This is a genomic window from Bacteroides caecicola, from assembly GCF_023337095.1.
GTDB classification, from domain to species: Bacteria; Bacteroidota; Bacteroidia; order Bacteroidales; family Bacteroidaceae; genus Phocaeicola; species Phocaeicola gallinarum.
The window spans coordinates 1-57,671 of sequence record NZ_JAMBLM010000014.1 but is presented as its reverse complement, the minus strand read 5'-3'; the positions used below and the strand labels follow the sequence as shown (position 1 = coordinate 57,671).

Annotated in this window: 46 protein-coding genes, 1 tRNA gene and 1 pseudogene (1 of these 48 running past the window's edge); 15 read left to right on the top strand and 33 right to left on the bottom strand. The window is 47.6% G+C overall.

Going from position 1 to position 57,671, the window contains the following annotated elements; all coding sequences use genetic code 11:
- Positions 1-282: the 3' portion of a family 20 glycosylhydrolase gene (locus M3085_RS12180; RefSeq protein WP_191709300.1), read on the top strand. It extends 1,689 nt beyond the left edge of the window; the window shows 282 of its 1,971 coding nt (coding positions 1,690-1,971); its start codon lies off the left edge, out of view; the stop codon is at positions 280-282.
- A gap of 298 nt (positions 283-580) precedes the next feature.
- On the opposite strand, the gene ppdK is transcribed toward M3085_RS12180, so the two are convergent.
- Positions 581-3,304, bottom strand: a complete 2,724-nt coding sequence (gene ppdK / locus M3085_RS12175) for a pyruvate, phosphate dikinase (protein WP_204498919.1) — start codon at positions 3,302-3,304, stop codon at positions 581-583.
- A gap of 434 nt (positions 3,305-3,738) precedes the next feature.
- Here ppdK and rlmD point away from each other — a divergent pair, with 434 nt between their 5' ends.
- From rlmD to M3085_RS12155, 4 genes are all read left to right on the top strand, one after another.
- Positions 3,739-5,157: a 23S rRNA (uracil(1939)-C(5))-methyltransferase RlmD gene (rlmD, locus tag M3085_RS12170; RefSeq protein WP_249053137.1), complete on the top strand. Its 1,419-nt coding sequence runs from the start codon at positions 3,739-3,741 to the stop codon at positions 5,155-5,157.
- A gap of 16 nt (positions 5,158-5,173) precedes the next feature.
- Complete coding sequence (locus M3085_RS12165) at positions 5,174-6,091, top strand: RluA family pseudouridine synthase (protein ID WP_249053143.1); 918 nt, start codon at positions 5,174-5,176, stop codon at positions 6,089-6,091.
- Positions 6,092-6,096: 5 nt separating this feature from the next.
- Positions 6,097-6,723, top strand: a complete 627-nt coding sequence (locus M3085_RS12160) for an HAD family hydrolase (RefSeq protein WP_178256040.1) — start codon at positions 6,097-6,099, stop codon at positions 6,721-6,723.
- A 46-nt stretch (positions 6,724-6,769) separates the two neighbouring features.
- A tRNA-Pro gene (locus tag M3085_RS12155) sits at positions 6,770-6,844 on the top strand.
- Positions 6,845-6,932: 88 nt separating this feature from the next.
- Here the strand turns inward: M3085_RS12155 and M3085_RS12150 are convergent.
- The 13 genes and pseudogenes from M3085_RS12150 to M3085_RS12090 form a co-directional block, all read right to left on the bottom strand.
- Entirely contained in the window at positions 6,933-9,551 is a 2,619-nt protein-coding gene (locus M3085_RS12150) for a fimbrillin family protein (RefSeq protein WP_249053136.1), read from the bottom strand.
- A gap of 273 nt (positions 9,552-9,824) precedes the next feature.
- Positions 9,825-10,988: a fimbrillin family protein gene (locus tag M3085_RS12145; protein WP_249053135.1), complete on the bottom strand. Its 1,164-nt coding sequence runs from the start codon at positions 10,986-10,988 to the stop codon at positions 9,825-9,827.
- A 52-nt stretch (positions 10,989-11,040) separates the two neighbouring features.
- Positions 11,041-11,964 (bottom strand): DUF5119 domain-containing protein, encoded by a 924-nt coding sequence (locus M3085_RS12140; protein ID WP_249053134.1) that lies wholly within the window; start codon positions 11,962-11,964, stop codon positions 11,041-11,043.
- Complete coding sequence (locus M3085_RS12135) at positions 11,961-13,262, bottom strand: DUF3575 domain-containing protein (RefSeq protein ID WP_249053133.1); 1,302 nt, start codon at positions 13,260-13,262, stop codon at positions 11,961-11,963. Before M3085_RS12135 ends, M3085_RS12140 begins: the two co-directional genes overlap by 4 nt.
- 338 nt (positions 13,263-13,600) lie before the next feature.
- Positions 13,601-15,859: a PL29 family lyase N-terminal domain-containing protein gene (locus M3085_RS12130; protein WP_249053132.1), complete on the bottom strand. Its 2,259-nt coding sequence runs from the start codon at positions 15,857-15,859 to the stop codon at positions 13,601-13,603.
- Positions 15,860-15,918: 59 nt separating this feature from the next.
- A complete protein-coding gene (locus M3085_RS12125) occupies positions 15,919-17,802 on the bottom strand; it encodes an OmpA family protein (RefSeq protein WP_249053131.1) in 1,884 nt (627 codons plus the stop codon).
- A gap of 25 nt (positions 17,803-17,827) precedes the next feature.
- Positions 17,828-20,371, bottom strand: coding sequence for a fimbrillin family protein (locus tag M3085_RS12120; protein ID WP_249053130.1), 2,544 nt, complete (start codon positions 20,369-20,371; stop codon positions 17,828-17,830).
- 592 nt (positions 20,372-20,963) lie between these two features.
- A complete protein-coding gene (locus M3085_RS12115; protein ID WP_249053129.1) occupies positions 20,964-22,349 on the bottom strand; it encodes an aldo/keto reductase in 1,386 nt (461 codons plus the stop codon).
- A gap of 40 nt (positions 22,350-22,389) precedes the next feature.
- Positions 22,390-23,897: pseudogene (locus tag M3085_RS12110) on the bottom strand (4Fe-4S dicluster domain-containing protein).
- Positions 23,898-23,985: 88 nt separating this feature from the next.
- Positions 23,986-24,834 carry an aldo/keto reductase gene (locus M3085_RS12105; protein ID WP_249053128.1) on the bottom strand — a complete coding sequence of 283 codons (849 nt, stop codon included), beginning with the start codon at positions 24,832-24,834 and terminating at the stop codon, positions 23,986-23,988.
- Between the two features lie 146 nt (positions 24,835-24,980).
- Positions 24,981-25,379 (bottom strand): FKBP-type peptidyl-prolyl cis-trans isomerase, encoded by a 399-nt coding sequence (locus M3085_RS12100; RefSeq protein WP_178255957.1) that lies wholly within the window; start codon positions 25,377-25,379, stop codon positions 24,981-24,983.
- A gap of 4 nt (positions 25,380-25,383) precedes the next feature.
- Entirely contained in the window at positions 25,384-25,683 is a 300-nt protein-coding gene (locus tag M3085_RS12095; RefSeq protein ID WP_178255956.1) for a hypothetical protein, read from the bottom strand.
- A gap of 31 nt (positions 25,684-25,714) precedes the next feature.
- Complete coding sequence (locus tag M3085_RS12090) at positions 25,715-26,092, bottom strand: YccF domain-containing protein (protein WP_249053127.1); 378 nt, start codon at positions 26,090-26,092, stop codon at positions 25,715-25,717.
- A gap of 338 nt (positions 26,093-26,430) precedes the next feature.
- Here M3085_RS12090 and M3085_RS12085 point away from each other — a divergent pair, with 338 nt between their 5' ends.
- From M3085_RS12085 to M3085_RS12075, 3 genes are read left to right on the top strand one after another with little or no spacing between them, the layout of a single operon-like run.
- The gene (locus M3085_RS12085; protein WP_191709371.1) at positions 26,431-26,847 is read left to right on the top strand and encodes an EamA family transporter; all 417 of its coding nucleotides are present in this window, start codon (positions 26,431-26,433) and stop codon (positions 26,845-26,847) included.
- Positions 26,844-27,521: a response regulator transcription factor gene (locus M3085_RS12080; protein WP_249053126.1), complete on the top strand. Its 678-nt coding sequence runs from the start codon at positions 26,844-26,846 to the stop codon at positions 27,519-27,521. Before M3085_RS12085 ends, M3085_RS12080 begins: the two co-directional genes overlap by 4 nt.
- Positions 27,518-28,573 (top strand): sensor histidine kinase, encoded by a 1,056-nt coding sequence (locus M3085_RS12075; protein WP_249053125.1) that lies wholly within the window; start codon positions 27,518-27,520, stop codon positions 28,571-28,573. The genes M3085_RS12080 and M3085_RS12075 overlap by 4 nt, the downstream gene beginning before the upstream one ends.
- Positions 28,574-28,599: 26 nt before the next feature.
- On the opposite strand, the gene M3085_RS12070 is transcribed toward M3085_RS12075, so the two are convergent.
- From M3085_RS12070 to M3085_RS12035, 8 genes are all read right to left on the bottom strand, one after another.
- Positions 28,600-29,853 carry a carboxypeptidase-like regulatory domain-containing protein gene (locus tag M3085_RS12070; protein WP_249053124.1) on the bottom strand — a complete coding sequence of 418 codons (1,254 nt, stop codon included), beginning with the start codon at positions 29,851-29,853 and terminating at the stop codon, positions 28,600-28,602.
- A 104-nt stretch (positions 29,854-29,957) separates the two neighbouring features.
- The gene (locus M3085_RS12065; RefSeq protein ID WP_249053123.1) at positions 29,958-31,355 is read right to left on the bottom strand and encodes an aldo/keto reductase; all 1,398 of its coding nucleotides are present in this window, start codon (positions 31,353-31,355) and stop codon (positions 29,958-29,960) included.
- Between the two features lie 187 nt (positions 31,356-31,542).
- The gene (locus M3085_RS12060) at positions 31,543-32,262 is read right to left on the bottom strand and encodes a dihydrofolate reductase family protein (protein WP_249053122.1); all 720 of its coding nucleotides are present in this window, start codon (positions 32,260-32,262) and stop codon (positions 31,543-31,545) included.
- 172 nt (positions 32,263-32,434) lie between these two features.
- A complete protein-coding gene (locus M3085_RS12055; protein WP_249053121.1) occupies positions 32,435-33,592 on the bottom strand; it encodes an iron-containing alcohol dehydrogenase in 1,158 nt (385 codons plus the stop codon).
- Between the two features lie 172 nt (positions 33,593-33,764).
- Positions 33,765-34,430, bottom strand: a complete 666-nt coding sequence (locus tag M3085_RS12050) for a flavodoxin (RefSeq protein WP_249053120.1) — start codon at positions 34,428-34,430, stop codon at positions 33,765-33,767.
- 14 nt (positions 34,431-34,444) lie between these two features.
- Positions 34,445-34,990: a flavodoxin gene (locus M3085_RS12045; protein ID WP_249053119.1), complete on the bottom strand. Its 546-nt coding sequence runs from the start codon at positions 34,988-34,990 to the stop codon at positions 34,445-34,447.
- A 432-nt stretch (positions 34,991-35,422) separates the two neighbouring features.
- Positions 35,423-35,944, bottom strand: a complete 522-nt coding sequence (locus tag M3085_RS12040; RefSeq protein ID WP_249053118.1) for an aldo/keto reductase — start codon at positions 35,942-35,944, stop codon at positions 35,423-35,425.
- Between the two features lie 245 nt (positions 35,945-36,189).
- Positions 36,190-37,134 (bottom strand): DMT family transporter, encoded by a 945-nt coding sequence (locus tag M3085_RS12035; protein ID WP_191709379.1) that lies wholly within the window; start codon positions 37,132-37,134, stop codon positions 36,190-36,192.
- Between the two features lie 95 nt (positions 37,135-37,229).
- Here M3085_RS12035 and M3085_RS12030 point away from each other — a divergent pair, with 95 nt between their 5' ends.
- The 6 genes from M3085_RS12030 (at position 37,230) to M3085_RS12005 (ending at position 44,350) form a co-directional block, all read left to right on the top strand.
- Positions 37,230-38,066: an AraC family transcriptional regulator gene (locus M3085_RS12030; protein ID WP_249053117.1), complete on the top strand. Its 837-nt coding sequence runs from the start codon at positions 37,230-37,232 to the stop codon at positions 38,064-38,066.
- A gap of 433 nt (positions 38,067-38,499) precedes the next feature.
- Positions 38,500-39,684, top strand: a complete 1,185-nt coding sequence (locus M3085_RS12025) for an esterase (RefSeq protein ID WP_249053116.1) — start codon at positions 38,500-38,502, stop codon at positions 39,682-39,684.
- 135 nt (positions 39,685-39,819) lie between these two features.
- Positions 39,820-40,626 carry an AraC family transcriptional regulator gene (locus M3085_RS12020; RefSeq protein WP_249053115.1) on the top strand — a complete coding sequence of 269 codons (807 nt, stop codon included), beginning with the start codon at positions 39,820-39,822 and terminating at the stop codon, positions 40,624-40,626.
- 146 nt (positions 40,627-40,772) lie between these two features.
- Positions 40,773-41,282 (top strand): hypothetical protein, encoded by a 510-nt coding sequence (locus tag M3085_RS12015; protein WP_191709382.1) that lies wholly within the window; start codon positions 40,773-40,775, stop codon positions 41,280-41,282.
- A 187-nt stretch (positions 41,283-41,469) separates the two neighbouring features.
- On the top strand, positions 41,470-43,335 hold the full coding sequence (locus M3085_RS12010; RefSeq protein ID WP_249053114.1) for an alpha/beta hydrolase-fold protein: 1,866 nt from the start codon (positions 41,470-41,472) through the stop codon (positions 43,333-43,335).
- Positions 43,336-43,504: 169 nt separating this feature from the next.
- On the top strand, positions 43,505-44,350 hold the full coding sequence (locus M3085_RS12005; RefSeq protein ID WP_249053113.1) for an aldo/keto reductase: 846 nt from the start codon (positions 43,505-43,507) through the stop codon (positions 44,348-44,350).
- A 194-nt stretch (positions 44,351-44,544) separates the two neighbouring features.
- On the opposite strand, the gene M3085_RS12000 is transcribed toward M3085_RS12005, so the two are convergent.
- The 7 genes from M3085_RS12000 to M3085_RS11970 all read right to left on the bottom strand — a co-directional run bounded on the left by M3085_RS12000 (position 44,545) and on the right by M3085_RS11970 (position 51,872).
- Positions 44,545-45,492 (bottom strand): aldo/keto reductase, encoded by a 948-nt coding sequence (locus tag M3085_RS12000; protein ID WP_249053112.1) that lies wholly within the window; start codon positions 45,490-45,492, stop codon positions 44,545-44,547.
- A 396-nt stretch (positions 45,493-45,888) separates the two neighbouring features.
- Positions 45,889-46,932, bottom strand: coding sequence for a DUF362 domain-containing protein (locus M3085_RS11995; RefSeq protein WP_249053111.1), 1,044 nt, complete (start codon positions 46,930-46,932; stop codon positions 45,889-45,891).
- A gap of 120 nt (positions 46,933-47,052) precedes the next feature.
- The gene (locus M3085_RS11990; protein ID WP_249053110.1) at positions 47,053-48,927 is read right to left on the bottom strand and encodes an alpha/beta hydrolase-fold protein; all 1,875 of its coding nucleotides are present in this window, start codon (positions 48,925-48,927) and stop codon (positions 47,053-47,055) included.
- Between the two features lie 5 nt (positions 48,928-48,932).
- On the bottom strand, positions 48,933-49,568 hold the full coding sequence (locus M3085_RS11985) for a flavodoxin (protein ID WP_249053109.1): 636 nt from the start codon (positions 49,566-49,568) through the stop codon (positions 48,933-48,935).
- Positions 49,569-49,758: 190 nt separating this feature from the next.
- Positions 49,759-50,415, bottom strand: a complete 657-nt coding sequence (locus M3085_RS11980; protein WP_249053108.1) for a carboxymuconolactone decarboxylase family protein — start codon at positions 50,413-50,415, stop codon at positions 49,759-49,761.
- A 91-nt stretch (positions 50,416-50,506) separates the two neighbouring features.
- Entirely contained in the window at positions 50,507-50,782 is a 276-nt protein-coding gene (locus M3085_RS11975) for an aldo/keto reductase (protein ID WP_410554700.1), read from the bottom strand.
- A 16-nt stretch (positions 50,783-50,798) separates the two neighbouring features.
- Positions 50,799-51,872, bottom strand: a complete 1,074-nt coding sequence (locus M3085_RS11970) for an alpha/beta hydrolase (protein ID WP_249053106.1) — start codon at positions 51,870-51,872, stop codon at positions 50,799-50,801.
- Positions 51,873-52,253: 381 nt separating this feature from the next.
- On the opposite strand from M3085_RS11970, the gene M3085_RS11965 reads away from it, so the two are divergent.
- Positions 52,254-52,418, top strand: a complete 165-nt coding sequence (locus tag M3085_RS11965; RefSeq protein WP_317239287.1) for a cyclophilin-like fold protein — start codon at positions 52,254-52,256, stop codon at positions 52,416-52,418.
- 53 nt (positions 52,419-52,471) lie between these two features.
- On the opposite strand, the gene M3085_RS11960 is transcribed toward M3085_RS11965, so the two are convergent.
- The 4 genes from M3085_RS11960 to M3085_RS11945 all read right to left on the bottom strand — a co-directional run bounded on the left by M3085_RS11960 (position 52,472) and on the right by M3085_RS11945 (position 57,592).
- The gene (locus tag M3085_RS11960) at positions 52,472-54,202 is read right to left on the bottom strand and encodes an ABC transporter ATP-binding protein (protein ID WP_178256419.1); all 1,731 of its coding nucleotides are present in this window, start codon (positions 54,200-54,202) and stop codon (positions 52,472-52,474) included.
- Between the two features lie 15 nt (positions 54,203-54,217).
- Positions 54,218-56,020: an ABC transporter ATP-binding protein gene (locus M3085_RS11955; protein WP_249053105.1), complete on the bottom strand. Its 1,803-nt coding sequence runs from the start codon at positions 56,018-56,020 to the stop codon at positions 54,218-54,220.
- A 9-nt stretch (positions 56,021-56,029) separates the two neighbouring features.
- Positions 56,030-56,851 (bottom strand): class I SAM-dependent methyltransferase, encoded by an 822-nt coding sequence (locus M3085_RS11950; protein WP_249053104.1) that lies wholly within the window; start codon positions 56,849-56,851, stop codon positions 56,030-56,032.
- 129 nt (positions 56,852-56,980) lie between these two features.
- A complete protein-coding gene (locus M3085_RS11945; protein ID WP_178256416.1) occupies positions 56,981-57,592 on the bottom strand; it encodes a TetR/AcrR family transcriptional regulator in 612 nt (203 codons plus the stop codon).
- Positions 57,593-57,671: the final 79 nt, after the last annotated feature.

Genomic DNA, 57,671 nt, shown 5'->3' with positions numbered 1-57,671 from the left:
GGAATGTTTGGTTTTGCCCGTGATGGATATTTGAACACATTTGATTTCCGCCCTTACCCCAAAGAAAAATTCACTGTCACAATAATGGGCGACAACGTTTCTACCTCGTTATTTATCAATAATAAACTGATTGAGCGGATGGATGTTGAAAAACGTTATCTCAATGGCGGCATAGAAGAAAAAAATAATTTTATACGCACGTTGGTGTTCCCATTGGAAACGGCAGGAAATTTTAAGAGTAAGATTACAAATTTGAAGATATATAATTATAAAAAAGAGTAACATTTCTTGTCTTCTTGTTGCATTTCAAAGAAAAGAGAAGTAACAAAGAGAGGGTGTCAAGATTCAGTTTATTAATCTGAAACTTGACACCCTTTATTGGTAATAAGAAAAAGCCGTATCAATCCTATTCTAAGTAATGATTTGACGCAAGATTTGATGTTGCCATTTTGGTAAACATTTGGTAAATATTCGTGTTTATTCTGCGCGAAAATCGTGTAAAACCGCATAATAAAAATAGGCGGACAAAACCTGTTTAAAAGGTTTTATCCGCCTTATTTATCTGTAAATTAGGTTTCTTTTATGCTTCCTCAATAGCAGCCTGCGCCGCAGCCAAACGAGCGATAGGCACACGGAACGGAGAACAAGAAACATAGTTCAAGCCTACTCGGTGGCAGAACTTAACTGATGAAGGTTCGCCGCCATGCTCACCGCAAATACCGCATTTCAGTTCAGGACGAACGGAACGACCTTTTTCTACTGCCATCTTGATAAGTTGACCTACACCGTTTTGGTCGAGAACTTGGAACGGGTCTACTTTCAAAATCTTCTTTTCCAGATATACCGGCAAGAAAGAAGCAATATCATCGCGTGAGTAACCGAATGTCATCTGAGTCAGGTCATTGGTTCCGAATGAGAAGTATTCGGCGTGAGAAGCAATGCGGTCGGCGGTCAACGCTGCACGCGGCACTTCAATCATCGTTCCTACTTTGAAGGGGATTTCGATGCCTTCTTCTTTAAATACTTCGGCAGCAGTCTGACGGATTACGCGCTCTTGGGCTTCGAATTCGTACAGAATACCGATGAGCGGAACCATAATTTCGGGTTTGGGGTCGTATCCTTCGCGTTTCAATTCGCAAGCTGCACTGATGATGGCACGGGTTTGCATTTCGGTGATTTCGGGATATGTGTTACCCAAGCGGCAACCGCGGTGACCCAACATCGGGTTGTGTTCGCAGAGACTTTCTACGCGGTGGCGGATGTACTCAACGGTAACACCCATTGCCTGCGCCATTTCTTCCTGACCTTTTGCATCGTGCGGTACGAATTCGTGCAAAGGCGGGTCGAGCAGACGAACGTTGACGGGCAGTCCGTCCATCGTTTTGAAGATTTCTTTGAAGTCTGCTTTCTGGTAGGGCAACAGTTTCGCCAATGCTTTTTTACGTCCTTCGGCATCTTCTGCAAGAATCATTTCACGAACGGCTACGATCTTTTCATCATCGAAGAACATGTGTTCCGTACGACACAATCCGATACCTACTGCTCCAAAGCTGCGTGCATCTTGTGCGTTGCGCGGCGTGTCGGCGTTGGTACGTACCTGCAAGCGGCTGTATTTGCTGCACAAGTCCATCAGTTCGGCAAAGTCTCCGGAGAGCTGGGCGGGTTCGGTTTGTATTTCACCAGCGTAAACGCATCCGTTCGAACCGTTTATTGAGATGTAATCGCCTTCTTTCAGCAGCGTACCTTCGATTTCCACCGTGCGTGCCTTGTAGTCTACGTTGATAGCTCCGGCTCCTGAAACGCAACACTTACCCATACCGCGGGCTACTACCGCAGCGTGAGAGGTCATACCTCCGCGGGCAGTCAGAATACCTTCGGCAGCAGTCATTCCGGCGAGGTCTTCGGGAGACGTTTCGATACGAACCAATACGGTGCGGTGACCGTTGGCGTGCCAAGCAGCTGCATCTTCAGCAAAGAATACGATGCGTCCACATGCAGCGCCCGGAGAAGCCGGCAATCCGCGTGTAAGCACTTTCGCACGAGACAACGCTTCTTTGTTGAATACCGGGTGAAGCAGTTCGTCGAGCTTGTTCGGTTCGCAACGCATCAACGCTGTTTTTTCGTCAATCATTCCCTGATGAAGCATTTCCATTGCGATACGTACCATTGCAGCTCCCGTACGTTTACCGTTGCGGGTTTGCAGGAACCACAACTTGCCTTCCTGAACGGTGAATTCCATATCCTGCATGTCGTGATAGTGGTTTTCCAACTTGGTTTGCAGTTCATCGAGTTCTTTGTAGATTTCCGGCATAGCCTCTTCCATAGAAGGATATTTGCTTGCACGTTCTTCTTCAGAGATGCCTTGCAGTTCGGCCCAACGCTGAGAACCGATTTTTGTAATCTGTTGCGGAGTACGGATACCGGCTACCACGTCTTCGCCCTGTGCGTTAATCAGATATTCGCCGTTAAACAAGTCTTCTCCCGTAGCAGCGTCGCGTGAGAAGCATACTCCCGTAGCCGAAGTATCGCCCATGTTTCCGAACACCATCGCCTGAACGTTAACCGCCGTACCCCATTCAGCCGGTATGCCTTCCATCTTGCGGTAAAGGATAGCGCGCTCGTTCATCCACGAATCGAACACTGCACAGATAGCTCCCCACAGTTGTTCGTATGCGCACGATGGGAATTCTTTGCCGGTTTGGGCTTTGACGGCAGCCTTAAAGCGTACTACCAGCGCTTTCAGGTCATCAACGTCCAGTTCGTTATCCAGACGGACACCTTTTGCTTTCTTAACATCCTCGATGATAGCTTCGAACGGGTCGATGTCTTCTTTGTTAGTAGGTTTCATGCCCAATACCACGTCGCCATACATCTGTACGAATCGGCGGTAAGAGTCCCATGCAAAACGTTCATTGCCGGTCTTGCGTGCCAATCCTTCTACCACTTCGTCATTCAGTCCCAGATTCAAAATCGTGTCCATCATACCCGGCATGGAAGCACGTGCACCTGAACGTACAGAAACCAGCAGCGGATTTTCGATATCGCCGAATTTTGATTTCATCAGCGTCTCAACCCCTTTGATGGCATCTTCAACATCTGTTTTCAGCAAAGCCACCACTGCTTCTTTTCCTTTTTCAAAGTATTCGTTACATACATCCGTAGTGATGGTGAAACCGGGAGGAACGGGGACACCGATCAGATTCATTTCGGCGAGGTTAGCACCTTTACCACCCAATAGATTTCTCATGTCTGCTTTCCCTTCGGCATGTCCGTTGCCGAACGTATAGACTCTTTTTGTATCCATATCGTTAAAAGATTTTATAGGTTATAATATGTTTTTCAGTATCATACAATGTTTTTCATTGAGCCTGTCCAAACCTTCCGTCCTACGGGAGTACAAGGGAAAAATTCTCCGCCGGATGCCTCGAAAAACACTACCGTTAGCGTAAGGTATTCCATGCGGAAGCGTTAACCATTTCTACCCATAGCGTTCATCGGTTCTATGGGTAGCGTTTTTTGCAAGTTCCCGACAGGGGCGTACTGCTGCTTAGAAACAAGCCCTCCTGCTGTTTCGGTCACAAATCTAACCATATTCTTTGAAATTTCACAACGAAAGGGCGGAAAAAATACTATGTTTTGTAATATAGACTTTGCAAAATTAACTTCTTGCCAAATATTGCTCGATTGTCAGAAAAAATGCCTATATTTGTTCCCAAATTGGTCTTAGAGAAAATAAACGTGACACGAAAGAAGAAAGAACTTCCGTTATTGGAAAAAGTAACGATATCCGACGTAGCTGCAGAAGGAAAAGCGTTGGCAAAAGTGAATGATTTGGTAGTATTCGTCCCTTATGTAGTTCCGGGCGATGTGGTGGATTTACAGGTGAAGCGTAAGAAAAATCATTATGCCGAGGCTGTCGCTGTAAAGTTTTATGAGAAATCGCCTCTTCGCGTAGAGCCGTTTTGTCAACATTACGGAGTGTGCGGCGGATGTAAATGGCAATGCCTTTCATACGAAGAACAGATAAAATACAAGCAGAAACAAGTTTTCGATAATCTGACCCGCATCGGGAAGATAGAGTTGCCGGAATTCATGCCTATTTTAGGCTCGAAGAAGACGGTTTTCTATCGGAACAAGCTGGAATTTACATTCTCAAACAAGCGTTGGCTCACCGAGGATGAGGTAAAACAGGATGTGAAGTACGAACAGATGAATGCAGTAGGGTTTCATATCCCCGGTGCGTTCGACAAGGTGCTGGCTATCGACAAATGCTGGTTGCAGGACGACATATCTAACCGAATCCGGAACGCCATACGCGATTATGCTTACGAACATGATTATGCCTTTTTCAATCTGCGCACGCAAGAAGGCATGTTGCGTAACATGATGGTACGCACCTCGTCGACCAGCGAGCTGATGGTGTTGCTGCAATGCAAGATTACCAACGAGGGTGAACTTGCCAAGATGAAAGAACTGCTGCAATACGTAGCCGACAGTTTCCCCGAAATCACATCCTTATTATATGTAATAAATAATAAATGTAACGATACCATCGGCGATTTGGATGTAGAGGTGTTTAAGGGGAAAGACCATATCTTTGAAGTAATGGAAAACCTGCGCTTCAAGATAGGGCCGAAATCGTTCTACCAAACCAATTCGGAGCAGGCCTATGAACTGTATAAAGTAGCCCGCACCTTTGCGGGGCTTACCGGAGAAGAATTGGTGTACGACCTGTATACAGGGACAGGTACCATCGCCAACTTCGTGGCGCGTCAGGCAAAGAAGGTTGTCGGCATCGAGTACGTGCCCGAAGCAATAGAAGATGCGAAGGTAAATTCTGAAATAAACGGCATAACGAACACTTTATTCTATGCCGGCGACATGAAAGATATCCTGACCCAAGATTTTATAAACGAACACGGGCGTCCCGACGTAATCATAACCGACCCTCCGCGTGCGGGTATGCACAATGATGTGATTGACGTGATACTGTTTGCTGAGCCCAAGCGCATTGTGTACGTAAGCTGTAATCCGGCTACTCAGGCGCGCGACCTCCAGCTATTGGATGTAAAATATAAAGTAACGGCAGTTCAGCCGGTAGATATGTTTCCGCATACACACCATGTAGAAAATGTCGTGTTATTAGAAAAGCGTTAAGAAGATAAAGAAGATGATGAACAAGAGAAAAAACACCGGATATAACAGGATGCCTCACGCAGCTTCGCGTTATACTATATATAATGTAACAGAACCGATGGAGCTGATGGACTTTCTGATGAAGAAGATGGCAGGCATCAGCAGAACACGTGTAAAGGCTTTGCTTACGAATCGTGTGGTATTGGTGGACAATAATATCCAGACGCAATACAATTTCCCGCTGCTTCGGGGCATGAAAGTGCAAATCAGCAAAGAGAAACATAAACATGAGTTCCGTCATCCCATGTTGAAAATATTATATGAGGATGCTTATATCATCGTAGTAGAAAAGAAAGAGGGACTTCTGTCGGTGGCTTCCGAACATCAAAAGGAACGCACGGCGCAACATATTCTGACTGAATACGTAAAACGTCAGAATCGGAATAACCGCGTGTTTGTGGTCCACCGTTTAGACCGTGAGACTTCGGGGGTTATGATGTTTGCCAAAGATGAAAAAACACAACATAATTTGCGAGACAACTGGCATGATATTGTTTTCGACCGTCGGTATGTGGCTCTTGTCATGGGAGACATGGAGAAAGATCAGGGCACGGTAGAGTCGTGGCTCACCGACCGTAAACTTTATGTCAGTTCGTCGCCCTACGACGATGGCGGGAAGTATTCGGTAACTCATTATCGTACGATTAAGCGTGCGAACGGTTTTTCGATGATTGAACTCCAACTGGAGACCGGGCGCAAGAACCAAATCCGCGTGCACATGCAGTCGTTAGGACATCCGGTGGTGGGAGACATGCGTTACGGTTGTGAAACAGACCCTTTGAGACGTCTGGCATTACATGCGTTTAAGTTATGCTTTTATCATCCCATTACGGGCGAAACCATGAATTTTGAATTGCCATATCCTCTGCCATTCAGATCATTAATGCAACGGTAAAAAACATGATTAAAAATATAGTATTTGATTTCGGCGGAGTAATAGCTCCCATCAGCCGCGATAGGGCAGTAGAAGCGTTTATTCGTTTAGGATTGACAGATGCTGATACACGTTTGGACAAGTATCACCAAACAGGCATTTTCCAACAATTAGAAGAAGGAAAGATAGATGCAAATACTTTTCAGGAAAGGCTGGGTGAGCTTTGTGGCCGTAAGTTGGAATGGGAAGAAACAAAAGAAGCATGGTTAGGTTTCTTTACGGGAGTGAATCCGGATATTTTAACTTATCTGGAAGATTTGCGGACTCGCTATCGTCTTTTCGTTTTGAGCAATACCAATCCTTACGTGATAGACTGGGCATGTAGCAGTCAGTTTTCTCCGTCAGGAAAGCCCCTGAATGAATATTTCGACAAGTTATATCTTTCTTACAAGATAGGCTATACGAAACCGGATAATCATATTTATGATTTTATGATAAAAGACGCAAGTCTGATTCCTTCGGAGACCCTGTTTGTGGATGATGGCCCGGCAAATATAGAAAAAGGCAAAGAGTTTGGGCTACACACTTTTTGTCCTTTAAACGGAGAAGATTGGCGGGAAAAATTAAAAAATATATTGCAAAGCCTTGCATAAGTAAATAAAAAAGCATACCTTTGCATCGCTTTTAAGGAAAAGCTTTCGGGGTGTAGCGCAGTCCGGTTAGCGCACCTGCTTTGGGAGCAGGGGGTCGTGGGTTCGAATCCCGCTACCCCGACGGTTAAGAATCAAGGAGTTACGACTTATCGTAACTCCTTTTTTTGTTGTCCGAATGGGGCATTTGCCCCATTCGTTATGGATTAACGTCATTCCTGACAAGGGCGTACGCCATGACCTGCACTTTTGGTGAATTGGTCTAATGGCCATACCCAATAATTAGTATAGAGAGTAAGATTATGGGCGTATGTAGACTCGGTCGACGTTGCCGACCAAGTATGTCCCAGCGAACCTACTGCCGATAGGTATCCTCCTGATGAAATTCGTTCTCCTGTTAAAGGAAAGAATATGGTTCCTTCCGTCTTGTTTGGTCCGCAGTAGAAGTTCCATCCCGGTATGCTGCTATTCCATTCTCCGTTGTATTTATCAACAGTATTGGTGACGTTTTCCCCTGTTGTGGTGAATCCTGTAAAGGCATTGCTTGGTGGTAGCGTGAAACCTACCGGACAAGGGTCGTACACGGTTTTTGTTACGGGATTGTCGTTGAAGTTCTTGCCATTAGTGTTGTTATCCGCATTCCATAAATTGAAGTACATATTTTCTCCTCCGATTTCTTTTTGCATCACATCAGGCTTGCGAATGTAGTTTTTGATACACTCGTTACCAAACGGGAATGACTCTACTGCATGGTTGGCTGTTGAAGCAATCCCCGCTGCGTTATACCACGTTTTATTTCCACTTCCGCTGGATGGACGCAGGGGGTCTTTGCGTCCCCATTCGTAGAAAGTACAGTTCCCTCGGGTAGAGGCAGTTGCTTCTGTTTGGTTAATGGTGATGACATGTGTTTGCCCGTGGGCAGTGAACCGTATCCGACAGTTTCGGGCTGCATAATTGATGACTTCTCCTTCACACCAGCCCAAATGAACAGGCATCAGGTTGTGGGATACATTCTGATGATTGGTCACCTTGATAGTATGGTATACATCCTCATCCGTTACCCAGATATGCCAAGACCAAAGAATCGTATTCTGATTGTCTTTAATAGCTATAAGCGCATTCCCCTGTCGGATACTTCCTTTGTTTACCGTAAAAGAAATTGTTCCGCCGTTGGTTCCGCTGTTATACTTAATGTCGGTTACCAGCGAGGGGGCATCCTGCCAAACCAGTTCGGCTTTTGCAGGAATGCACCCCGCATTTTTAGCGATATAAGGGTCGGTTATGCCATTGCCCAAATGATTGATGAACGGGTTCAGCGTTCCCTGTATGGAAGCCTTAGAAGTATACGCCGAGCGGTTAGTCTGTCCGTTTTTGATGGCATTGCCGTATACCAAGGGGAAAGAATACGTTCCCGGTGCGTTCACAATGTAACAATTAGCCGTGTTTTCCACATCTGCCGCACCCGTACTGTTCGACAGGTTGTAAGGAATGGCTTTGGAGCCTTTCTCTGCTGTTGCACGAAGGGCTGCCGTATGGACGCTTTGCGATACACCGGTTTGTGGAGTAATTGCAGCATTAAATGAAGTGGCTGTTTCGCTTCCCGTTCCGCTTGAGGTGAACTCAGTGAGCCAGTCGGGTTTGGTGTTACTCCACGTCACTCCGTTGTTGGTCGAGTATTGGGAAGTCCATTCTATCGGCTCTGTAACCCCCTGATTGTTTTTTCGGTAACTGGTAACGCTGTACGATTGCGTGCCGCCCAAATAATTAAAGTTCAAGGTTTCGGAGGAAACCGTCAGTGTGTACTGCCAGTTAATCGAGGTACTTGAAAGTTGATATGTAACCGTTTTTCCCATTTGCCATACGCTTTTTCCGATATGTCCTGTAAGGATATTGTCGGTTATTCCATCATTGAACACTACTTCGATTACCGCATTGTCGGGTAAAGTTTGCGGAATCATCATGAAAGTTTGCTCCGGAGCGGTGATTGCTGTATTGGGAGCTCCCGAAGTCGGCCGATTCAGCGTTTGTGAGAAGTCTTTCGGACTGCTGACACGGCTCCACGTGTCTGTTTCGAAGTCATAAACTCCTGTCGAGTTTACACCTTTAAGTGTAACGCTTTTTACGGTGCCTGCCTTCATGTCGCTGCCACATACAAATTTTACAGCCGTCAAAGCATGGCGGAACTTCAGATTAACCGTCGTATTGGCTCCGCCGTCGATTTCTTCCGATGCTGCCACCAGCAAATCCAGTTGCTCCGCTACATTGTCCGGAACAGTGCAGGATACAGTCGGCGCTCCAGCGATTTGCCCGGAGAGCTGATAGGCACTGTTGTTTTGAGGCGCATAGGCAAAGAATTTCAGTTTGTAAACGTTGCCGGGCCAGTAATGAGTAGACACCGGAAGCCATGAGTTGCCTGTTTTGCTGACCGGAACATCATACATGTAATTCGGTTTTTGCGTATTGTTCCAATTGCCGGTATATGCATAAGCCGATATACCGAATGCATCGTACATATTATTCGTGGCGACAGGAGTAGAACGGGTGGCCGGAATGCTGTCGGAAGAGAGGGGAGATGCGATGCTGTCGGCATAAAGTGTATGCAGATAAAATGCTTTCCCACCATCCGACTGTAGGGCAGATACTGTAGAACGTGTCTCTGCTCTGCCTTCGTTTTGGTCAAAAGAAATCCAAGTGTTTTGAATTTCCGTAGTAAAGCTGATACGGTTTCCCGCACGGGGCTGTTCTATTTCATCGGTACAAGAAGTCGTGAGAACAAATATTGCAAATAATCCTTGAGCGATCAGGTGGTGTATAAGTCTATGATTTGTCATACATTCATATTTAATTTTTTCGTGAAGTTAATAATCAAGAAAAACTTTAGGCTGGATTATGAATGTACTTTGTTCTATGAATATATGCTTGAATTACAGTGATATGCCCCTTTAATGCAATGTACATTTTCGTTACCTTTTCTGTGCGAATCGGTTCTTATGCGGGAGTGTAAGGCTGAAAAACTAAAAAAGGCAAAGGAATTTTCATCCTCTGCCTTTTCGTTTTTAGTATTTAATGCTCAGGCTAATAGAAAACCAAAGCTCAGGTTATTTTTACATGTTCATCGGAACTTCTACAGTTTCCCAGTCATCTACCGTAACAGTGAACTTGATAGCACCACCTAAGATGTCTTCACCACCGGTTCCGGGAGTTTCGTCGGTATCCGTACCACCGCCGGGATTTTCCGGATTCGGGTCAACTTTACCGGCACCACCGCCGTCAGAGCAGAAAGTCAGGTTATAAACATACTTCTTGCCCGGTTCCCATTGTGCGACAGTTTTATTATCGATTGCTACGGCTGAATAAGCATACTTGCCATCTTTGTTGTCATCGGCAGTAGGAGCAGGGTAAATCAATGTTTCACCGGCATCGCTTATATTAGAAATGCGGCAGAGAACGGCAAGGTAAGCACCCTGCTTGTTGATTTCAGCATCGGGGTCGTTCTTTTTTGCATTCCACGGAGTAATCTGTTGCGGGATAATCATGAAATTGTTTTCACCAAACATAACAGACTGGAATTCGTTGGTCAGTGTCACAGCTTTAGTTCCGTTGCTGTAATAAGCCTTTGCAGGAATGTTCTGATCTGCTTGATTGCTCCAGTTGCTGATCGGCAATTTGCTATCAGAGAGAACAGATTCCGGGAAAGTAAGAGTGGCTTTCGTTGCCATGTTTACTAACTTCACTCCGATTATCTCAACCTTCACAGATGCTGCTTTCTCATTCTTAGCTTTCACTTCGATTTGTGACAAAGCATGTTTGAAGGTCAAAGGCACAGGAGCATTGTTATAAGTTTCCTTCGTACCGGTATTGTAAGCCACCAGCAAGTCTTTGTGCTCGGTTACGTTGCCTGCCGGAGTGAAATCGGTAATTGTTTTTGCATCTTTGGTAATCGAAACCGTACCTTTTCCGGTGGCAGGACCATTGGCGTATGCATAGAATTTTAATGCATAGTTCGGCCAATAGTAAGTTTGCGCAGTGTTCCATCCATCGCCGCCTTTTGTTACCGTAGTGGCAAATTCTGTTCCGGCATCCTTAATGGCTGTTACTTTGAAAGTAGACAAAGAGGCTGTGGTTTCCTGATTTGCGCGTGTAGCGTTGTCAATCAGGGTTCGGAAAGAAATAGCGCTTCCGGTGTTTACATCCACAATCTCGTCGTTGGAGCAAGCCACCAACATCGTAGAGGCAATTGCCATGCTTAAAAAAACGTTTTTCTTCATATAAATTATAATTAGTGATTAATGGTGTTAGTTTGTTATATACTTATCTTAGCTACATAGATATACTTATTTCTACCGTACTCCATTCGTCTACGTCGGGGTTAAATCCTCCGCCGTTGTCTATGGGTTTGGGGAGGGGAAGCCCGTCGAGCAGGATGTGTACGTTGGCAGGGTCGGGGGCATTGTGTATCTTTTCGGTTACATCATACGTAAAACTGTATTTCTTCCCGTCGTTCAGTATGGCATACACCGTAAGATACTGAGTGTTGGTCGATGTGGCGGGATACCCGAAAGTATAAAAGTCCGCGTTTACAGTCGACTTGCCGTCGGATGTCATCTCGAACGGCAGGGTAGCCAGTTCTTCTGCCGGCTGGTTTGTTCCCAGCATGAAGCCGTCTGACATATCCGTAAGTGAGCCGAACAGCTCCCCTTCGGTAAGGTATTTCAGGTTTTCCACGTTTCTGATTTCCACCGTGTAATGGCGCACTATGGCTTTCGGATACAGGGTCAGTGTCTGTCCTTCTGCAGAAGCTACCACCTCTACCTCTTCGATGTGGTCGCTCCACAGCATGTCGGGGGTAGACTTTACCCGTTGCTCGCCGGTACTTCCTGCACGCGGAACCGGACGCGGGAAAACCCCGTCTGCCAGATACGCTTCAATGCTTTCGTAGTGGTCGGTGTTTCGGATAATGATAAACTCCGTGTCGTTGTTCATACAAAGTGCGCGGTAACGTCCGGCAGGGACAGTTATTTTTCCTCCCGTTCGGTTGCCGAATTCATAAATCAGCGGCTCTTTTCCCGTTTCGGGGAAAAGGTAAAGGCGCATACTTGCAGGGTGAGCTTCGGGTGCATATTTCCAGTCGAATATCACTTGCAATTCTGCCGTGTGAGCGTGGACAAAACACAGTTCTTTATGCTCGCACGCCGTGAGCAGGCATATTATGATGATAAAGATTAAGCCGTAAAAAGTTTTCATCGTCTGCCTCCTTTCTTTGCATTATAGTTTCCATTGCCAAGCAGCCATACCAGCGACACTTCTGCTTTCGTCGGACCGAACCAACGGCGCTGTTTGGTTGCCTGCCATACATAGTGATTATCCATAGGCAAATATTCGTAATACGTTCCGCCCCAGTAACCCACACCGATTACGAAGTCGAGGTTCAGCCGTCGGGTTACGGGCAATGAGTAACCGTATTCCAGTCCGGCGCTGTAATTCATTTTCTCCCAAAGCGTACCGCCCGGTTTTCCGCCCATGTAGCCCCGGCCTCCGGTCTCAAAGTCGTAGGTAAACACTTGTCCGTAGATGCCGATGTGATGTCCGTTCAGCGGACTGCCTTCGCTTGTGCGGTTGAAGTATTTCCGTACAGCCAACTCGCCGCCGTAGATACGCCAGTAGCGGTGACGGCTGTTGCGGTTCCACCATGCGTACATCCAGTTTCCGCCTACTGAAAAGCCCTTGCCCACATAAAATTCTACGCCGATATTGGGTACGAGAAGGGCATCGTAAAGCAGATTGGTCTTAACAGCCATGTAGAAAGGAGGACGCGCTTGCGGCTCAAATTCTAAAACGGTGGCACTGTCTTTTTCTGTTGCGTAAGAGGGGGGAGTGGTACATTCTATCATTCCGATTTCCGTATCACCCTCGTCTTTGATTTCTTCTTGTGGTGTTTCACAAACATATTCCACCTCTACCAGCGAATGTCGCAGTTCGGGGAAGAAATGTTCTTCCATGTAACGCCAGCAGTTTCCTTGCCGGAGAGTCATCAGTTGCTTTTTCCTGCCGTCTACCACGATGCCGTTTTTTATCACCCATTCGGGCGTATGATACAGAATCTGCAACACTTCCTCTTTATAAGGCATGTCAGAACGTTCTACTTTGGCTTGCAGCGCTTCCCAGTCGATGCCTGTGTGAGCTTTCGTAATCAAAGCCGATTGTTCGGCAGGCAGTCGCAGGCTGAGGTAATCGCTGATGGCATTGGTTCTTTTTTTCGACAAAGCCTTATTAAATGAAGTATTCCCTTCGGGAGAAGCACCGGAAATGATGTGTAGCCCGTTTAAGCGGCATGTGCTGTCAGCCGAAAGGGTGTAAAGAAATTCCAATAGCTTGCCCATCCGATTCCGGTTATCCTGATATGTGGAATCAATTTGGGATATTCCCTGCCGGTAATATATTTCTACGGTGAGGGTGTCGGTAGGCTGGATGTCATTAGCCCACGAAACAAGACTCCCGACGGACAATATACAAACCAATAATTCTCGTTTGATTTTTATCATAGAAATGAACTTATTATTATTCTGTTTCCAATGCAAAATTAGGCATAATATTCGAGGCGGTATGTTTTGTGCAATGTACATCTGTCTGTGTATAATGTATTGATTTATAGTATGAAATAAGTTTCTGCGGATGTACAAGGCGCGACAGAAGCTGTTAAGACAGGCGGCTGTTCATTTCTATTCGGAGAGTTTGGTAACGGATGCGGTAGTTTTAGGTAACTCATCCCATAGCGTCTACCGGTTCTTGCGGATGCGTTTTAGGGATATAAAAAAGCCGCCTGCACATCAAAGTGCGGCGGCTTTAGAAACTGTTTTGAAGTTCTCCCAAAAAACTTTTCTTAGTTCAGATTGGGCAGGGTTTTAGGATAAAATGAGTTGCTGGTGGTAGCTTCAAATATCCGACCGCCTCCGTAGCGGGTAGTGTTATCGCCGTTGTTGGTAAACCCGACATAATGATCGTAAGTACCGGCACCGGGGAAAGGTATGCCGCTATGATTTACGTATGCGTTGACTTCCCAGTCGGGACGGATCAGCACAGATGCCAGCGATTGAGGCTCCCAGCGCTTTTTGCCTACCTTATCGTAATAAAAGTTGATTCCGATGGCACTGTTGGCTCCGCCCAACGTACAGAACTCACATTCCAACTGGTCGGTGGCGGGGTTGTAAGTTATCGCGTTGCTTTGAGCCACGTATGACACAGAGTTATACGACTTGTAAACAGTAGACAGCAAGTGAGTCTGGTTGGTCAGCAAAATTTCCACTTTCTTGTAATCGAAATCGGCTTTGTCGATACCCAAAAACTCAGAAGCCTTGTAAAGATGAATCTTATACTTAGAGGCAGCGCGGCGGATGCGTATCAGTTCGTTGTTGCTGCCGTTATTCTGCGTATAGCTGTATTGCACCATATACGTGTCGTAAGGTACGGGTTTCATATACGTACCGTTATCGCTTGCCTGATATTCATTGGCATATAATACGCGCCCTTCGGGGCCATCGTTGCCTATGATGCTGCTCAGGTTGACCGAATCCGGACGGAACAGGAACGTATTCACCTTGAATTGTTTTTCTACATCAGCTTCCGACTTGTTGAATACAAACGAAGGATAATCGGGCAGGCTGGGAGAGAGGGGCTCGTTCGTGCCTGTCCCCGCCGGGAACCGTGCAGAAAGTTCGAATTTCCGGTCTTGGAGCTTATAAAACTCGATAAGGAAATAATGTTGTTCCGTCCATTTCAGTTGGTTAAACGGACTGGTGGGACGATTCAGCTCCACGGCGTTCAGCTCGTTGTAAAAATAGCTCATATACAGATACTTGTTCAGCTTCAGTTTGATGTACTGCGTCAGGGCAGCTCCCTTCTGGTCGAAAGCGATAAACGAAACCCCTCCCTCAAACTGGGCGCGGTCTAAGTCCATCAGTTGCGGCGAAGTGATATGAATGATGCGCTTGGCAGGGTCGGTGGGGCTGATATCTGCCGTGGCACTCCATCCTGCGGGCAGCATCGCTTCGATGCGTGCCACATTGTCAGAGCAAGTGTAGGGAACATCGATGGTGAGTCCTTCGCGTGCGAACAAGATGAGTGAATCCAGCCCGTTACGGTCTTTCATGGCAAGTTTGCCTGGATTCAGTTTAAACTGGATGCCCAGCAGCGGAATCTGATAAGATGTTCCATCGTGAAGGGTGATGGTGATTGACGTACCGTCGTCTGCCTTTGTCACGTTTTCGATGATAGGCTCTACTACCGGCGTATCTCCCTTGTCACCTTTCGGTCCGATAGCTTTCACCTTCTGTCCGTTCACCAGCAAGAATGAATAATTCTCATCGCCGGGATACTTGATAGTCCAGTAATAATTTTCGTCGGCAGGGTTATCTGGGTCTTTAGCCGCATTGATGAGCGGTGTCTTTCCGTCGTCGGGGACAGCCTTGCTCGTACTTTTCGTACCATCGATTACCCAAAAGCCATCGTTACTGATAGTGATAACAGGCGTATGTCCGTCGGCACCGTCATTGCCCTGACCGGGGTCTCCCTTATCCCCCTTCGGTCCGGTAGCAGGCACTCCGGTCGATACCCCGTTGATAACCCAATATCCTCCTACTATTTCCACGGTAGGTGTCGTTCCGTTGGTTCCGTTTGTTCCATCTTTCCCGTCAGCTCCGTCTTTTCCGTCTTTACCATCGGTACCTACTGCTTTCCAAGCCGTTTTCTCTCCGTTTATTACCCAGAAACCGTCATTGCTGATGGTTACTGTGGGTGTTTTTCCGTCGGCTCCGTTTTTCCCGTTATGCCCGTATGAGATGAAGAACGTCCGGTCGTCCAGCGTAATGTCTACTCCCAGCGTATCCGTCTTGCCGTCTTTTTCCTCTACCCGGTATTGAAATCCGGTAACGGTAGGTTTGTTTGCCAAAATATTATAAAGGTTACGCAGCTCCACGATTTCGTTGTTGATGCGTAGAATCTCAGCATTGATACCCGTGAGTTCTGCCGTTAGCTGATACTGTCGGCTGTACAGGGTACTGATGTCTTCGCGGTAACAGGCAGTAACCAGCATAAGCAGTGCCAGCAGGTTTCCTGCGATGTGTATCGTTGTTTTTCGTTTCATATTGTTCGTATGTCTTTATTTAATAAACTGTTCTTCTGTAAATATCCGCCGGAATCGTTTCAGCGGTTTTCTAATTTGTCCAAATTGCTTGCAGCCGAAGCATCTCCTTTTTCGGCAGCCATGCGGAAGTAACGCACAGCCGAAGCACGGTCGCTGTTCAGCGCTGCACATACTCCCAAAAGATTCCAAGCACGATTATCGTCGGCAAGTGTCGACAGATACCGCGAAGCAGTGGCAGCATCACCGTTGTGCAGAGCGATGGCAGCCATGTAAAGACGGGGCATGGGCGCTTCGGGATAGAATTTGAAAGCGATGCCCGAACATTCGTTAAACGCTTCGGAGTACATCGGATAACGGTTGGCTACGGCTATCATTTCTTCTGCACTGAGCTTGTCGGGGCGCGTATGAATAAGTTGTGTGGCGCGTTCGATTGAGAACGGAGCAATGGTATAATGGAAAGTATATTCATTGCGCCGCAACAGCGGGTAGAGGTCGTTCAACATATCCTTGTAACCGGCTAACCGTGCGAGTTTTCTTTGGCGCGTGGTTACATCGGTGTCGGTACTGAGCACTTCCAGTGCGCGGTCGCGGTCAGGATGATTCCAAGTCTGTAACAAACGTTCCAGTCCGTCCCAGTCTTCAGCATGACCAGCCGTTTTTATTTGGTTTTCCGGATAATTGAAACTGCTTGCAATGTACGATGAAATGGCTTGCGCACGGTTTTGGCTGAGTAAGATATTAAAATCGTGCGGCCCTTCGGGTGAGGCATATCCGTCGATGGAAATCGAGGTGATGGAAATATCTTCATCGTCTGCCAGTTCGCGGAACGCCGTAGTAATTTTCCCCAGTTCATTGAGATTGTCTCCGAGTTCGGGGCGGATATCCCACTTCGATACCGGGAAATGAAGACGCGCCTGACGGCTGATGTTGCGTTCTTTCCGTACACTCAAATCCGGTGTCAGGTAATCGAAAGCGAAGTTTCCGCCGGCAAAAGGATTAAACGCTTCTATTGCGGGATGTACCGGCATTGCGTCCGGTAAGGGTTCGATGCAATGACGTTGCGGTGTGTTCCGCCGAAACTTCCAGAGAAGCGATATTCCGTTTTGCCAAATAAAGTCATCGTGACTGCGGCGTATGGTGCGCACTCCGTCAAAATTCCGTTTGCTTATCCATATCAGACCGCTGCTAAGCTCCAATCCCAACTTTTGAGTCAGAGCAAAGTGAACAGCGATGTCGCCTCCCAAGCCTACAGACAGTGGACGCTGTTTAGGAGCAACCCGGCTCTTGTCTTCCAAAAGGTGAGCCTGCGCATTATATTTTTGTAAGTAAATACCCGGTTTCACCAGAAGAGATACGGGCTGTTCGCGTCCTTCAGGTATTCGGGTGAAAAGGCGGTTAAAGTTGAATACAGCCTGCAAGGAGGTTTCCCAGTAACGCGATTCGCTGTAAATCCGGGCGTACGGAACCGACTTGATGTAAATATTATTGCCCTGATTTTCCCAAATACCGGCATTGTCGGGAGCCGTCTGGTAATTATCTTCTCCACCCAATATGGTATAAGGATAATAGGTCATGGCATCTTCTGTACCCAGCCTGAACTTTTCTGCCGAGCGGGGAGAGAATCCGCGCATACGCCCTACTGATACCCCCATCTCCAGTCCGAAAAGGGAGGAGAACCGATATCCACCTTTCAGCGATATCTTATTACCCCAAAAATCACGCTTGGCAGTCAGTGAGTTGACGTCTCCAAACATAAAAGGTACGGAATATCCCGTACCTATGTACCAATAGCCGACTCTGTCTTTTTTCATGCAGCAAGTGGGAGACGGTTTTACACAAAGGCTGTCGCGATGTACAGCCGCTACCGATACTCCGTGCGATGCTAAAAGCAGGAGGCTACCCAATAGTAATTTTCTTTCGATTTCTTTCTTCTTCTTATTCATAAACTGTAAATAATAATTTTCTTTGTCATTGATCATCGCGGATAGGGCGTATGGAGAAAGCCCCGTAACGATCTACCGGACGGCTGATCCATATACTGATTTCTGTGGCTCTGAAAGAGTAACCGTTTGCATAACCACTGGGCGCAGCCCCATATACCTGAATATCTTTTCCGATGCGGTTCGGTTTTCCCGGGCTGTCGGTGTTGTAACGAGAGCCGGTGGCAGGAAAGAATATCGTTTCTCCGGTTTTGTTCAGGCCGCAGTAAAAATTCCATCCGTATGTAAACGAACCTGCGACATTCATATCCTTTATGTCTTTCTCTTCTTGAGTGGGGCCGGTGATTGAAAATCCGGTAAATTCCCAACCTCTGGGGAGCTTGAAGCCGGCGGGACATGGATCGTAGATACTTTTGGTAGGTGTCTCATCGTCAAGATAAGCCGTGTTATTGTCAGCATCCCAAAGGTTTAGGTATTTGTTATCCATGGCTGTGTTTTTGTTTAATGTTTGCGGATTCATGATACCCCACGTAATGCAGGCGTTACCTTCATCAGCTAAATACGTAGCCGGATTATTGTTTGATACTTGTCCGTTGTCATCGTACCAGTATTTCGTGGCGAGCGTACCGATGTCGCCGGGATAGAACGGGTCTTTGCGCCCCCATTGGTAGTAGGGGTTATTACCGTTATAATCCAGTTCCAGACCTTCTTGCGTGATGGTAAACGTGCTCACCTTTTCGTTCGCCGTGATGCGCACTTGGCATTCTCTGCTTGCAAAGCTGACATGTTCTCCGTCGCACCATCCCAAATTGACAGTCATCATCTGGCTATCCATTCCATAAGAACTCATTACTCTTTTCGTTTGCGAAACATCGGTATCCGTTACCCAGATGTGCCAGCTCCACATAATCTTTCCATTGGCATCATAAACAGCGATTAACGCATTGCCTTGCTGAATGCTGGCGGCGTTGACAGTAAAGCGGATGGCATGTTGGTCGTCATACAGGCTGACATTTGAGAGGAGTCCCGGAGCATCCTGCCACAATAGTTTACATGATTGAGGCTGGCAGCCCGTATGTTCGTAAATACGCGGCGACTGGATGGGATTGCCCAAATGATTGATGAAGTTTTTCAATATGTAAATATCGTCATAGTCATAGAAATAAGCCGACTTGTTGTCGTTTCCGTTTTTTATGGCATTGCCGTAAACCAACGGGAAATAATACTCTCCCGGACTGTTGATAACGTAGCAGTTGGCCGTGTTCTGTATCGTTTCGGCGCCGCTGCTGTTGGCAAGGTTGTAAGGCATACTTTGGGTACCTTTTGCCGTCCGCTGTCTTAATGCTTCGGTATGTGCGCTCCGGCTGACTCCCTGCTGCGATGCCACCGTAGCCGTGTAAGACACTGCGTTTACGCTTCCCGCTCCCGAAGTACCGGATGAGAAAGTCGTCAACCAGTCAGGCTTCGTCGTGCTCCAGTTTTTCCCGTCGGCGGAAAATTCGGCAGTCCAGCTTACCGGTTGTTCAACTTTGGAATTTTTCTTGTAACTGGTTATGCTGTAATTAGAACTTCCTCCTTGAATATTATAGGTAGTGGGCGGAATAACGGTCAGCGTATATTCCCAGTTAATCGAGGTGGTTGATATCTTGTAAGTTACCGTTTTCCCCATCGGCCATGATGTGTGCGCAAGGCTGGCTGTCAGCGTATGTTCCGATGTACCATCGTTGAATACCACCTCTATTTCGGCATTCTCCGGAAGGGCTTGCGGAATCATCATAAAAGTTTGGGCGGGAGTGGTTATCCCCTCATTCTCAGTTCCTGAAACACTCTTGTTTAGCTCTTGCGTGAAAGTCGCCGGATTTTCTATTCCGCTCCACTCCGCATCCTGCATGTTATATACTCCCGAAGAAAAAACATTCTTCAAAGTCACGCTTTTCACCGTGCCTTGCTTTATATCGTTTCCGCATACAAACTTGATGGCTGTTAGGGCATGGTGGAAGGTAAGGCTCATCACCGTATTGGAGCCGCCGCTTACTTCCGGAGATGCAGCCACAATCAAGTCTTTTTGGTCGCCCACCTCTTGTGGAACCGTACAGGTAATCGTAGGAGCACCCGAAGTCTGGTCCGACAGCCGGTAAGCGTTTTCGCTCATGGGGGCATAAGCAAAAAATCTCATTTTATAAGCCTTTCCGGGCCAGTAATAAGTAGAAGAAGACATCCATAAGTTGCCCGACTTTCTTACCGGAACATTATACATGTAATTCGGACGTTGTGTTTCGTCCCAAGTGTCGGTGTAGGCATAAGCAGACACACCGAATGTATCGTACATGTTGTCTTCGTTTATCGGGTTGGAGCGGGTAACACACTTCTCGTTGCCGGATGTACATATACTATCTGTATAAACCGTATGAAGGTAAATATTACCGAGATTTGTCTTCAGTGCGACAGAGGTGTCTGCTGATTCTGTTGTACTTCTTGTATTCAAAGAAGTCCATGAATTTTGAATATCTGAAGCGAATAAAATACGTTCTGATTGGGTAAACCGGGTGGTTTCATCGGTACAGGATACCATAAAAAAAAGGCTTGCAAACGAGGCTACCGCAATGGATCGGCATATACAAATACTTCTATCATTCATTATTCTCTGTTTTTTAAACAAAATTAGTTGTTTAGTTGCGATTCAGAAGAATTTATGAATGTACATATTATGTGGTTAGAGTATTGATTTTCAGAAGTATATTATATTATCAGATGTACATATTCATCCCTCTTTCCCTGTTGTTATCCGAAATTGGTCGGGAAAGCAGGGTACATCCGTTAAAAAACATTATAAACAGGTATGGTCTGTGGTGTGGAGAGCTATGTTATAGATTCGGTTCGTTACTTGGAAATAAAATTATTTAGTAACGCAAATCAGAGTCGGACACCCGACTCTGATTCTTATCATTAACTTTCTATTATATAACCGGTTAAACCATTCCGGCTCTGTGGATAAGCAAGAAGAAATTCCCTGTCGTTATGTCTCTCAAAACGCAACCGTTAGTGTTGGTCATCCTTTGCGGAAGAGTTGCCCGGTTCTACCCATAGCGTTCACCTGTTCTATGGGTAGCGTTTTTCAAACTCCCGACGGGGTATCTGAAACAGTTAAAACGAGCGTATTTTACCTATAAAGTTTCTTGTTTTAATTGTTCTACAAAGTGGTCGATGCGATGTAACTCTGTTGGGATATCAATGCGCTGCGGACAATGCGGGCTGCACTGGTTACAGCCGATGCAGTGACTTGCCTGACGCAACTTGGGTACACTCCGGTCGTAGCCAATCAGGTAGGCGCGGCGGGCGCGGCGATAATCCGCATCTTGCGAACTTTCGGGAATGTTTCCTTCATTCAGACATTTATTATAATGTAACAGAATGGCAGGAATGTCAATCCCGTACGGGCAGGGCATACAATATTTACAGTCGTTACAAGGGATGGTGTCAAACTGCATCATCCGGTCGGCAGCCTGCTGCAAGAAAGCGAACTCTTCTTCACTCAATGGCTGTAAGGGAGAATACGTGTGCAGGTTATCTTGCAGATGTTCCATGCGAGTCATCCCGCTTAACACCGTCAGCACATCGGGCTGGCTTCCGGCAAAACGGAACGCCCACGAAGCAACACTCGCCTCCGGTTCGCGCTGCTTCAGCATGGCCACGATGGAATCGGGCACGTTCGACAGGCGTCCGCCCAACAGCGGTTCCATAATAACGGCAGGAATGTTTCGTTTAGCCAGTTCGTTATACAGGTATTCGGCATCCGTGTTGCGCGGATTGATCTGTTTGGCATATTTCCAATCAAGGTAATTTAGCTGTATCTGTACAAAGTTCCACTGATATTTGTCATGTTCCGCCAACAGCCGGTCGAACACCTTTACGTCGCCGTGATACGAGAACCCCAAGTTGCGGATGCGTCCTGCCTCCCGTTCGGCAAGCAGGAAATCCAGCATACCGTTATTAACGTAGCGCGCTTCGTATTCCTCCATGCCGTTTCCCATCCCGATGCCGTGAAGCAGCAGGTAATCGATGTAATCCGTTCGAAGCTCTTTCAGCGAGTTATGATACATCGCGATGGCATTTTCGCGCTTCCACGTGTCGGGAGCAAAGTTCGACAGCTTGGTGGCGATGAAATACGAGTTACGCGGATGGCGGCTTAGAGCAACTCCCGTAGCATGTTCCGATTTTCCGCGACAGTAAGCGGGCGATGTGTCGAAATAATTTACTCTATGTTCGATGGCATAATCCACCATCCGGTTAACCATCTCTTGGTCTATCTCTTCGTTCCCTTCGCGTGCGCTTCGTCCGCCTACCGAAGGCAGTCTCATCATTCCAAATCCCAATAACGATACCTTGTCGCCCGTAGAGGGATTGGTGCGGTAGGTCATTTCTCCCTTTAGGCTGTCAGAGTTTGCAGAGGGTGATGTACTGTTTCCACAGGCAGCTAATCCGGCAGTTGCCCCCGCCATTCCCATAGCCTTCAGGAAATCGCGGCGGGAAATGTTATTTTGTTTATTCATAAAAGTCTGTTTTATCTGATTCAGGAAAATCGTTTGAGCTTTATATTACCCTGTGCATCTCGTGACCTTCTACATAGATAGCGCTGAAAGGACGTGCCGGACAGAGGTTTTCGCAAGCGCCGCAACCGATACACCGTTCTGTATTTACGACAGGAATCTTCGGCGAATCTTCTTGTTGCGGGTCGGAAGGTACCATTTGTATGGCTCCCGCCGGGCAATGACGGGCACAGTTGCCACATTCCACACCATCGGTAAGGGGTATGCAATTCTTTTTTATCCATACGGCGTGACCTATTTGTGTGGCACTCTTGTCTGCTGCAGTTATCGGGTGTATGGCTCCGGCGGGACAAACATCGCCGCACTTCGTACACTCCGGTCGGCAATAGCCTCGCTCGTAAGACATTTCAGGTTGCATCAGTTTCATCAGGTCGGTTGACGGACGAAGCACTTCATTCGGACACACCGATACACAAAGCTGGCAGGCGGTGCAGTGACGGGCGAAATCGCGCGCACTCAACGCCCCCGGAGGCAGGATAGGAGTGGCTCGTTTCGGAATTTTTTATCTTCAATGGCAGCCAATCCACCATCCACCTTTTTCTCTTGCGCTTTCAGCGTCGTAGCAGTTGCCAAGATTGCCGTAGCGGTCAGGAACGAACGGCGTGCCTCATTGATTTGTTCTTTGTCCACGCTTCTGGTTTGTTCTGCATTCTTGGTCTGGGTTTCCTGTTTAAACCACCGGTAACTTATAGCCCCGTGCTTACAGGTATCAAGGCAATCCATACATGCCACACAGCGACTATAATCTACCGTATGACGTTTGCCGTCGATACATGCCGCTTTACACTTGCGTGAACACAGTCCGCAGGCGTTACATTTTTCCGTATCGATTGATATGCGGAACAGGGCAAAACGTGACAGAAATCCGAGTACAGTACCCACCGGACAAATGGTATTGCAGTATGTACGTCCGTTCCGCCATGCCAGTACGACGATTGCAATGAAAGTAACCACGGCGATAACAAACGTAGGCAGGCTTTTCATCCATACAGATGTTTCATAAAAGGCATAACTCTCTGCACGTTCGGCAAAGTAAGCAAACACGTTATTCCCCCATTGATATATCGGTGCGAAAAGATTGTTTGCGATGCGTCCGTATGAACTATACGGTGCAAGCAAGGCTACGAATGAGCCTATTCCCGCAATTACAGCGATAACAAAAAGCGTCAGTACCGTGTAGCGCAAAATGTTTTTGGCAGGCGAGTAAGAGAAGCGGTATTTCTTTTTCTTTCTTTGTCCACTTAGCCACGATATCACATCCTGAAATACCCCCATCGGGCAAATAACGGAACAATATACACGTCCGAATACGAGCGTAAGCAGGATGAGCAACACGATGATACCCACATTCAAGGCAAGTACCGCGGGCAGGAATTGTATTTTAGCCATCCATCCGAACCATGCGTGTATCGTTCCGGTAAAATCGAGGAACAACAGCGTGATGATTGCAAAAAACACAACGGCAAGTGTCAGTCTTATTTTACGTAACATAGCGTTTAATCGTATTAGTTATAATGTTGGTTTGTTATACGAAAAGAGCGTGCCTTGCTGTGAGACACGCTTATCCGGGCGAAACAATTTATTTGTTTTTGCCGTACTGTACGAGCCATTTTACCGTTTGGGGGTCGTAGTGGGAGAAGAACAAACTGTGACCGAGGTCGAGACCGAGGATGGTCTGCATGTCTTCATCGCTCAGCGTAAAGTCGAACACATCAATATTCTGAATCATGCGTTCTTTTTTCACTGACTTAGGAATAACCACCACACCGCGCTGGATAAGGTAACGCAACGCCACTTGAGGCAGACTCTTTCCGTACTTGGCTCCGATGGCTATCAGCGTATCGTTTCCGAAAAAGTTGTTTCTTCCTTCGGCGAATGGCCCCCACGACATAATCTGAGTGCCATACTCCTGCATAATCTTCTGTGCTTCTATTTGCTGGTTGAATACGTGTGTCTCTACCTGATTGACCATCGGGGGAATTTCGCTGAACTCAGCAATGTCAATAAACCGGTCAGGATAAAAGTTCGATACACCGATGGCGCGCAACTTGCCCGCACGGTAGGCTTCCTCCATTGCGCGGTACGTGCCGTAATAATCGCCGAAAGGCTGATGAATCAAGAGTAAGTCAATGTAATCGGTCTGCAACTTGCGCAATGACTCTTCAATAGAAGCCTTTGCCCGTTCATATCCCGCGTTCGAAATCCACACTTTGGTTACGATGAACAGTTCGTTACGCGGAACGCCGCATTTCTTTATGGCATTTCCCACGCCCTCTTCGTTGAAATATGCTTGTGCCGTATCTATCAACCGATAACCCACGCTGATGGCATCGCTTACGCATCGTTCACATTCTGAAGGTGAAACCTGATAAACTCCGTATCCCAATATCGGCATATCCACGCCATTGCTTAATTTTATTGTTTCCATATAGCTTGTTTTTTAGTGGTTTTTCTGATGCAACAAAGATACGGCACAAGTTTATCTCTGTTCCTATACAAATTACAGAAGAATATACCTTTTTTACTGATTAAAAGGTAGTGTGATACCGTGGAAAGTGTTGTAGTGTTTTCTTTTTATGCTATTCCCAACAGTTCTATTTCGAATATGAGTGTAGAGCCTCCCGGTATTCCCGGTTGCGATATTTTTCCGTATCCCATTTCTGCCGGGATGTAAACTTCCCATTTGTCGCCCACACACATCTGTTGCATGGCAATAATCCATCCTTCGATGAGGTCGCAAAGACGAATGGCTAACGGAACTTCGCCGCGACTGCTGTCAAATTGTTTACCGTCAATCGTCCAGCCCGTGTAGTGAACGGTTACAATGCTGCGTGGCGAAGGGTGCTTGCCGTCGGCTTTTCCTTCCGAGAGCACTTTATAATATATACCTTTAGAGAGTGGTTTTACATCTTTTTCGCGAGATTTTTGTTGAAGCCATTCCTTGTTGGCTTGTGCGTATGCTTTCTTGTCCATTTTGTTAATATTCTTTTGCGTAAACAGGGATTAATACATTCTCGTCCGGCCAGTGTGGTAGGAAGAAAAGAGGCATTGGTTTGCCGCCGATGCCTGACCATTCGATGTGGCGAACTTCATCGAAGTTCGGCGGGCCGAAATCAAACGAACGTCCGTATAGCAGGACAGCTCTGCGCTTTTCGTCGATTAGCCACAGTCCGCCTCCGTAACAGCATTTCTCGCCAAAGCCTAAAAGGTCTTTATGCAGATAAACGTGTCCGAATTTTAATGTTCCGTTTTGATTAATGACAAATTTCTGGTACATATATTTATTTATGGTTTTTCAAAACAGTTTCTTATATTCTGAGCGATACGTCTTTTCCAAACGGAGCCAAAGAAAGCTTTGCCATTTTGAAATGCTGTTTGGCAAAAGGAATACCGATGAGGCTGATGAAAAGCAACACACCGAAGAATAGATGCATAAGCCATGCCCACAGTCCGCCGAAAATAATCCACAACAGGTTGAGCGGAATACGGATACATCCTGTGGGTGAATCCGTGTTTCTTACTTCAGCTCCGAAGGGCCACAGACAGAGCAGCCCTATTTTGAATGTTTGCAAGGCTATCGGTATGCCTATAATGGTACATGCCACTGCCAAGCTACCGGTGAAATATCCGATGGCGGCTTCCAATCCTCCGAACAGCCACCATAACAAATTGCCGATGATTCTCATTTTTTTATTCTTGTTTTGATTTTATTTGCCCTCAATGATAACAACTGCGAAAATACATGTTTTTCCGGAAGAAACCATCTTCTCCGGCGCATTATTATCCCCTGAAAAACGCTACCGTTAGCGTTACTTGTTTCTTGCGGATGTGTTGACCATTTCTTCCCATAGAAATCATCGGTTCTATGGGAAGCGTTTTAAAGCATTTGATATGAATTGTAAAATACTTAAAACGAGTTACTTATATTGTAATATAATACCTCTTCAAAATTCCTACAAAATCTTATCGTACTTTTGTGGCAATGAGATAATTTTGCATCGGTATACTAAGGAGATAATAGGTTATGTGGAAATATTATGCACTGTTGTCCGCCTTTTTTGCCGCACTGACTGCAATCTTTGCTAAAGTGGGCGTAAAAGACATTAATTCTGATTTGGCGACTGCTATCCGCACCACAGTGATTCTATTGTTGACGTGGGGCATCGTTTTGTTTGGTTCGCATCTCGGAGAGATAAAAGAAATTCCCCGCCACACGTGGCTGTTTCTTGTTCTGTCTGGTGTTGCAACGGGCTTGTCATGGTTGTTTTATTTCAAGGCTTTGCAGACGGGCGATGTGTCGCGTGTAGCCCCGATAGACAAGTTGAGTGTAGTAATAACTATCTGTCTTGCATTCTTGTTATTGAAAGAACCGGTCAGCATCCGGGTTGTGGCGGGTGCGTTGCTGATAACAGGTGGAAGCATCTTAATGTTACTGAAATGAAACTACTGATTATTGAAGACGAACGTGAACTGTCTGCCAACATCGTGACTTATTTAAGTTCCGAACATTACGTGTGCGAACAGGCATTTACGTATGTCGATGCGCTGGAGAAAGTTAATATGTACGATTACGACTGTGTGTTGCTCGACTTGATGTTGCCGGGTGCTAACGGGCTGGACATCCTGCGTGAGATTAGGAAAAAACGGAATCCCGTCGGGGTTATCATCGTTTCTGCCAAAGATTCATTGGAAGATAAGGTGAAGGGTTTGGAGATAGGTGCCGATGATTACCTGTCTAAGCCCTTTTACCTGTCTGAACTGTCGATGCGGATTTATGCCATCATCCGGCGGCGGGAGTTTGCGGCAAATAATGTGCTACGCAGTAACGGCATTGAAATTAATCTGCCGGCAAAGTCTGTCAGTGTCGGCAACCGGTCTGTCGTATTGACGCGAATGGAATATGAACTGCTGTTATTCTTCATAGGAAACCGTGATAAAGTGGTGTCGAAAGCCTCGATAGCCGAACATCTCAGTGGCGATATGGCAGATATGCTTGACAATCACGACTTTGTTTACACGCACATCAAAAACCTGAAAGCTAAGTTGGCGGAAGCGGGCGTGCGCGACTGTGTAAAGAATGTATATGGAACCGGATACAAGTGGGTAGAGCTATGAAAAGAAGAAGTCTGTCGCAGAAGATGCTGATGCAGTTCGCCGGATGTATGGCTGTATTGTTGTTGCTTGCCACCCCGCTTTTTTATTTCCTTACAAAGCATTATTACGCCGAAGATATGATAGACATCATCGAGGCAGTGGGTCAGGGACAACCTATTCCCGCCCTCGATTTGGAACAAGACATCATGCAAGGCGTGATGTTACAGTTTGGTATCATCGCATTGATACTGGCTGTTGCCATTGTACTGACTGTCCGGTTTATTTCCCGTCGGTTATGGAAACCTTTTGATGAAACCCTGCACCGGGTGGAGGGCTTTCGTTTGGAGAACGGCATATTGCCCGTTCTGCCAGCGAGTGCGGTGTCTGAGTTTACCCGTCTGAACACCACCTTGCAGACACTGATGCAGAATAATCTGACCAGCTACCGTATGCAAAAAGAATTTACAGAAAATGCTTCACATGAGTTACAGACTCCGCTTGCTGTTTTTCAAAGCAAACTCGACTTGCTGCTTCAGCAACCCGACTTGACTGAACGGCAGGCGGAGTTGATACAAGGGCTGTATGAAACTTCGAATCGCCTTGCCCGCCTGAACCGTAATTTGCTTTTGCTTGCAAAAATAGACAATCATCAATACGGGCAGATGGAAGAGATAAATCTCGCCGCTTTTCTCCACGAATTATTGCCTTCACTTGAATGTTTGGCGGGAGACATTGTTCTTCATAAAGAGTTTCATGGCTCGCCCGTACTCCACGCTAACCGTACGCTGTTGGAAAGTTTGATGAATAACCTGATAGTAAACGCGGTCCGCCATAATCGTCCGGGCGGAGAAATCACCCTTGCAATAGTTGGCAAGCAATTTGTAATATCAAATACTTCTGATGAACTGCCATTAGACGGTACACTGATATTCAACCGTTTTTATCGGCCGTCGGAGAAAACGAAAGGAAACGGGCTGGGGCTTGCTATTGTAAAAGCTGTTTGCGAATATCATGGCTGGACGGTAAGTTATCAGCATAAGCACGGCGAACATTGTTTCATCGTCGATTTCTGAACTCTTGTCAAACAGATTCTTGGGCTTTATTCTTCGTGCATCTTTTTTAACTTTCCCACAGCTTTTTCCAATGACTCTTCCGGTTTGATGATGTTATAATTACCCCAAAAGTTTTTATCGAAAAACAGAGTCACATCATCGGAAAGTATCTGGTCTTTGCCGAATGCTTCGCGAATAGGTATGTTGGTGGCAGACGGTTCAATATCGGTTACTACCATTTCCGATACAACAGCGTAAGAAGTGGCAAACAGCCTGCGTCGCCAGTCGCACTTGAACCGGATTTCGTTGCGTATGTAGTTCAGATAGGTTTTATCGCCGTGGTCGGTATAATCTACCAGATAAGTTACGTCTACCGGTTTGAAACGCAGCCCGAATGGTTTTCGGTGAAGAATGGCTTTTGTTGCTTTGTATCGGTCTTTCATGTCAAGATTGAACTCCGCGCGTGTAAATGAGAGCCGTTCTTTATCAATATACAGTTTTCCGTAATACAGTGCGTATGGCAGTTCGCGATTGGGTACGAAACTGATTACATACTGGGGACGTTCGTCAATGTATGTCATTTCTTCGATGTGGAAATCATAGAGCGGAAGCATTTCCCTGCTAAGCAGGAGGTCGGGATTCTTTACCACGTCCAAGTAAATGGCTGCGGTAGGGCCTCCCAACAGTTTTACAGCCAGCGTATCGCTTTGTTTCGGACTGAGTAACCGGCGTCCTTTAAGTATCTTTACGCGGTCTCGTTCGGCTTTTTCCGTGTAAGGCGTTTTGTGCAGGTCTACAACGGCTTCGGCTATGTTGATGTAATGCCTGCGCTTACGTGCCGTTTCCCGGTAGAAGCCGGTCAGCTGGTCGTTATTTCCGCTGTAATTATCCGGAATTTTTCTGATAGCTTCTTCTACCAGTTCGCGCGGATTACGTCCGCTGATTACTATTTCATCCAGCATCAGTGCAGAAGGGGTGAGCCATACGGTAGGCAGTTCTGCTTCTCCTTTCCTCAGACGGATGTGCTGGTTGTCATAACCCAGATGTGACACTTCGATGGCGATGTTATCTACAGGCTCTTTCACTTTAAAGGTAAACTCGCCGTCAGCATTGGTTACGGTAGATTCGGTACTTCCGGCTATGGAGACGTTGGCATACGATAAGGCTTTTTTGTCCGACTTGTCTTTTACTATCCCGTTGATGGTAACATATTTGCTTTCATCCGTAGGAGGTTCAATCGCCTTTGTCGGAGTCAGATAAAGCAGAAACAGGCAGAAGAGAATGTATTGATTCGTTTTCATGATGCTTTAGTTTAAGAAACTGTTTTTTCTCATCATACAAGCGAAAATGATTCAAAGACTTATTCCGAATCATCGCGCGACAAATTCAAAACAGTTTCTGAGTTTTACAGATTGTTTTGTTTCAGTTGTTCTACAAAGTGGTCAATGCGCTGCATTTCTTTGGGGATGTCAATGCCTTGCGGACAATGCGGATTACATTGCGCACAGCCAATGCAGTGGCTGGCTTGGCGCAGGCGGGGTACGCTGCGGTCGTAACCGATAAGGAATGCACGCCTCGCTTCTCGATAGTTGTCATCCTGACGACTTTTGGGCATGTGTCCTTCGTTGATACATTTATTATAATGGAGCAGCACGCCGGGTATGTCCAATCCGTACGGACACGGCATACAGTAGTTGCAGTCGTTGCAAGGAATGGTTTGATACTGCGCCATAAGGTCGGCTGTTTCTTGCAGGAAGCGGAACTCTTCATCGGTGAGAGGCTGCAAAGGCGAATACGTACGCAGGTTGTCTTGCAGATGCTCCATGTAGGTTATTCCGCTCAGTACCGTAAGTACATCAGGGAAACTGCCCGAAAAGCGGAACGCCCACGAAGCCACGCTATGCTCCGGCTCGCGCTGTTTCAGTTTGGTTACGATATGGTCGTGTACTTTCGACAGGCGTCCTCCTAACAGCGGCTCCATGATAACGGCTGGTATGTTGCGTTTCGCCAATTCGCCGTACAGATATTCGGCATTGACGTTCATCCCCGAAGCGTGCCGCCAGTCGAGGTAATTGAGCTGGATTTGAACGAAGTCCCACGGGATGCCGGATTCCTGCAACATGTAGTCGAATACCTTCACATCGCCGTGAAACGAGAAACCCAATTTGCGGATGCGCCCCGCTTCTTTCTCTTTGAGTATGAAGTCGGCAATGCCACAGTCGTACAGCCTGCCGCGCATTTCTTCCATCCCTGCGCCCGTACCCAAAATGTGGAACAGGTAATAGTCGAAGTAATCCGTCCGCAAGCTCTTGAACGAGTTGCGGTACATTTCTACCGAAGCGTCGTACAGCTCTTTTCCTCGAAGCCCTGCCCCGTAAAGGCGATGGTTCGACATCTTCGTGGCGATGTAATACGAGTTGCGCGGATGGCGGCTGAGAGCGATTCCCGTAGCCTCTTCCGACAGCCCTTGACAGTAAGGCGGCGCGGTATCGAAATAGTTGACACCATGTGCCAGTGCATAATCCACCAGTCGGTTTACCTCTTCTTGGTCTACCACCTGTCCCTTGCCGTCCGGCGAATCTTTCATGGGCCAGCGCATACAGCCGTATCCCAACAATGACACACGGTCGCCCGTCAGGGTGCGGTAGGTCATGGCATCGGTAGGCACCTCGGTGTTTGTCGCCGCAGATGAGTCTGTGCGCTTGTTTCCGCAGGCTGCCAGTCCGGTGGTAACGGCGCCTGCCGCGCCCGCAATCTTAAAGAAGTCACGGCGGGAAATCTTTTTCTTATCTTCGTTGTTCATTTTGTCCGTTGTTTTGTAATTTATATACTTTCAATGCCAGTTTGAGGTAGTTCTGAGGCTTATTTTCAGGCTCGAAAACGCTACCCATAGGACCGATGGATTCTATGGGTAGCGTTAAGAGGTCTAAGCGGTAGAAATACCCAACGCAAGCGGTTGCGTTTTTCAGTCCATTTTGAAAGGTGAATTTTTATGTCAAATCCGCTTTGTGGAAGCAGTATCTCAGCCATACAATCCCGTCTTGAACCGTTTCTGCCGACAGCAGTTCGAGGCTCTGTCCGCGAGCGGGCAAATGTTCTTTCCCGATATATTCGAACACCGAGGGCGACGCTGCCGACCCGTCAATGCCCGGATATACCACAAGGCTCAGTTCGTCTATCAGTCCGGCATGTAAGAAAGCCCCGTTGATGATGCCTCCACCTTGCAGCGAAAGCGACTCCACACCAAACACCTCCGCCAACGTCTGCATCGCTGCGCGCAGGTCATCACCTTTTGCTCCGGCAAAGAGGTAAGAAATGTCTTTCTTCTGAAGATAGTCCAGATAATCGGCAGGTGTCGTTTCGGGCAGGATGGTCACGATGCAGTCGCCCCGCACGGTGGAAGATTCGTAAAGAATGTCGGCATCGGGGTCGATAACCGCAAAAAGGCGGTCGGACGTATGGCTGGCGATGTAAGGCTTCGGGTGAGAGAGCGGGGTAGTGTCTCGCAGGTGAAATTGCTTGGGGAAGAAGCCTTCACACAAGGTATTTTTTCCGAACATCCAAGCATCGGTATTCAGTTTGCGGCCGATGGAGGCATACACCCCCATCAGTTCGCTTTTGCTTTGTCCGTTGAAAGGAACTGTCCAGCGGTCGGTCAGCAGCCTGCCGTCAACGGACGACATGATATGGCAGATGATTTTAGGTAACATAATGCTTCCTATTTTTACATAAGTTTACGTATACAAAAATAGTGCGCATCAAAGAGAAAAACCATACATAAATTACTGATAATAGGACCCATTTTACTGATAAGCCTCATCGGGAGCGGCTTTTAGCGGTCGGACTCTCCGCGATACGCTTTGGGCGGTATGCCTGCCAGCCTTACATTCCTTCCCTCAACACTTCATACAGTTCGTCTCTCGTAAACTGTTTGCAGCATCCCGGCATGAGGAAACAAGTATCGGCAGCGGCGCGCAGTACGGTTTCGTCCGTGATGCCTATTTCGTTCCAGCGGGTAGGCAAACCGATTTCGCGGATAAATCCTGCGAGCGCCTCTACGCCGAGCGATGCAGATCGTTCTGTGGTATCTCCTTTTACCTTCCATACTTCTTGAGCCATGCGCGCCAGTTTTTCTTTCCCTTCGCTCAAAAGGTGGCGGTAGAGTATGGGGTGGATAACGGCAAGCCCCTGTCCGTGATTGCAATCGGTGTAAGCTCCTACGGCATGTTCTAACATGTGGCATTGGAAGTCTGTCTGTTTGCCTAACTTCAGCAAACCGTTTTCTGCCATTGCCGATGCCCACATCAGTTCGCCACGGGCAAAGTCGTCATCGGGATTGGCTATCAAGGCACGCAGGTTCTTGATGACACTCCGCATGACTGACTCGTTGATTTCATCGGAAAGGTTCGTTGCCTGCGGACGTCCCATGTAGGTCTCCATGCAGTGGCTCAGGGTGTCGAATGCGCCGCTGATGACCTGCTTCATCGGAAGCGTGCGGGTCAGGTCGCTGTCAAGCACGGCAAACGTATGGTAAGCCCCCAACAGCGGTTGCTTCAGTTTCTTTTCTTCGTGAGTGATAACCGCACCGTTGTTCTGCTCGGCTCCCGTTCCCGATGCTGTTACCACGGCTCCCATCGGCACGAACTCCGTAGGATATTGATGCTTGGCATACTGCATCTCCCAAATATCTTCATCCAGTTTTGCCTGTGCCGATACGATTTTGCAGCAGTCGATGACCGACCCTCCACCCACTGCGAGGATGAAGTCGATGCCCTGCTCACGAACCATCTTTGCGCCTTCCTGCACCTTTGCATAAGTAGGGTTGGGCATGATGCCGCCGAAGTCAGTCACCGTCTTGCCGCACTCGTGCAGCCAACCAACGATTTTGTCATACATTCCCGTGCGTTTCAGTGAGCCGCCCCCGTAGGCAAGTAGTACATTATTACCTGCAATACGGTTCATTTCTTCTTTGATGGCGCTCTCGGCGCACCCTTTGCCAAAATGTTGGCGCACGGGGTATTGGTAAGTAAATCTATCCATAGTTGTATCTTTATAGTTAAATGGTTATCTGTTTTTATTACAAATTTACGGCAGATGAAGCGGTCTGCTCCTATACAAATTACAGATTGATATACCCATATTAACGATACAAAAAATCCCCGTCACGCTGAACCGTGGCGGGGAACCTCTCTCTTATCCGCAGACCGTGGGATTATTCGATAATCCCGATCTCACGCAACCAACTGCGTATGCCGTCTGCCGATTCGGCAACACTGTTTCTTGGTATGCTGTAACCGTTTACCATTGTGGCTTGTGGTTCCATCTCTGCTATATCGTCTACTGTACCCGACCATCCGCTGCCGCCATGCGATGAAAACGGGATGATGGTTTTACCCGTAAAATCGTAAGCATCGAAGAACGAATACATTGCCATCGGCATCTGATACCACCAGATAGGATAGCCCACGAAGATTACATCGTAATCGTCAAAGTTCTCTATGTTTGTGGCGAGGGCGGGGTGTGTACCGTTCAGCCGTTCTTCATTGGCTTGGTCTGCCAGAGCTGCGTATTCTTCCGGATAAGGCGTTGCCGTCTGGATGCGTACCCTGTCGCCGCCCGTTGCTTCGCCTATCACGGTAGCCATGTATTCTACGCTGCCGCAAAGGTCGCCGTTCACAATAAGCCGACTGGCAGACGAAGCGGCATCCACACCGTTGTCGGGCAGCGGCTCTGAAAAGTAAGCTATCAGGATGCGGTGGTTTGTTCCGGGAACCACATCCTCGGTGGGAGTGTTAATGGTATTGTTCTCATCGTCGCCGCAAGACGTCAAAGAAAGCGACGCACACAGTAGCACGAGCGGAAGTATATAGGTTTTCATCTCTCCGTCCTCCCTTATTTGATTACTTTGATTTCCTTCAACCATTCGGTTATACCGTCCGTGTTGCGGTCTACTGCGCCGAATCCTTTCAGATGATTGGCGTCAGGCGTCAGTTCTGCGATGCGTGCCAGCGTCTCGTCGCGGTAAGTAGAAGCATACGTGCAGAACGGGACTACGGTTTTTCCCTTGAAGTCGTAGCTCTCGGCAAAGGTATTGATAATCATCGGAGCCGTCCACCACCATACGGGGCAACCGATGAACACCGTGTCGTAGCTGTCCCAGTCCGTTACCTTATTCTTGATAGCAGGACGGTCATTCCGCTCTTTTTCAGCCTTTGCCACCTCCGTACACGGTGTGTATTTCGTGGGATAAGGCTTTACGGGTTCGATGCGGAAAAGCGTTCCGCCTGTTTGTTCGGCGATGTATTTCGCCACGTGTTCCGTATTGCCGCTCCAACTGAAATAAGCGATGAGGATACGGTTTGCTTTTTCATTGTTTTGTGCGTAACAACTTATCCCGAAAGCCGTTAGCACAGTTAGTAAAAATAATTTAAGTTTCATCGTTTTATGTATTTAAGTGTAATCTGTAAATTCAGACTTGGTTCGCGTTATTGTTTCTGATACAAAGTTACGCCGGAAACATCTGTTTGTCCATACACAAATTACAGATTAGTACACCAATATCAACGATATACGGCTCAATTACCCGATGAAAACAGGAAGCGAAATTCACCGCCGTTATGTTCTGAAAAACGCTACCGTTAGCGTTACCCATTCCATGCGGATGTGTTGACCGTTTCTACCCATAGAAAACATCGGTTCTACCGTTAGTGTTTCCCCAAGCTCCGGGCAAAGCCGTAAAAAGGTTGCAGCAACTTTATTGTCGGATTGAATTATTTTAACAAAAAAGTCCAATCTGAAACGATAAAAACCAGCATGGAATTTACGGATTTCGAGATTGGACTTATGAAACATGAAAAGAATCAAAGGGTTTTATTTTGTGAGAGTCTGTTGTTTTTGTGCGTTAGGTTTGGTTCCTCCGAAGACATCAGACATCGGCATTACGTCTAAAGCGCGGTCTATTGCCTCCACTTCCTCATCGGTCAGCATCACATCTGTCGCCTCGGCATTCTCTTTCAGCCGGTCGGCTTTCCGCGTACCGGGGATGGGCACTATCCACGGTTTTTTGCAGAGCATCCACGCAAGGGAAATTTGGGCAGGCGTGGCGTTCTTATCTTCAGCTATACGGCGAATCAGTTCCAACAGTTTGCGGTTTCGCTCGTAACTCTCCGGGCGGAATTGGGGCATCGTGGCACGGTAATCGGTCTCGGCATCGAAGCAAGATGCCGGCGTATAGCGGTCGGACAGCAACCCGTTGGCAAGCGGCGAGAAAGCCACCAGTCCGGTCATTTCACGTCGGTTGGCAGGTGCGCCGTAAGCATGGCTCATCCCCATACATCCCAAGCCGACAGCAGACACACGCAGTCCGCGGGTTCCTAAGTTTCTGTATCTCATATCCTAATAATTTATTGGTTGATGATTCTTGTTGAATACTCCCGTTTGGCAGTCTCCGCATCCCGTTTCCCCTTAGCCCATAGTTGCCATGAGTTGACGATGTTCTGCCACACGATGTAACACTCGGCGCCACAGATATTGTTTTGATATCACACCGCAAAGTTACGCTGCCTGCGTTTATCCATCCATACACGGATTACAGATTGATGCACCAATTTCGACGAAAAGGAATATGAGAAATTGTTTTATACTGCTGCTGTTTCTTTCTTTTTTGCTTCGAATGCTTCCATTTCGGCGCGGCTACGGCTTCGTGTTACCATATATACACCGAGGAAAACAAGCACTATCGCGGCGATTTTAATCAGGTTAAACGATGAAGTTCCCCAGTAGAAAACCACGATACAGGTGGCTACGATAGGCTGTACGTAACAGTACATGCTGACCACGGTAGGGCGCAGATGCTTCTGACCGATAGGCGACAGCAGGTAACAGAAAAACGTAGCCCCGAATACCAGAAACGAAAGAGCAAGTATCAAGTCCGCATCCAGCGATGCCCAGTCTACCGCCACCAAATCGGTGTAAGAGAACGGGATGATGCAGATAACCGAATAAGTAAACATCCACTTCATCAAAGTAATGGCAGAATAACGGCTTATGAGGTCTTTAAAGAACACAAGGTAAGAGGCAAAACAAACCTCAGCAATGATGCAGATAATGTCTCCCCATATATTGCCGTCCTGCGTGGAAGCGGAATCTCCATTGCTCATAATAAGCAGAAAAGCGCCGATGGCTCCCATGAAAATGCCCAATACTTTCTTCGCCGTAACCGGTTCTTTCAGGTAGAAAGCGGCTATTATCATGGTAAAGATGGGGGTGCTGGTAGAAATGATGGAGGCATCTACCGGTGAAGTCATGCCCAGTCCGATGGTGTATACGCCTTGATTGAACACAATGCCCAGCAAAGCGGCGAAAAACAGTTTGAGCAAATCCTGATGGGGTACGTGTTCGGGCTTGGTGAAAAGTGAGGCTATCCAAAACAGGGCGGCAGCTCCCAGCAGGCGGATGTCGACTAACAATGTAGGAGTGATGACGCTGCTTAAAAAGATAAACTTCACAACGGGAGACATCAGTCCCCACATGAAATTGGCGGCAAACATAGAGCCATGACCTTTCAATTCGTTTCTTTCCATATTCTTAATGTCTGTATTTGTAAAACGGCGCAAAGGTACAGAGAAACGAAAGCGGATGATTGTAAGAATTATCTTATCTTTTGTATATTTGCGACATGAAAAAAGAAAATATCTTCCTGCCTTTCGAGGTCAAGGTGCGCCGATACGACCGGTTTCCTCTGCCGGAGCACCAGCATTCGTTCTTCGAACTTTGTTACATAGTTTCGGGGAGTGGAGAGTTTGTGTCGGAAAGTCAGCGATTCTCTTTCCGTTCGGGGTCTTTCTTCTTTATAAAACCGTATACGAATCATACTTACCGGCTGGCGGAGATGTGCGATATAGTTTATATCGGGCTGACCGATGCGTATGTCGACCGTGTGCTTGGGGCGGTAGAGAAGGAGCTCTTTTCGCTTCCGGTGCCTACCGATCTGACTGCGCTCATCGCCTGGACGGACAGCGAACGTATTTCCATGCTCATGGCGTGCATCCGCTCCGAATATCTTTCGCCTTCTTCCGATACGTCCCGGATAGCGGCATGTTGGATTAACAGTATCTTGCTGATTTGCGTGCGTAACCTCAGACATCTGTTGGGCGATGCGTCACGTCCGGTAGCGGAGAGCGACAAGCTGATGTCGATGCTGCAATACATCGAATTGCATTTGGATAATCCGGAGCTACTTACGGCAAAAACCTTGAGCCAGCGGTTTAATACGGCTGAAACTTACATCGGGAAATTCTTTAAAGCGCGTACGGGAGAAAGTTTGAAGAGATATATCCTGAAATGCCGGATAAAGGTGGTAGAAGAGCTGTTGAACTATACGGATTTGCGCGTCAATGAGATTGTAGCGCGAACGGGCTTTGTAGATGAGAGCCATTTGACGCATACGTTTAAGCGCATAACGGGAGTTACGCCCCTTGAGTATAAAAAGAAGATAAATCAGAACATGGGGTGAATGAACCGGTATTTGTATCACCGTTGAGGCTTGTATTTGTATCCCGCAACACACAGCGGCGTTGCGGGATGGCTTACGGACATATCTGAGCAGTGCGGACTGGAATCATTTGTAAAATCTTTTCATTTTATATGCTTTAAATTTGTTTCGCTGGAATATACTTTTTAAGGGACGACAAATTACAGAACGATGCACCCTTTTTACAGACAATAAGTCCGAAAAAATTCTACCGCAAGTGTATGCCAACGCTTGCGGTAGAAATGGTCAACGCATCCGCATGTGTTGGTATACGCTTGCGGTAGCGTTTTTGGAGACATATCGTCGGTTATGTTGCATAAGATATATGGAATTAGGGTTGAGCGAATCGGAAAATTTTCTACCTTTATGCCGATAACTTTGCTCAAGGATAAAGATTTGTAACAAACGAATGAATATGAAACGATTTATTGTAATGACAGTGGGTTGGCTGATGGCAGTCAACAGCATGGGGCAGCAGGCGTTATGGAGTGCAGACGGCATCATTTCGCCGGTGATAAACGAAAACCGTACGGTGACTTTCCGTATCTATGCACCTGCGGCGGAAAAAATGGAGGTAGAAGGCGATTTCCTTTCTCCGACGATGGTATCAACTCCGGTAGGCGAGACCGAATCGGCTGGTAAGGCTGTGATGACAAAGAACAGCAACGGGGTGTGGGAATATACGACTCCACCGCTCGCTTCGGAACTTTATTCTTATACTTTCTTAAATGATGGCTTGCGGATTACAGACCCGAATAACGTTTATCAGGTAAGAGACGTGGCTTCGATAAGCAATATTTTCCTGATGAGCGGACAGCCGGGCGACCTTTACTCCGTGCAGGAGGTTCCTCATGGCAATGTGGCTAAGGTATGGTATCCCAGTCTGACTATGAACATGGACCGCCGCATGACCGTTTATACTCCTGCCGGCTATGAAGACAGCGAGCGGAGCTATCCTGTTCTTTATCTGTTACATGGAGCCGGAGGCGATGAGAATGCTTGGAGCGAACTGGGGCGTGCCGCTCAGATATTGGATAATCTTATCGCTCAAGGTAAAGCCGAACCGATGATTGTAGTGATGACCAATGGCAATGCTTCGCAGCAGGCTGCACCGGGAGAAGCGCCGAACAGCATGGAGAAACCTGCACTGTTTGTGCCCGGTATGATGGACGGTCGTTTTGAGCAGGCTTTTACCGACGTGGTAAGCTATGTGGAAAGTCATTATCGGACGCAGGCTGACAAGGCTCACCGTGCCATTGCAGGCTTGTCGATGGGTGGTTTCCATGCCATGCATATCTCGGCACTCTATCCCGACACATTCGACTACGTGGGGCTTTTCTCTGCTGCCATTCATACCGATAACGATAGCCCGGTATACACCAAGTTTTACGAAAACCTCAACCGTCAGTTCAACACTCCTCCGCAACTTTATTGGATAGGGATAGGGCGTACCGATTTCTTGTACAAGGACAATGCCGCTTTCCGCAGCAAATTAGATAGTCTGAATTATCATTACGAATACACAGAAAGTGATGGAGGACACATCTGGCGTAACTGGCGTATCTATCTGACTACCTTTGTGCAGCGCTTGTTCAAATGATATCATTCTGTTTTCTCCGTATCTGCCAAGAAACAGATACGGGGGAAAGAAAAGAAAAATACTATATATTTCGGGAAATTCTACATGAAGTTTCGGCTTGAAATATGTATCTTTGGAACAGAGGAAAATGAAGGTATGGCAGAAACAGAAAATATTATCATAAAAGACACCCTTGACGGACTGGGTACGGATGCTTACAGCAATTATCTGGCACATGCCCTTTGTCTGGCAGGTAGTTGCAGACTGAGATACAACGGAGAGGAACGCGAGTTGCAAGCCGGCGATCTGATGATTGTCCGTAAGGGAAAGTTGGTGGAACGCATTCGTCCGGCAGACGATTTCCGGGTAAAGGTGATATACGTGACCTCTGAATTCATCGTGCTATCCACGCCGCTCAGCAACTATGGCATGAAGGGTCAGCTTGCCCTGTTCCTCAATCCCATCATGAAACTGAATGCCGAACAACGCGAGTTGTGCCGCAAGGATTTCGAGATGGTGGAATTTCGGTTGGCACAGACCGGCCATCATTTCCGAAGGGACTTGCTGATAGCTTCCGTACAGCTGTTGATAATTGATTTTTTCGATTTTCATTCCCATCTTTATGGGGTTGACAACATCCCGCTTCAAAATGCTGCCATCATGAGCCGCTTCCTTAATATGTTGGAGAACGGGACGTACCGCGAATACCGCGAAGTGAACTGGTACGCCGATAAGTTGTGCGTAACTTCGAAATACCTGTCTGAAGTCTCCCGGAAGATAAGCGGTTACGCCGCCAACTACTGGATAAACCGTTATACGGTTCTCGACATCTCCCGCCTGCTCCGCGATAAATCCCTGACCTTCGTCCGTATCTCCGATATGTTCGGATTCTCATCGCCAGCCTATTTCAGCCGTTACGTACAGCAGCATTTGGGAGTAAGCCCAACGGAGTATAGGGGATGATATGCTTTTTTGGGGTAAGAAAGATTGGTGAGGTTTCCATGAGAGCGATAATAGAATCTGTGAATATGTGAAGAGTTTCTGCGTTTTGTATAAAAATAGTTGTTATGTATTGTAAATCTGAATTGATTGACTAAACCACGCTTCTAATGAAATCATCTTTGGAATTTAGACTTTCAAAACCGCAAGTTATGGCATTAGCCGGCAATCTCCATCACGATGAATGCGGCATCGAGGCAATGTTTGCTCAAATGAAGCAAACGAACAGTCCGTATGTAGCTCATAATGCAGCATGGGTGCTGTCTCACCTTTCTAAAGAGGACAAAGAAATTTATCTTCTTCCACACTATGGAGAGTTGGTTGACATTGCAATATCCACAAAGCTCTGTATTCGTCGTGGATTGGTATTGTCTATTCTCGCAGACTTGCCAATAAACGAGCCAAACGGTAAATTATTGGATTACTGCCTTATACATCTGGCTGACCTCAAAGAAAGCAACAGTTCACGTTCTATGATGATTAAACTTGCAGCAAAAATGTGTAAGCCTTATCCTGAATTATGCAAAGAACTTATATTGTGTTTAGATATGATGCCACAAGATTCATCTCCAAGCATAGCAGCTGCAAAGAGGAATGCCTTAAAAATAATTCAAGCGTGAATAAAGAACATTCATGTAAAATGTGAGACTATCGTATTGGGAGAATTGTGATTAGAACAAGAATCTGTGGGTATGTAAAGCGCATCCGTTTTGTATAACAAACCGCAAAAATGTAGGTACTTGCAGTAATTAGTGTAATAGTCGGCACAAGAATTATGCTGAACTTTGCAGCCGTATAAGTAATGAAATGATGAGAAGAATGACCTACATTGCAATCATAATGGCTGCTATGATGACAGGACTATGGTCTTGTACGGAAAAAACAGAAATCCCTACTGATATGAATGGAAACGGAACAACCAATACTGACAGTTTTCAGATTCAGATGACCCATCCTGTTCCCAATCAATACTTTTCGGAGGCAACAGAGCAGGGGCAGGTAGTAAGAATCGAATATGAATCGAAAGATTATACCCGCGATGACCGTCCTGCCACGCGGAAGCCTGCCTATGTCTATCTGCCTTACGGATATGACGAGAGCCGGCAATATGATGTGGTCTACCTGATGCACGGATGGCCGGAAACGGCAGAGGAAACATTTGAAACATTGGGCGACGCACAGAAGAACATTTTGGACTGGATGATTCAGCAAGGAGATTGCAAGCCTGTCATCGTGGTGTCGCCCACGTGGGACAAAGACAACAGGGCAAAAGATTGGGGTGAATCGTGTGAAGAAATCGCTGTGTTCCATAATGAATATGAGAATGACCTGATTCCTGCCGTTGAAAGCCGCTTCTCGGCATACGCTGAAACGACAGACCGGGCAGGTATCGTGGCATCGCGTGACCACCGGGCTTTCGGTGGATTCTCGCTGGGCAGTGTGACGACATGGTATATCTTTGAACATTGTTTCGACTTGCAACGCTTTTTCCTGCCGATGAGTGGTGACAGTTGGCACGTTTCGATTTTTGGCGGACAGACGGTGCCGGAGCAGACGGCTCAGTTTCTTGCTTCGGTAGTTCAGGCATCGCCTTACGGAACGGATAACGGTTTTCACGTATGGCACGCCGTGGGGACACAGGATGCACGCTTTTATCAGACCCATAATCAGGCGATGGCATGTATGCAGCTGACCGATGTGTTTACTCCCCATAACTTTTCTTACCACCAGCGAGAGGGAGGGCAATACGATTACAATTCCGTCGTGGAGTTTGTATATAATGCTCTGCCGTTTTTCTTTCCGCCTGAAGCGGAGCAATCTTTCACCCGCACAAGCCGTATCAGTGATGTTATGAATGACCCGGCTTTCGGTAATTGGGGACGGCTGATTTTCCCCGTAGACGAGGGCTATTGGAGCGGCGAGACTTTGGAACAGTTGCGCTTGGTGTGGTATAACTACATAGACCCGGACAAGACCGTTGAAATCTGCAATTACCTGAAGGCACATGCCGGCAGCGTATTTCTTGACATTTATACGGAGGCCGAGAAGCAGGACGACCCGCAGAAGCGCAATACGGGACTGTTCTTTTTCCGGGGAAATCCGGGTGCGCCCTTTGCTGTCTGCAATGCCGGTGGTGCATTCGCGTATGTCGGAGCCATGCACGACAGCTTTCCCCATGCTCTTGAACTGTCCAAACTTGGGTACAATGCTTTTGCGCTTATTTACCGTCCGGACTATGCCTACGAAGACCTTGCCCGCGCCATCACTTATATTTATGACCATGCCGATGAATTGGGCGTAAGAGCTTCCGGCTATTCCCTTTGGGGCGGTTCGGCAGGCGCACGCATGGCGGCTGTGCTCGGCAATGAGGATTACTTGCAAGAACTCACCGGACGCACGGATATTCCGCAAGCCTCGGCTGTCATCATGCAATATACGGGTTATAGCATGGTTAGTTCGCAAGACGCGGCAACGTACGCCTGTGTCGGTACGAACGACGGCATTGCCTCATGGCGCACCATGCAACGGCGGCTGCAAGGTCTTTCCGGCATCGGTATCCCGACCGAATTTCATGCCTACAACGGGCTTCCTCACGGTTTCGGGTTAGGCACGGGCACGGTTGCCGAAGGATGGCTGACGGATGCTGTCCGCTTTTGGGAAGAAAACCGATAGCAGATAAAATATGTTATTATCTTATACAAAGCCAATCCGTTACGATAAATATCGTCCGCAATTCGGACAATCCGTAAAAAAGGTATGACTGTCTGTAATCTGTGTACAGACAGCCGCGCCATTCCGTCGTATTTTTGTAAATATAGAAAACCGATTAAACGAAGATAATATGGAAACAATCAAACTGAGCAACGGCGTGGAAATGCCGCTATTGGGTTACGGAGTGTTCAAGGTAGCTCCGCAGGAATGTGAACAGTGCGTCAGCGATGCGCTGAACGTGGGTTATCGCCTGATTGATACGGCGCAGGCTTACTTCAACGAGGAAGGTGTGGGAAATGCCATCAGCAAGAGTGGGATTCCCCGACAGGATATTTTTCTTGTTACGAAAGTATGGATTTCGAATGCAGGCGAGGAGAGAGCGGCAGCAAGCATCGACGAGAGCCTGCGTAAGCTGAAGACCGACTATATCGATTTGCTGCTTATCCATCAGGCATACGGCGATGTGTTCGGCTCATGGAGGGCGATGGAGAAGGCCTACCGCGCAGGCAAGGTGCGTGCCATCGGTGTAAGCAATTTTCAGGCAGGACGTTTCTACGACTTCGCTCATTATGTAGACGTTAAACCGATGGTGAACCAGTTGCAATGCAATCCGCTCGTCCAGCAACAAGGTATCGAGCCGATTCTTGCGGAACACGACACGAAGATGATGGCATGGGGACCGCTTGGCGGTGAGGGTGCCGAAGGCGTGGTAAAGAATGAACTGCTTGCTTCCATTGGTGAGGGTTACGGGAAGACGGCTGCACAGGTGGCACTGCGCTGGCTCACGCAGCGGGGCATCGTCGCCATCCCTAAGAGCACGCATGTGGAGCGTATGCGGCAGAATCTGGACATCTTCGACTTTACGCTGACCGATGAGGAAATGAAACGTATTGCCACACTCAACTGTCACGATGCGGGAATGGTGAACTTCGGCGACCCGCAGTTTGTGAAGTTCCTGATTGAGACCTACGGGTAAAATAGGGTAGAGCTATACATTAAACAACGACGGGAAACATTGCAACAGCATGTTTCCCGTTGTTGTTTTAATCACTTGTCTTTTATACGCTTACCGTGTACCACGCAAGTATTTCAATGTAAATGGTAGAAGAAAATAAGAACGTCAGTTGAAACTTGTAAGTAGCGACGGTTGGGTAACGAAAGCGTCATGATTTACAGCCTTGCTCCCCACACCATCTTTTCTACATCTTCCAGTGTGGCGTTGAAGAAGCGTTTCTCCTTGTTGAGCGAGCGCATCTGCTGCATCTCCTCGTCGGTCAAGGCGAAGTCGAAGATTTGGATGTTCTCCTTGATGTAATCGGGGTTGGATGCACCGGGGATAACGGAGAATCCTTCCTGAATGTGCCAGCGCAGGATGACTTGTGCCGGAGTTTTGCCGTGGGCTTCGGCTATCTTCTTTATTACGGGGTCTTTGAACAAGGCACCGCCCGACATGGCACCTCCCAACGGGAACCAGCATTCCACCTGTATTCCTTCTTTTGCGGCTTTCTTGCGCATCTCCAACCGCTGGGCGTAAGGGTGGCACTCTATCTGGAGCACTTGGGGCTTGATAGTCGCCTCTTTCATAATCGTATTCCACACTTCCTCATTGGCGTCGAAATTGCTGATGCCGAGAGCACGTACTTTGCCCATCTTCACCGCCTTCTCCATGTCTTTCCATGCGCCTACGAAGTCGCCCACAGGCTGGTGAACATAGAGCAGGTCGATGTAGTCCAGTTGCATTCGTTTCAGCATTTCGTCGATGGCTTTCAGCGTCTTGCCTTCGCCGTATTCCGTGGGCCAGAGTTTGCTGGTAATCCAGATTTCTTCGCGCGGTATGCCACTTTCTTTCACGGCACGACCTACACCCGCTTCGTCCTGATAGGCATGGGCGGTGTCAATGTGGCGGTAACCTGCTTTCAATGCCGTAAGACACGATTGTTCGCACACTTCATCGCTGGGCTGGAGGAAGGTGCCGATACCGAAGCGGGGCATCTCTACGCCGTTGTTCAATTTAACCATCGGCACACCGGCCGTCGTTGTTTTCTCTTGTGCATAGGTAGCACATACGCCGCCACATAGTATCAAGGCGGACAGTAGAAGTTTTTTCAGTGATTTCATCTTTATTGCTTTCTAAATTGATGTTTTCTATATTGGGTCGTTAATTTGTTTTTAACTGAAGTTGTTCGATTTTGTAATGAGCTTATTCTCAGCATTCTACGACTTGACCGATTGCTTGAAAAATTCTATGGGTAGCGTTGGTCGTTTCTATGGGTAGAACCGGTCAACGCTACCGCATAAGATGAATGACACTAACGGTAGCGTTTTTCGGAGTATATCGGCGGAGAATTTCTTCTTGCGTTTTCCCGTCAACGGAAGTTTAAATAAGTTCATTGCTCTGATGCAAAGGTAGGAGATGCGTATCATAACGGGCTTACAAAAACTTCGGGAGGATATGCCGTTTTTGCGGATAAATCTCGCATCAAGTCCGGACTCATCTTTGTTCATTGGGCGTTTTTATATTTGAATGACTTCATAGATCCTGCTTCCCAGCCCGATGCGCTCTGCATATTCCACCACATGTGCTCCGCCACGGCTTTCGATACGCTGGATAAGCGGACGGTTATTGTTACCGTCCGTGGGCGTTACGGCATAAACCAAATCGAGGCAGGCCTGCTCCAAAGCAACAGGGTCAGTCGAGGCAAGGATACCGATGTCCTGCATTTCGGGCGCGGCAGGATTAGAGTCACAGTCGCAGTCCACCGACAGGTTGTTCATCACGTTGATGTAGAGAATGCGGTCGCCGAAATACTCCGCCACGCTTTGTGCCGCTGCTGCCATTGATTCGGTGAAGTCGTTCTGCGATGCCATCGTGTTCCACAGGCGCGATACATCCTGCGTCCGTCCGGCGGAGTGGATATTTGTCTTTCCCCGGCGGGAGGCAATGCCTATCGACTGGTTCTTCAATACACCGCCGAAGCCGGCTATGGCGTGTCCTTTGAAGTGGGCGAGGTTAATCAGAAAATCATAGTTTGCCAGATGGCTGCCTACGAGGTTGTACTGAATGTGTGTCGTATCCTGTACGGGCAGTTGCATTTCACCTTTCTCGTCCATTAAATCCACATTGGCAATGTCAAGAAAACCGTGGTCGCGTATCGCCTGCCAATGGCTTGTAGAATCCGATCGTCCGCCTTGATAAGCAGTGTTGCATTTCACGATAGTTCCGTTCACCTCGTGCACAAGGTCGGCTATGAGTGAGGGCTGCAAGTAGTGATGTCCTCCCGGTTCGCCTGTGCTGATTTTGACGGCGACACGTCCCGTAGCCTGTCTGCCCACTGCATGATAAACAGCAAGCAGTCCGGCTGCCGACAAGTCGGTAGTCATCCACACTTGCGATGCCGGACCCGTCGGTTCATCGTTGTCTGGTTCTTCGCCGGGTGCAGGTTCCGGAAGAGGTTCGTTGTCTTCCCCACAGGCAGTGAGGAATGTGGGCAATACGGCCGACGAGGTAAGGGAAGTAGCCACCCACTTCAGCCATTCCCTCCTGTTCATTCTTTTCATATCTGTTTCTCCTTATCAAAATTACATTCAGCATAACAGTTTGAATGCCGACAGTCAAGGTATCTTTTGAGCCGGACTTCGGTATGGATATGCTTCAGACAATCCATTCTAAACGCCTGTTTAAATGCTTTTCCCCAATTCGTATGCCTGCCTCATAAAGCCGGTATTCTTCACACTGCCTTTCATTCCCACACCGGTAGCCTTTATCATGCCCCGTTCTGTAGGATTGGGCAGACACATCACGAAACCGCGAAAACCGGCTATGGCGAAATCGGCTGTACTTTCCTCTCGGGCGGCACAGGCATCGGCAAGACGTTGCTGTACGTCACCCATTTGCGAATCGAGGAAACCGTTGCGACGCACCAGCCCTGTATTGAACATGCTCAATGTGGCAACCGCCTTGAACCGTTTGTCAGTTTGTGCCGCCTTGAGTGTGTAACCTCCGCCTCCGCAGATGCCGAGGATACCGATTCGTTTGGCATCCACGCCGGGATATTGAGCCAAGATGTCGCAGGCGCGGCGGATGTCCTCAATACGGTTGGCAGGCTTGTCTACGTTGCGGGGTTCGCCCTCGCTTCCTCCTTGATAAGCTGCATCAAATGCGAGACAGATGTAACCCTGTTCAGCCATACGCTGGCTGTACAGACCAGCCACCTGTTCTTTGCAGCCTCCGTTGGGATGTGCCACGACCAGTGCGGGATACGTCTTCGATGCGTCATATCCGGCAGGCGTATATACATTGGCAACAATCTTCAGGCCGTTCAGGTCGTAAGTGATGCGGTGAATGTTCACTTTCCCTGTTTCATTCTGGGTTATGGCACCTCGATAGACCAGTCCGAATGGATTGGTATTGGGACTTTGGATGGTGGAGAAATCCGTCTCAGAAAATGCAGGTCTTGTCTGCGCAACCGATGTGCTTGCCAGCATAAGCGCGGCGACACCGCATAACATAGTCTTGAATAAATTGTTCATTGTTTTTACTCTATTATAAGTTTGTTTTATTCGTTTGATTTCGGGAATGAAGAACGGCAGGGCATTGTACAGGTATTCCGGAATGGGACGGAACTCGTGCCGTGCGCTTTCTTTCTGATGGAAGGTCATATTCGTGGCATTGAATACATCCGCCAGCCGCGCCATTCCTTCTATTTGGAGCAATATTTCGCTGTAAGCCGAATCGTTCGTGCCGCTTGCCGCCCAGATATAGAAACCGTTTCCGGCATAGGGCGATTGCTGTACACGCTCTGCCAGATAAGCTGCCGTATCATCGGGACGGTTCATGCCGGCAAATCTGCCCAGCGACCAGCAGTCGCCGCTAACGGGCATGAAGTAGCGGAATGCGTTCAAGGTTTCATCGAAAGCATACCACGTGGTGACCGCACCCATCGAAAAACCGCCGATGGCACGGTGGTCGCGGGATGCCTCAATGCCTTCCGTATCGGTAGTTTCTGCATACGTGTGGTATCGGCTCTCAACAATGGGAATCAAGTCGTTTACCAACTCCTGCGGCAAAGCGCGGCAGTAGGGGTCAGCATCCGCATAGTTGGATGTCGGCTGCCCGTAGTTGTAGCTGGGAGTAACCACAATCATCGGGTCGATGTCGCCGTGTGCTATCATCTGGTCGAGTAGCTTGCATACCGCTCCGTCTTCGAAAGTAGAGGCCGCTGTGCTGTAATGCCCATGCACGAAGTAAAGAATATTGTACTGCTTCTGCGCATCATATCCGTAAGGCAGGTAAACATACGCAGTGTTCGTCCGCGTCATTCCCGTGCCTTCCGCATAGTCTCGCGTGTCATAATCGATACGTACGATGCTGCCTTGTTCGTTCGCATCTTGGCCGTAGCCGTCGGGAATGGGTCGGGTTTCGTTTATCAATGGCGTATTCTCCCCGTTGTCAGAGATTACAGGTGTCTCGCTACCCGCTTCGTTCGCGTTACATGATGTGAGTGGCAAGGATAGCAGTAGCGCATAAATGAATGATGTAAGATTACGTGTCATAATTTTTATTCGATGATTCCTATTTCGCGAAGCCAATTCTCCACGCCGCCGGTGTTCCGTCCGCTGGTGTCGAAACCTTCCAGATGTTCAGCCTCCGGAGTAAGGTCTACGATGCGTTGCAGGGTGGCATCGCGTCCCGATGAAGCGTAGGTGCAGAACGGGATAATGGTTTTGCCTGCCCAGTCGTACGCATCGCTTTCGAGGAACGACCATATCGGCATCGGCGCATCGCCCCACCACACAGGGCATCCTACGAAGATGATGCCATATTGTTCCATATTCTCCACGGTTCCGCTGAGTTCGGGCCGTGTGCCGTTCTCTAATTGCTCCAGTGCCACCTGCGTACATTCCGTATAATTGTCGGGGTAGGGCGTGACGGTTTCGATGCGGTAGAGCGTACCTCCGGTCAGTTCGGCGATGCGTTCAGCCACGGTGCCGGTATTGTTGCTATGGGTAAAGTAGGCAATGAGAATATTACTGTCTCCCGAAGGTTCGTCGGGAGTATTAGGTTCGTCCGGTTCATCCGGTGTTTCGGGCTGTTCGGTTCCCGGTTGTTCTTGCTGTACGGGGTCATCGTCCCCGCAGGCATTGAGAGTGACGGCTGCCAATGCCATCATCAGGTAGATAAAATACTTTTTCATTGCGATATGCTTTTTAGAGATGTTAAGTGATGAAAAACGCTTGCGGTAAAACCAAACTACTCTCCGAATAGAAACAGTCAACGCATCCGCATGAATTGGATAACACTAACGGTAGCGTTTTTCGGGGTGTTCCAACGGAGAAGACCTTACAGCGTTTGTGTTGGATAAGACTGTTATAACAGGCTTATTATTACTTCATTCCATTAACCATTTCCGTCATCTGGCGCAGTTGACCTTCGGTGATTCCCTGACGCAGACAGATGGCAGAGTGTGATTTCAACATCGGCTCCACGCCTTTCCCCAAAGCGGAGAGGATAGACACTGTGGCAAGTTCGCGCTCCTGCCACGTCAGCAGGTCACGTTCGAAGATGTCGCAGAACAGATGCTCTTTCAGGTATTGCTCGATGATGGGAGCAAAAGCGGCATATCCGGTCTTGGGGGCGTTCTTTGGTGCACCGCTCAGCTTTTCAAGAAGCTCTGCACCGCGCGTATATTTGTCGCGGTTGTCGTTGACGGGCGTTGCGTCACGTCCTACGGTGTCGGTGATACCCTGCGCCTTACGTTCGTCCAGCACTTGCATAAAGGTCTGCAGGGCACGCAGGCTGCGGGGAAAGCCGCAATAAGCATAAGCATGTACCAATACTTCTTTAATCTCGTTCACGGTCATTCCGTCGTCCAGCCCGCAAGCAAAGGCGGTTTCCAGATTCTCCAAGTTGCCGGTGGCGGTATTGGCGGCAATGGCAACGATGCTCTGTTGGCGGAGACTGAGCGTGTCTGTCTGTTGTGCTAGCAAGGTTCCGCAGCAAGCGAGCAGTGAAAGTGTCAGGGATAAAATCGTTGTTCTCATAAACTTATCTGTCATTAAATTGGTTCTGATACAAAATTACGGCAGATGTTTTTACCCGTCCATACACAGATTACTGATTGATACACCAATATCAACGAAAGAAAACAGGGAAGCCCGCAAACCGATGGTTAAGCCATATCGTCCCCGGTCTTGACCACCGGCACACGGATGGTTTTCGTCGGCTACTGTTTTCCGGCTCCACATTGGGGTCTATGCGGTGTTGCCAATAAAGGTCAATATGGTCGGTATGAAGGCGGCATAACGAACCTTCCACTTCTTCCCGGATACGCTTAGGCGATGAATCTGCCAGTACAGGCCACGGCCATGATACGGAACGATCCATCGTAATGCCGAACTTGGTAGCAATCTCTGATATTATTTTGTCAGTTATCTAATCCTTTTTCTTTCAGCCAAGCAGACATTACATCCGCTACTTCCACGTTGTTCAAGTCGGCAAAAGGGAAATGGGTATTGCCCTTAATGCCTAAGTCGGGTAAGTGAATTACCTGTGCATCCCCTCCGTGGCGGTTGATGCAGTCGACGAAAAGACGCGCCATTTCGAGGCGGGCACGCCACGTGTCCTGTCCCCAATGCTTGGTAGGTTGTTCGGGAATGTTGTCGCCATAATAAATGACGATAGGAATACGTGTCAACTTCAGAAACTTGTCCATAGATGTGGAATCTGCTTCCAAAGCCTTTTCCGGTCCGCTGTGGGGAATCGGGGAGGGTACCTCACCTTTAGGAAAGATAAAGCTGCTTCCCGGTTCGTAAGCAATCACCGCACGGGTATTACTGCTCTTGATGGCAGTGAGCCAACCGGGACCACCGCCCATGGAATGAGTAATCAGGATGCCGCCGCCAATCTTGTCCATCAGGGCAGACAAAGCATCCGACACGACCTCTTTGTCGAACGCACCGGTATTGGGCGTCACTTGGCGCATGAATTGTTCCCATGCTTGTGGGGCAGGAGAGAATTGTACGCCGGGGAAAGGGTCTGGCCATACGCCTACACGGAATATCTCAAACTGAAAAGCCTCATCGGGCACAGCGCGAAGCGTGTCCGATACGGTGCTTTTTCCAGCTTTGCCCCGTCGTGGCTGGTCGACCAGATAGACGCTAAATCCCCGCCGCAGGAAGATGTTCTGGAAGCCTTCCCGCCCGTCGGATGTCGTCTCCCATGTTTTGGCTGATTCGCCGTTACCATGCAAGAATACCAATGGCAAAGAATGTGTCTTTTCGGGTATTTGATAAAATACGTAAGCATGGTCGCCGTGCAAAGTCTGTCCGGCTGGATTTGTCGAATTGTTTTCATCGTAGCTGCCCGGAACTGTAATTACCGAACCGCCAACCAGAAAGCTGCCCTGTTCGCGGATGCACAACATGTTGTCATCATCCGTTCTCCCACAGGCGGAGAGCAGGAAACTGCACACTACGAGGGATGTAATGATACTTTTCATATACGTTGTCTTTTATTTGTTTTGATAAGACAAAGTTACGTTGGATGCAACTGCTCGTCCATACACGGATTACAGAACGTATCACCCATTTTACAGCATATTAATACTTCGGTAAATTTCTCAAACGGGGATTTGTTCGGAAGCCGTAATCGAGGTATTTTTGACGGTTATGCAGGTATCCGAATTGATGGACTTTGCGATTACTTTTGCAGAAAATTTGTAATGTAAAATTATGAGGCATACAGTAATAACGATGATTGCAAGTTTGTTAGCAATGAGTACAACAGCCATTGCCCAACAAAATCCTATGCCGGGAAAAGACGGAAATAAATATGTGTCGTAGCATCACCGGACATCAATACGGAGGTTTTCAGTGCGGCTGTGGATTATTCTTGTATCGTTCTGTTTTATGAAACCTTTTCGCCCGGTTACAGCCATACACGGTTGGGACAGATTGATAACCCCGAAGGGCTTGCCGCAGCTTTAGGGGATGGATACGTGAGTGTGAGATTTGCAATAACAAAGAGTACGGACCGCAACATTTAGTGAAATGGATGCCTATCCCATGAAAGGAAACAGGCATCCATTATTGTGTTGTTTTACAGCTTCCAGCCAGAGATGCTTTCTTGTATTTCCCATAAATGAGAATAAAGTCCTTTTTTTCGGACAAGTTCATCGTGTGTGCCTTGCTCCTTTATCATTCCGTTATCCAAAACGATGATTTGGTCTGCATCCTTAATGGTTTTGAGCCGGTGGGCGATGACGATGACGGTGCGTCCTTTGATGAGCGTGTCAATAGCCTTTTGTACTTCCATTTCATTTTCGGGGTCAAGCGAAGCAGTCGCTTCATCCAGCAGGATGATTTGTGCATCTTTCAGGATGGCACGGGCTATGGATATGCGCTGTTTTTCTCCACCCGACAAGGTGCAGCCTCCTTCGCCCACCATCGTTTCGTAACCCTGAGGCAAGCGCATGATGAAGTCATGGCAACAAGCTTTTTTAGCTGCGGCTATAATATCCTCTTCCGTAGCATCTGTTTTTCCGAAGCGGATGTTGTTGCGTATGGTGTCCTGAAACAGATACACGTCTTGAAATACCATGGAAATATGTCTCATCAGACTTTCGGGATTTATTTCGTTCATTGGAACTCCATTAAAAAGGATGCGTCCTTTCTGCGGGTCATAGAAACGGGCACAAAGTTTCATTACTGTACTTTTCCCGCTTCCCGAAGGGCCGACGATAGCTGTCAATGAATTCTTTGGAAGCGTAATATTTATATCGTGCAACACTTCTTTGTCTTGATAAGCGAACGATACGTGTTCAAAACGGATGTTGCCTGCCATCGGAGATTGTTGCTCTCCTTTCATTTCTGTCTCATTCATTAGTGAAAGGATGCGTCCTCCGGCAATGGAAAAGTAGCGGAACTCCGCAAAATTAGTTAGGGCAGAAGTCAGCGGATCAAACACACGCGAGCCGACCACAAGAAACAGTACGAAAACAAGCAGCGATAGCTTTCCTCCCAACAGGAGATAAGTTCCGCACAGTACCATCATCGTCAGTCCGGCGCGTACCAATGTAATGCTCAACAAGACAAACGGGCCTAACAAGGCTTCCTGACGGATGCAGGCACGGCGAAGCTGGGCAAACGCATCGCGCAACCGGACAAAGCGGTCGCCTAATAAATTGTAGGCTTTCATCACCCGGATGCCTTGCAGGTATTCTTCCAATCGGTTTCCTGCATTTATTTTTGCTTGAATTTGCCTGCCGCTCAGTTTCCTCTGTGCCTTTGTGCTTGCCCACAAGACGAGTAAGGCAAGCGGCAAAGCTGCAAACATGCTGACCGCCATTCTCCAGTCAATCCAGACCAGCGAGGCAAAAGCCAGTACGGGCATGACCACAGCGCCCATCAGTTGGGGTAGGTGGTGCGAAATTCCGGTTTCTGCCATCATAAAGTCCGTAATAAGCATGGAAGATAAATCTCCGGGGTCGCGTTTTGACAGAAATCCCAGTGAAAGTTTCCGCAGATGCTCTGCAAGCGACAAGCGTCCTGAAGCACTCATTTCGTATGCTCCCCTGAAATTGGCGCGGTAAGATGCCCGTTCCGCCAAAGCCATTACCAACATATAAACAACCATAATGCCGAATATCCACCACAGGCGGGGCGTGTCAAGCGGTTGTCCGCTTCCGTCAAAAGCATTGAATATGATGCGTATCGCCTCAATGGAGAGACAGAACGGTACGATATTGACTAAGTTGGCAAGCATGGTGTAGCCCACAGGTTTGTAAAGTCGTTCGGTATGTCCTATTGTAATGTTTTTAATTGCGTTCATATCTTGTTCTCCTTTTCAATTTTTGTTCAACGTCCAGTGGTAAGCGCTTGTATAGGCATCCCACATCTTCTTATATGTGCCATCTGTCACGGACAAAACTTCATGCTTCCCGTTTTGTGCAATCCTTCCTTCTTTCATGACAACAATCTTACCTGCGGAAACAACAGAAGAAAGGCGGTGCGCTATCACAATAACCGTCTTTCCCTTCATCAGCGATTGCAAAGCTATCTGCATCTTATACTCGTTTTCCGGATCTGCAAATGCCGTTGCTTCGTCCAGTACCAGTATCGGCGCATTCTTCAATATGGCGCGTGCCACACATATCCGTTGGGCTTCTCCTCCCGACAGGAACACGCCTTTGTCACCGATTCTTGTTTCGTAGCCCTGCGGCAAACGCTCTATGAAGTCGTGACATTGAGCGGCTTTAGCGGCGGCTACCACCTTTTCTTTTGTTGCATCAGGAGAGCCTACGGCGATATTCTCATACAGCGTATCGTAAAACAGAAACGTATCTTGAAAGACGAACGACACCAGCTCCATCAGTTTTTCCATAGCTATTTGACGGATATTTACACCTCCTATAAGTATTTCTCCTTGCTCCACATCCCAAAAGCGTGGGATTAGGTTGGCTACCGTAGACTTGCCACTTCCCGACGGACCGACAAGGGCCGTTATTTCTCCTTGCGGTGCCACGAAACTGACATCACGCAAAGCCTCTGTCCGTGTCCCCTGTTCCGTGTTCTCGTAAGCGAATGATACATGGCGGAACTCCACATCGTAGGTTGAAGGTGTCTGTGGGTGTTCCGGTTCCGGTAGAGGCTGTTTTTCCAAGATGTGGTCAATACGGCTTACACCTTCATTGATGTCGCGCGTGTTACCTCCCAAGAATGTCAATTTATAAACGGGAGAAGCCATACCCGGTCCCATGATGATAAAAAACAGCCATACCACTGCCAACGACAATGATTGAGGGCTGGCTTGCATCAACAAGATGCCCATGGGGAGAATGAACGTCACCATCGAATTCAGCAGGACCGTAAATGCGACCATCCCGTTCTGGTAGGTGTCGCAACACTTCAAGGCAAAGGTCTTGTACGCCTGAATCTCGGCATTGAACTGACGGAACGAACGGACACTCTGCCCGAAAATCTTGACAACGGGCATTCCCCGTACATACTGCACGGCGGATGCGCTCATCTTTTCCTGTGCATCGTAGTAGATGCCCATGAACTCTTTTGCCTTTTTCCCCATGAAATTAGAGAATTGCAGAAATAAGCTAAGTGCCACGACTGCCAAACAGACCACCGTCAGCCACACATCCAAAGAGAAAAAGATGACCAGCATTACCACTACCGTTGCCATTACATTGACCAAATCCGGAATGGTATGGGCGATGAAACCCTCTATTTTCTCAATGTTTTGGTCCATTGTTTTCTTGATGGCTCCCGTAGAGGTATTGTTCAAATATCCCAAAGGCAGTTTGCCGATGTGTTCGGACAGTCGGACACGTAGGCCATACAGGATGCGGAACGCTGCAACATGGGAAGACATTAGGGCGGCATATAGCAACACCAGTCCGCCGATAAGCCCTCCGAACGCTATCCATCCCCAGCTTATCATATCTGTACCATTTACCGAAACCGGACTGCCTCCATGTGTCAGCAATTCCTTCAGAACTTCATAAACAGCCCAATAGGGCACAAGCATACAAACTGCGCTGCCTGCCGACAAGATTCCTGCCAGTATTAGCAACCCTTTCTTTTGTCCCGCAATCTCAAACAATCGCGCCAGACCTTCTTCCTTCTTTGTTTTATCCATCGTAAAATGTTATTGTGAGATTATTTTATATCCGAGTAATGAACTGAACTGATAACACAACTTTGTCATCCGTCCCAATATCTGTCCGAAGAAGAACCCCCAGCGTGAACGGAAAAACTTCATGTAGTTGGCTTGTTCGATGAGTTGCAAGGTGGGTTCCCATCGTTCCACCAGATGTCCGTCGCTCAATCCCGAACGGATTTGTGCTTCATGGTTACGGAGCGAATCGGGCTTCACACCGTGCCGGCTCATCATCGTGCCACACACATCAAACCACAATTCACCTCCTCCGAAACGGCTTGCCACGTGGTGCAGGAAGGCTTTTACTTGCTTTTCGTAAAAATACATCAGTACGCCCTCCACAACAAATATAAATTCCGCATCGGGGTGTTTCTGTCGAAGGTCATCCATCCAATCGGTTTCCAGCAATGAAGTTGCGATATAGACATTGCCCGGCTGTTCGGGTATCAACTCCCGACGTAGCGCAATGACTTCCGGCAAGTCCAAGTCGTAAAAGACCGCTTTCCTGTTGCCGATGCGCTGGAAACGGGTATCCAATCCGCAGCCCACATTTACGACTACCGGACGGGGATGCGTGTCGATGAACTGCTTTACGGCACGGTCGAAATACCAACCGCGTACCACGCAGCCTACTTCACTCAATTTCGCCCCATCGAATTGGGAGTAATCGTATTCCAAATTGTCGGCCAACTGTTCTGCTGCCTTGTCATTCAGAATGGGATTGACACGGCGGCTTTCTTTTGCTCTCATGTATAGCGGAATAAATAACGTTTCCGCCACAATGCTCTTAAACTCACGTTTTTGTTTCATATTTTTAGGTGTTTAATAGTGAACGATATTCAGAATTGTTCATAAAAAAAGGAGGAAACCTCCGTGAAGATTTCCTCCTTGCCAGCCCTTTTGTTGCGGCTGCTCGTCTGTATGTGTGTTGTCTGCTTTTCATATTTTAATGATTGCCCTCCATCCTTGAATTTCAAACAAGATGTAATCGTGTAAGATCGCTTCCATTTCCTGTTTGGGTACTGAATGCATCAGCAGTTCCTCAAACAAAGTAAACATCCATACCGTATGCAGGTGAATGATAAAATCGGATACAGACGTGTTTATGTCAGGATGTTTTTTCTGCATGGCCGCAAACCACGCCTTAACCACCTCAGTAGAACGGTCGGTGTAGTTTTCCCGGAAACGTTCCAACGATGAACCTTGTGCGCGGAATAACAGAATCTCCATCAACCCGCGATGCTTGGTAATAAGTGCGACATATTCATCAATGCATGACTTCAGATACTTTTCCGACCGCATCATCATAATATCCTCTCCCCGTATGCCATGATGTTCCTGAAGCATGGCTTCCAAAGCGCATAAAACCGGACGGACTACTTCATGGAAAAGTTCGTCTTTATTCGTAAAATAGTTGTAAATATTCCCGACTCCGATACCTGCCGATTCGGCAATTTCGCGCATGGAAGTCTTGGAATACCCCTTCCGCTCAAATTGCTGTCTGGCAACCGTTAATACACGGCTGCGTATGTCTTCTTTCAGTACTTGCATCTATAATGAACTATGTTTCTATTTTTTTACAAAGGTATAGGGGTTGAAATTCTCAAGCAATACCTATTTTTAGGGATTT

Excerpts from the sequence above, each read along its gene's own strand:
- ppdK (WP_204498919.1), bottom strand. The coding sequence starts at position 3,304 with ATGGATACAAAAAGAGTCTATACGTTCGGCAACGGACATGCCGAAGGG.
- M3085_RS12165 (WP_249053143.1), top strand. The coding sequence starts at position 5,174 with ATGAACAAGAGAAAAAACACCGGATATAACAGGATGCCTCACGCAGCT.
- M3085_RS12160 (WP_178256040.1), top strand. The coding sequence starts at position 6,097 with ATGATTAAAAATATAGTATTTGATTTCGGCGGAGTAATAGCTCCCATC.
- M3085_RS12150 (WP_249053136.1), bottom strand. The coding sequence starts at position 9,551 with ATGACAAATCATAGACTTATACACCACCTGATCGCTCAAGGATTATTT.
- M3085_RS12145 (WP_249053135.1), bottom strand. The coding sequence starts at position 10,988 with ATGAAGAAAAACGTTTTTTTAAGCATGGCAATTGCCTCTACGATGTTG.
- M3085_RS12140 (WP_249053134.1), bottom strand. The coding sequence starts at position 11,964 with ATGAAAACTTTTTACGGCTTAATCTTTATCATCATAATATGCCTGCTC.
- M3085_RS12135 (WP_249053133.1), bottom strand. The coding sequence starts at position 13,262 with ATGATAAAAATCAAACGAGAATTATTGGTTTGTATATTGTCCGTCGGG.
- M3085_RS12130 (WP_249053132.1), bottom strand. The coding sequence starts at position 15,859 with ATGAAACGAAAAACAACGATACACATCGCAGGAAACCTGCTGGCACTG.
- M3085_RS12125 (WP_249053131.1), bottom strand. The coding sequence starts at position 17,802 with ATGAATAAGAAGAAGAAAGAAATCGAAAGAAAATTACTATTGGGTAGC.
- M3085_RS12120 (WP_249053130.1), bottom strand. The coding sequence starts at position 20,371 with ATGGTATCCTGTACCGATGAAACCACCCGGTTTACCCAATCAGAACGT.
- M3085_RS12115 (WP_249053129.1), bottom strand. The coding sequence starts at position 22,349 with ATGAATAAACAAAATAACATTTCCCGCCGCGATTTCCTGAAGGCTATG.
- M3085_RS12105 (WP_249053128.1), bottom strand. The coding sequence starts at position 24,834 with ATGGAAACAATAAAATTAAGCAATGGCGTGGATATGCCGATATTGGGA.
- M3085_RS12100 (WP_178255957.1), bottom strand. The coding sequence starts at position 25,379 with ATGGACAAGAAAGCATACGCACAAGCCAACAAGGAATGGCTTCAACAA.
- M3085_RS12095 (WP_178255956.1), bottom strand. The coding sequence starts at position 25,683 with ATGTACCAGAAATTTGTCATTAATCAAAACGGAACATTAAAATTCGGA.
- M3085_RS12090 (WP_249053127.1), bottom strand. The coding sequence starts at position 26,092 with ATGAGAATCATCGGCAATTTGTTATGGTGGCTGTTCGGAGGATTGGAA.
- M3085_RS12085 (WP_191709371.1), top strand. The coding sequence starts at position 26,431 with ATGTGGAAATATTATGCACTGTTGTCCGCCTTTTTTGCCGCACTGACT.
- M3085_RS12080 (WP_249053126.1), top strand. The coding sequence starts at position 26,844 with ATGAAACTACTGATTATTGAAGACGAACGTGAACTGTCTGCCAACATC.
- M3085_RS12075 (WP_249053125.1), top strand. The coding sequence starts at position 27,518 with ATGAAAAGAAGAAGTCTGTCGCAGAAGATGCTGATGCAGTTCGCCGGA.
- M3085_RS12070 (WP_249053124.1), bottom strand. The coding sequence starts at position 29,853 with ATGAAAACGAATCAATACATTCTCTTCTGCCTGTTTCTGCTTTATCTG.
- M3085_RS12065 (WP_249053123.1), bottom strand. The coding sequence starts at position 31,355 with ATGAACAACGAAGATAAGAAAAAGATTTCCCGCCGTGACTTCTTTAAG.
- M3085_RS12060 (WP_249053122.1), bottom strand. The coding sequence starts at position 32,262 with ATGTTACCTAAAATCATCTGCCATATCATGTCGTCCGTTGACGGCAGG.
- M3085_RS12055 (WP_249053121.1), bottom strand. The coding sequence starts at position 33,592 with ATGGATAGATTTACTTACCAATACCCCGTGCGCCAACATTTTGGCAAA.
- M3085_RS12050 (WP_249053120.1), bottom strand. The coding sequence starts at position 34,430 with ATGAAAACCTATATACTTCCGCTCGTGCTACTGTGTGCGTCGCTTTCT.
- M3085_RS12045 (WP_249053119.1), bottom strand. The coding sequence starts at position 34,990 with ATGAAACTTAAATTATTTTTACTAACTGTGCTAACGGCTTTCGGGATA.
- M3085_RS12040 (WP_249053118.1), bottom strand. The coding sequence starts at position 35,944 with ATGAGATACAGAAACTTAGGAACCCGCGGACTGCGTGTGTCTGCTGTC.
- M3085_RS12035 (WP_191709379.1), bottom strand. The coding sequence starts at position 37,134 with ATGGAAAGAAACGAATTGAAAGGTCATGGCTCTATGTTTGCCGCCAAT.
- M3085_RS12030 (WP_249053117.1), top strand. The coding sequence starts at position 37,230 with ATGAAAAAAGAAAATATCTTCCTGCCTTTCGAGGTCAAGGTGCGCCGA.
- M3085_RS12025 (WP_249053116.1), top strand. The coding sequence starts at position 38,500 with ATGAAACGATTTATTGTAATGACAGTGGGTTGGCTGATGGCAGTCAAC.
- M3085_RS12020 (WP_249053115.1), top strand. The coding sequence starts at position 39,820 with ATGGCAGAAACAGAAAATATTATCATAAAAGACACCCTTGACGGACTG.
- M3085_RS12015 (WP_191709382.1), top strand. The coding sequence starts at position 40,773 with ATGAAATCATCTTTGGAATTTAGACTTTCAAAACCGCAAGTTATGGCA.
- M3085_RS12010 (WP_249053114.1), top strand. The coding sequence starts at position 41,470 with ATGATGAGAAGAATGACCTACATTGCAATCATAATGGCTGCTATGATG.
- M3085_RS12005 (WP_249053113.1), top strand. The coding sequence starts at position 43,505 with ATGGAAACAATCAAACTGAGCAACGGCGTGGAAATGCCGCTATTGGGT.
- M3085_RS12000 (WP_249053112.1), bottom strand. The coding sequence starts at position 45,492 with ATGAAATCACTGAAAAAACTTCTACTGTCCGCCTTGATACTATGTGGC.
- M3085_RS11995 (WP_249053111.1), bottom strand. The coding sequence starts at position 46,932 with ATGAAAAGAATGAACAGGAGGGAATGGCTGAAGTGGGTGGCTACTTCC.
- M3085_RS11990 (WP_249053110.1), bottom strand. The coding sequence starts at position 48,927 with ATGACACGTAATCTTACATCATTCATTTATGCGCTACTGCTATCCTTG.
- M3085_RS11985 (WP_249053109.1), bottom strand. The coding sequence starts at position 49,568 with ATGAAAAAGTATTTTATCTACCTGATGATGGCATTGGCAGCCGTCACT.
- M3085_RS11980 (WP_249053108.1), bottom strand. The coding sequence starts at position 50,415 with ATGAGAACAACGATTTTATCCCTGACACTTTCACTGCTCGCTTGCTGC.
- M3085_RS11970 (WP_249053106.1), bottom strand. The coding sequence starts at position 51,872 with ATGAAAAGTATCATTACATCCCTCGTAGTGTGCAGTTTCCTGCTCTCC.
- M3085_RS11960 (WP_178256419.1), bottom strand. The coding sequence starts at position 54,202 with ATGAACGCAATTAAAAACATTACAATAGGACATACCGAACGACTTTAC.
- M3085_RS11955 (WP_249053105.1), bottom strand. The coding sequence starts at position 56,020 with ATGGATAAAACAAAGAAGGAAGAAGGTCTGGCGCGATTGTTTGAGATT.
- M3085_RS11950 (WP_249053104.1), bottom strand. The coding sequence starts at position 56,851 with ATGAAACAAAAACGTGAGTTTAAGAGCATTGTGGCGGAAACGTTATTT.
- M3085_RS11945 (WP_178256416.1), bottom strand. The coding sequence starts at position 57,592 with ATGCAAGTACTGAAAGAAGACATACGCAGCCGTGTATTAACGGTTGCC.